The organism is Collinsella sp. AK_207A, assembly GCF_902501965.1.
In the GTDB taxonomy this organism is placed as follows: Bacteria; Actinomycetota; Coriobacteriia; order Coriobacteriales; family Coriobacteriaceae; genus Collinsella.
The window spans coordinates 171,216-228,886 of record NZ_CABWID010000010.1; the positions used below are offsets into that span (position 1 = coordinate 171,216).

The following is a 57,671-nucleotide window of genomic DNA, read 5'->3' on the forward strand; positions in this document are numbered from 1 at the left end:
GATCGGCCGCGCCGCCGCCAACCTCGTCCACGAAGGCGATACGATCATCGTGGATATTGGCACCACGACGCTCGAGTTCACCAAGGCGCTCGCCGGCAAGCGCGGGGTGAGCATCATCACCGCCGACGTGGCCATTGCGAGCTATGCCAGCTTCAACCTGCCCAACCTAGGCGTCATCCTGCCGGGCGGCACGCTTCGCCCGGGCCACCTGTACCTGGCCGGCCCGCTCACCCTGGACGGCATGACGGACCTCCACGCCGACGCGGCGTTCGTGAGCGCGGATGCCTATGCACCCGGCCACGGCTTCACCGTGCAGCATGACTTCAGCGCGAGCATCAAGCGCATCTACCTGCGCAACGCGCATCGCCGCATCATGTTGCTCGACTCGAGCAAGGTGGGCAAGACGAGCTTTTTCCGCTACTCGGACCTCGAGGATTTCGACGCCATCGTCACCGACGCGGATCCCGGCAACCAGCTCGCGCGCGCCGTGCGGCAGGCCAGCCGGCAACCCCGCCTGATCGTGGCCGGAGACCGCTTGGGCGGGAATGTCGAGACGGACGGCACCTCATGGGCGTAAGGGGGCTGGGGGCCGAGGCTCGGCGGGCCCGCATCGCCGAGCGCGTACAGCATGCCGGATCCGTGTTCGTGGACGATATCTGCCGCGAGTTCGGGGTGTCCGAGGTTACGGCGCGCACCGACCTTTCCGCACTCGAGCAGGAAGGGCGGCTCACGCGCATCCGCGGCGGCGCCGTGGCCCCACCGAGTGCTGCGGCCATCTCGTACCCGGCCGAGCGCGTGGCGGCGCACCTCGACGCCAAGCGCGCCATCGGACGTGCCGCGGCAAACCTCGTTCACGATGGCGACGTGGTGTTTCTGGATACGGGCACGACCACACTCTGCGTTGCCGAGGAGCTCGATGATCGCTCGGGCATCGTGCTCGTGACCGCCGACCTGGCGATCGCCAGCTACGCGAGCCTGAACCTGCCGCACGCGCGCACCATCCTGCTGCCCGGGCGGCTCTGGCCCAACCGGCTCTACCTCACCGGCCCCGAGATTCGCGAACGGCTGGCGAACATCTACGGAGACATCGCCTTCCTCAACGCGAACCTGGTCGACGCGGAGGGCTCCTGCTGGACCGAGTTTGAACCGGATGCGCGGACCAAGCGGCTGTTCATGGACCACGCTACCAAGGCGATCCTTCTTGCCGACGCCTCCAAGGTCGTCATGCGACCGAACGAGCAGGTCAGCCGGATGGAGCGATATCCCGCCCTCTTTGCCCGCCTGGATGAGTTCGATGCGCATATCTGCGAACGGGAGCCCTGGCAGGAGGCGCGACCGGCAGCCGGTTCGCGGCGCACGGTGACCATGGTGGCGCCCTCGTAGGCCAAGGAGCCGGGAAGCGGGTGCGCACCTGTCCCCGCGGGTGCCAGTGCCCCCGCCTAGATTAGGCCGAAGTGCGCGAGGCCCGTTGCCACGCCGTCTTGCTCAACACGGTCGGTTACATACGCAGCCATGGCCTTCACCCGCGGCAGCGCGTTGCCCATGGCCACGGGCACGTCCACCGCGCGCAGCATGGGGAGGTCGTTCTCGGAATCGCCGAACGCGTAGGTGCGCCAAGATCCGCCGTCGGGCGCCTGCCCCAGCACCTCGAGCGCGCGCTGGACGCCGCTGCCCTTGTTGACACCGGCAAGGCTCATCTCGCCCAGCCCGATGCCCAGGTCGCACAGGTCGTAGCGCGTCAAGAAGAAATCGGCATCGCGCTTCAGCACGGGGATCGCGTCCGCGAAGAAGGCGAACTTCTCGAAGTCCATGGCGGGGGCAACGCGCCGCAACCCCTCTAGATCGTGCACCGTCGGAACGCCGGGAATGGCGCGGTAGACAGCACCCGGACGCATGAGGGCGACGCTCTCGCGCGCGCCCTCGAACACCACTTCCACGCGCAACGCGACCAGATGGCGCACGGTTTCTTCCAACAACTCAACGGGAATGCTCTGCTCGGCCAGAATCTCGCCGTCGATCGACACGCAGGCACCGGCCCCGCTGATGATGCCCGCCGACTTCAGGCTGAGAAGCGGCTTGCCGATGGAATCGAGCGTGCGCCCCGTGCAGATGAACGCCTTATGGCCCCGGTCACGCAGGCGCTCGAACGCATCGTAGACCGCGGGCGTGGGCACGAGGTCCACGATGGAGTTCTCCGGGTCGTCGACGGAGCGGTCCCAGACGAGCGTGCCGTCCACGTCGAAGAACACGACGGCGGCATTTGCGGCGTCGGATGCGGAGGCGTTTGCGGCGGGCGTAGCTGGCATGAGCGTTTCCTTTCTTTCCAAGACGCTATGGTACCCGTCTCTCCCCCTGCGCCTCGCCTGCTGGCACGGCGCGCACGAAACCTACCCGTGCGCCCGAGGCGGCGCAACCCGGTACAATGGGGTCATTCATGCACCAACACGGAGAGAAGACTTCATGACGCAACCTTCGCAGCAACGCCCGTCCCACACCGCGCTCGCCCGAGAAACCGGCCGGCGCGGATCTGGCGCCGCCTCCCTGCCGAATCAGGCAACCACGATCGACGTGGGCCAGGGCGCCCCGGTACCCGTGCTGCTCGCCGCGTCCGAGCAGTTCGCCAATCGCCTCAAGAAGAACGCGCGGATGCGCCGCAAGTGGGCCCGGCGCGAAGGCGTGAGCTGCTATCGCGTCTACGATGCGGACCTACCCGACTACGCTGCGGCTATAGACCTGTACGAGGGCGAGGACCGTTCCGGCATGCCGGGACGCTGGCTGGTGGTGGCCGAGTACGCGGCGCCCAGCACCGTCGACGCCGAGATCGCCCGCGCCCGCATGGAGGACATGCTCGCCCTGGCACCGCGCATCTTGGACGTAGATCCGGAGCACGTGTTCGCGCGCACCCGCCTACAGGCCCGCGGCGGCTCGCAGTACGGACGGCAGGATTCGCGGCGCGAGGCGCGCGGCATTGCCATCAGGGAAGGCGGCCTCACCTTTGAGGTGGACTTTACCAGCTACCTGGATACCGGCATCTTCCTCGACCACCGCGCGACGCGCGGTCTCGTGCGCCAGCGGGTGCGCGAGCTCTCCCCCTGCCGCTTCCTCAACCTCTTTGCCTATACGGGCACGGCCACCTGCTATGCGGCGGACGGAGGCGCCACCGAGACCGTCACCGTGGACCTCTCCAACACCTATCTGGACTGGGCCGAGCGCAACATGGAGGCCAACGGATTCACCGGTCCGGAGCACCATTACGTGCGCCACGACGTGCTGGACTGGATCGAATGGCAGGTGGGGACGCGCAACCGGTGGGACTTGATCTTCTGCGACCCGCCCACGTTCTCCAACTCCTCCAAGATGGGCCGCCGCACCTGGGACGTCCAGCGCGACCACGTCTACCTGCTGGAAGGCCTGACCCGCCTGCTCACGCGCGGCGGTGAGGCCATCTTCAGCTGCAACCTGCGCAACTTCCGCCCCGACCTGCGCGCCCTCGACCGCGCCGGCGTGGCCCTGGAAGACATCACCGCGAGCACCATTCCCGAAGATTTTGCCCGCAACCACAAGATTCACCACTGCTACGTGGTCCGTCGCGCCTAGCAGGCCGGTTCCCTCCCCGCCCCATCTAAAAAGAAGGGCGCCCCTCGCCAAGGAGGAGCGCCCGATCAGCTTCGGCACAACCCAGGGGTGCCGCCTATGCACCCGGATTAGCGGTCGTACCCGGCGCTAGGTTGGGATTCGTCTCGTTCGCCGCGCTCTGGAGCGCCTTGGTGAAGACGTCCTTGCCGTTGCCGAAGAGCTTGTAGTACTGCATGACCTGCAGGTCCTGACGCGCCTGGCGCACGCGCTCACCCGTCATCTCGTCGGCCGCGGCGGAAGAGAGGAACCAGCGGCCCGAGGCGTCCTCAAAGCCCGTCGCGTTGATGGCCGGCATGGCCTCGCGCAGGGTCTCGTGCGCCTTCTGGTACTTGGTGAGCGGCGCGCCGATGAGGTTCATGAGCGAGGCGCTCAGGTAGTTGGTGGAGAGGTCCACCTGGGTGCTCGACTGGTCGCGACCGGCCACGTCGTAGTTCGCCCAGATGATGTAGTCCGTCTGCCACAGGCGCTCGGCGTGCGTGGCCTCGTCCTCACCCGTGAACCAACGGTCGTTGAAGCGGTCGGGGAACCACGGCTGGTGATCGCCAAAGAACACCACGATCACCTTGCGGTTCAGATGGCGCAGCTGGTTGATGAAGTACTGAAGCGCGGAATCGGACTCCTGGATGAGCGAGAGGTACTCGTTCACCTCGGGATCCGAGACGCCGTCGATGGTGTACTCCACGCGCTTGTCCGCCGGCAGGGCATTCGTGTCGTAGCCGGAATGGTTCTGCATCGTCACGTCGAAGATGAACTGCGGATTGCTGTTGGTGTTCAGCAGCTCCAAGATCTTCTCGTAGGTGGCGCGGTCCGTCACCATGCCGCGCAGCTTATCGGCGCCCTGGAAGTCGTTGATGGTGAGGAACTGGTCGAAGCCGAACTGGCCGTAGATGTTCTCGCGGTTCCAGTTGGTGGCGTGGTTGGGGTGCATGGCGGTGGTGTCGTAGCCCAGCTTCTTGAACTGCGACGCCAGGTTCTCGGTCTTAGAGAGGTCGTAGATGGTGTAGGGGTAGATACCGCTGCCCAGGTAGGCCATGGAGTTGCCGGTAAGGTACTCGAACTCCGTGTTGGCCGTGCCGCCACCGTACGCGCTTACGTACAGTACGCCGCGCTGGAGGCAGTCGGAGAGGCTCTTGAAGTAGACCGGTCCCTGGTAGTTGGCGTGCAGGTTCTCGTAGATGGAGAGGTCGGAGAACGTCTCGTTCATGATGGTGATGACGGTGGGCTTCTCCTCGTCGAACTGCTGCTTGGCGGCAGCGCGCTCCTCCGTGGCACCCTCGCCCGTATCGTACTGGGACGCGTACTCGTCGATCAGCTTCTTGGCATCGTCCATATCGTAGTCAGCGGGCTTCTTGGGGATGATGGCCTGCGTCGCCGAGACGAAGCACGGCAGGAAGCCCTCGCGGTAGTAGCTCTTGAGCGGGCGCCAGCTGTACACCTGGACCCAGAGCGTGTTGTAGTAGTCGATGAGCGTCACATGGGCGGTCAGGCCGGCGAGCAGCGCCACGCCCACGAGGATGTTGGCGATCAGGCGGCCGCGCGCCGTGCGGGAGCGGTGGGAGCGCTTGGCGGTGGCGGGCTCGGCGGCATCGACGACTGGGGCCTCGGCGGCGTCGCCGGCAGATACGGCCTGCGCCTTGCCGTTCACCGAGGCCATCTCGGCGGCCAGGGCGGCATCCGTGCGGAACTGACGCAGCGTGCCCACAAGCTCGCACAGCCAGGCGGAGATGACGGCGAACATGGTGCCGTAGAGGCAGAACGCGTTCAACTCGTACACATAGCCCGAGCTCACGGCCATAGCGGTGCCGAGCGCCGTGAGGTCGCCGGGCTGGATGGGCATGGACTTGAAGGTGATGACGAAGTGCTCGGCGAGACCCAGGATGTGAAGGGCCACGGCGATGACCGCCGGAGCGGCACCGCGACGCTGTGAGAGGAAGAACAGGGCCATCATGGGCATGGTGACCAGGAACCACTCGAGCACCAGGCACAGGGGGTACATCCAGCCAAGATCGTGGTTGGAGGGGATCTCCAGGCCCAGCGTGGCGAACGCTCCCGCCAGCATGATGCCCAGAATGCTCACGATGAGCGGGTGCTGGAAGCGACCGCCCGGACGGGCGAACGCGAGCAGGCGACCGACCACCTGCAGGCGACCCACGCTCGTCGCGGCGGCGAGCGTGAGCACCAGGTTGAGCACGATGGCCGACACGGCGTCATCGGCGACCAACCCCTTGGCGGCATAGGCGCCCATAAGGAGCTGGACCAAGGCGAAGAACACGCCCCAGGCGATACCGGAGCGCGAGAGCTCCCAACCCTGTTTGCGCACGAAGGTAATGTGACGGGCACTCAGAAAGACCGTCAGGGCCAGAAAAACAAAGCAGATAACAGCAACAGTCATGAGCGGACTCCTACAGGCAAGTCAGATGCGGGAATGTACCCGAACACGGCAACAGCTCATACTATCGTTCGCTTGTTGAGAGCCTGTGGAGTGCACAGGTAACGGGCTGTTTTACACATCCCTTACAAACCAGACGTGCAGGAACGAAGTATAAAGGCACCCTTACACCTCGTCAGAAGACCTCGCCTTCCACGCCCTTGTCCTCGCCCAGGGACTTCCAGAGCAGGCCGGCATGGGCCTTGAAGTTGGGCACGTCGGAGCAGAGCAGCAGGAAGATGACCTCGACGATGTAGTTGATCGAGTTGTGCGAGAACGGCAGGTCGCTGTTGAGCATCTTGTCGCGCGTGGCGGCGTGCAGCACGCAGGTGGCCCGGCGCGCCAGCGGCGAGTCGGGCGTGTTGGTGATCACGATCGTCGGGGTGTCGGAATCTATCGCGTTGTCCATCATCTTGTTCAGCCGCTTGGAGTGGCCGGACTTGGAGAGGAAGATCAGCGCGTCGTTGGGCGTGAGCGAGAGCGTCGAGAGCATCATGGCCTCGGTGGTGGGCGCACAGTTGCAGCGCAGGCCCAGCTGGGCTATCAGGAATGACGCCGAGAGCGCCGTCGGGATCGTGTTGCCCACGGCCGCGACCTGCACGGACACGGAGCGCTCGATCAGCCGCACCGCATCCACCAGCTGCCGCTCGTCCAGCAGGCTGAGCGTGTCCATCAGCTCGCCGTTCTTGGCCATGAGCACCGTCTCCATCGCGGCACGCGGCGCGTCAAGTGAGATGACCGTCGGGGACACATGCGGGGCGTCCCCGTTCTCGCTCTGCATGGCCGCGCGTAGCACGGAGAAGCTCTCGTAGCCCAGGTGCCGCGCGAACCGCGAGACCGTCGCGGCCGAGGTCTCGCTCGCTGCCGCGATCTCGCGCGTGGTCATGGAAGGAACCTCGACTTGGTTGGCCATCACGAAGTCGGCGATCTGCTGCTCGCTCTCGCTCAGGCGGTCGTAGAACGAGCAGATCTCGTTGATGACGCTTCCCTTCGGCTGCATGGCCGTTCCTCTCCGTTGGTCCCTTAGCCCCATCCTATCGCCCCGTTGGGCGAAATAGGTACATTTTCGGTCAATCGATCCAGTAAAACGGGGAGGTGCCCGCGCAGGAACCCCTCCCCATCTCAAAAGCCCTCAGACGGTCGCCGGCCTCGAGCCGCGCTTAAGGCGCGCCCGGGCTAGTTGAGCTCCTGGCGCCACTGGGGCTCATTGGCATCGCGATAGTACTTGGCAGCACCGACGCAGCCGAAGAGCTCCATCTTCTGCTTGATGACGGCCTTGCCGGCGTCGATGCACGCCGGGAAGATGTTGTTCGGATCCCAGCCGGAGCCCTCCTGCGAGAGGATCTCGCGGGCCTTGAGGAAGAACGCGCTCTTGTAGTCGGAGGAGATGTTCACCTTCTGGATGCCGATCTTCACGGCCTCGGCGATCTCGGAGTCCGGGTTGCCGGAGCCGCCGTGCAGCACCAGCGGGATGTCCACCACGGCCTTGATGGCCTCGAGCACGTCCATGCGGAGCTTCGGCGTCACGCCCTTGGGGTACAGGCCGTGGCAGGTGCCGATGGCCACGGCCAGCGTGTCCACGCCGGTCTCGGCCACGAACTTCTTGGCGTCCTCGGGGTCGGTGTAGAGGACCTCGGTCATACCGCCCTCGATGGAGGTGCCGGTGTCGCCGATGGTGCCCAGCTCGCCCTCGACGGACACACCGACCATGTGGCAGTACTTCACGACCTCAGCCGTCTTCTCGATGTTCTCGTGCAGCGGCAGGTGCGAGGCGTCGATCATCACCGAGGTAAAGCCGCAGTGCACGGCGCGCATGATGCTGTCGATGCTGTCGCCGTGGTCCATGTGGATCACGAACGGCACCGGGCTGTTGCCGGCGCGGGCCACGACGTACTTCATGAAGTCGTCCTTGCAGTAGGCCAGCTCGGTGGGGTGCACGGCGATGATCGCGGGGGCGTCGTTCTCCTCGGCGGCCTCGATGACGGTGCGGACGAGGTTGGACTCGGAGATGTTGAACGCGCCGACGGCGAAGTGCTTCTCCTTGGCCATGGCGAGCATCTGGTTCATGTTGACGAGCATGGATGGGTTCCTTTCGTTTCTTGCTTGCTAGGGACTATGTTCAGTTCGCGCGCGAGCGAGCTAGAACGCTTTGTTGGCCGAGCCGGACAGCTCGATGTAGCGCTTGACGACCTCCATGCCGGCGGCCCAGCTATCCTGGAGCAGCTGCGGCCAGTTGTAGCCGGGGTCCTCCGCCAGCGTCTTGGCCACGAACTCGCGCTGGGCGATCATGTAGTCCGTGCCGACATTGATCTTGTTGATGCCGACTTCCACGGACCGCCGCATGTTCTCGTCACCGGTGCCGGAGCCGCCGTGTAGCACGAGCGGGGCGCCCGTCGAAGCCTTGATCTTCTCCACGATGTCAAAGTGGAAGGTGGGCACGTAGCCCTCCGGGTAGTCGCCGTGGGTGGAGCCGTAGCTCACGGCCAGGCAGTCCACGCCGGTGTCCTGGATGAACTTGATGGCCACGTCCGGGTCGGTGTACATCTGGTCGTCGGTGAAGTGCGCGTCCGCGCCCACGGAGCAGCCCATGTTGCCGACCTCGGCCTCCACGGACGCGCCGTAGGTCTGTGCGAGCTCCACGATGCCGCGGGTGACTTTCGCGTTCTCCTCGGGCGACAGGGCGGAGGCGTCGCACATGACGCTCGAGAAGCCCTCGTGCAGGCAGCGCTTGAGGTGGGCGATGTCGTGGCCGTGGTCTAGGTTGATGGCGACGGGCACGTGGGCGGCCTGGGCCATCTTGATGATGGGCTGGGTCAGGATGTCGCAATCGAAGTACCGCTTGATCTGATCCTGCAGCAGGTCGATGATGATGGGAGCGTTCATCTGCTCCGCCGCGGTGATGATGCCGCGCGCCATCTCGAGGTCCACCGCATTGATGGCCATGACCGCGTATCCCTCGGCGTTCGCCTTCGCCAGCATGCCCTTCATCGATTCGTACATCTTGTGCGCATCCTTTCCTCTGGAAAACTCGAGTCGTCGTGGGTCGTCGTGCCGGAGAGGCGGGGCGCGGGGGGCCGCCCCGCCTCGTAAGTGACTAGCTCAGGGAGAAGCCGGAGAGGTCGACCTCTTCCTCGGTGTCGTCCTCGATGGCGCCAAGGTCGTCGATCTCCTCAGGCGACAGGCGCTTCTTGATGAGCACCAGCAGGACGGCGGTCACGCAGGAACCAACCAGCAGGCCAATCACCGCCCACAGCGGGTTGGTCATGGCGGGGATCACGAACACGCCACCGGAGGGGACCATGCTCTCAACGCCCATGGAGAACACGATGGCGCCGCAGACGCCGCAGCCGATGGAGGTGGAGATCACGGTACGGACCAGGTCGTTCATCGCGATGGGGATGACACCCTCGGAAATCATGCAGACGCCCATGGGGAAGGCAATCTTGATGTTCTCCTCCTCGGACTTCTTGAAGATGGGCTTGTGGATAAGCTTGGAGAGCAGCAGGCCGAAGGTGACGCCGAAGGGCGGGACCATGGCGGCCAAGACCTTGATGCCCTCGGGACCGTAGATGCCGTCGGCCATGAGGCCGTCGCAGATGAGATTCGGGACCTTGGAGATGGCTCCGCCGTAGTCGATGCAGCCGATCCAGCCGATGATGAAGCCGTAGGCAACCTTCTGGGACTGATCGAGGTTGGTGATGAAGTTGTTGAGCGCCGTGGTGAAGGCGACGAGCGGGCCGCCGAGCACGAAGAACATAATCAGGCCGGCGATGATGGTGGAGACGGTGGGCACGATCATCATCGGCATGAGCGCCTGGGCCCACTTCGGAACCTTCAGGTACTTCTCAATGGCCAGGGCGATGTAGCCCACGATCAGGCCGCCGATCAGGCCGCCGAGGAAGCCCGCATTCAGGAAGCTCGCGAGCTGGCCCATCAGGAAGCCGGGGGCGATGCCCGGGCGGTCGGCGATGGAGTAGGCGATGTAGCCGCCGATGAACGACGGGATCAGGCCCATGCCCCACACGCCGATGGTGGTGAGCGCCGAGGGCACCGTGAGGTCGTCGAGCGACTCCATCACGGAGCCACCGCACAGGTTGCCGATGGCGATCAGCAAACCGGCCGCGACGACGAGCGGAAGCAGGTAGCTGATCGAGGTCAGCACGTGCTTCTTGATGTCGTTGAGCACTTTCTTCATTCCATTCCCCTTTCTCATGGTGGAATCTGTGCGCCCGTGCGGGGCGTGCGCTTTACGCCTTCAGACTCTCTTCAACCTTCTGGATAATCTGCTTGGACGCCTTGAGCACGAGGCTCGTGGGCACCTCCATGACGCGCTTGCCCTTGAAGCGGCCCTTCTCCACGTGGATGTCCACGGCCAGGATGACGGCGTCCGCCTCAGCGATCTGCACGGGCGTGAGCTCATCCTCCACGCCGATCGTGCCCTGAGTCTCGATGTGGATCTCGTGCCCGAGCGACTCGGCCGCCTTGCGCAGCTTCTCCTTGGCCATGTAGGTGTGCGCGATGCCGGACGTGCAGGCGCAGACTGCTACGAGTTTCATGGCCCCTCCTCTTCTCCCCGCTAGGGTCTTGAGCCGTGGGACCGGGCAGCGGGTGGCCCGGTGCGGCGTTCTCACCGTGGGTGCGCACGTCCGCGATGTGGGCGATGCGCGGTGCCTATCGATTGCTGTTGGATCGCTTTTGGATCGCTTTTGGATCGCTTTCCGTTTGCTCGTCGTTCGCGCTTCGCGCGCTAGTCATCGAAGTCCTCGGGGTCGGACTCCAGCAGGGTCAGCATCTCGTGGGGCGTCTTGACGGCGTGGAGCTGGTCGATGAAGCTCTCGTGCGCCAGCAGCATGGCCACGCGCTGCATGAGCTTGAGGTGGATGATGTCGGAGTCGCCCTCGGTCACGGCGAAGAGGATGACCACGTTGACGGGCTCGTCGTCCAGAGACTCCCACGCCAGCATGTTCTTGGAGGTGCCGATGGCGAGCGACGTCTTGTTGACGCCGGCGGACTTGCCGTGCGGGATCGCCACGCCCATGCCGATGCCGGTCTGGCCTTCGCCCTCGCGCCACATGACGTCCTTGAAGAAGGCATCGCGGTCGTTGAGCTTGCCCTGCTCGTCGAACAGGTCGGTCAGGCGGTTCAGCATCTCCTCCTTGGTGCGGACGTCCAGGTCGAGCGCGATGAGCTTCTCGTCGATAACGTTTGAGATGTTGAAGGTCTGCATGGTGTTGTCTGGCATAGCCGCCCCTCCCAGATTCGGTGTGCTGCCTCTGTGTTTCATGACTATAGTCAATCATGAAACATACGCAATTCCTGCAGGGTGGATTAGGCGGTAAGCGGTTAAGAATTCGAGATGAACGGTAGGTTGGTTTCAGCACGGCAGATTGGGTGAAATAGAACGCTACTGTTTTGAAACCATTTGTTTTAACTGGTATATCTGTGGGTGGAGTCCATTGAGCCTGCGCGCCCGACAACCTGGTCGAGCCACGGGGCCGGTGCGGGAGCGACACGGGAGAGACCACGCGACATCTCCCAACTGTTTCATTCTGTTCTATACTATGAAACGATGTGTAAGGCTACCGGGTTCGATGGCACGTCACCCGCGCGCCCGACGATTTCCACCAGGTACTGGAAAGAGCAGACGGGTGCCCGGCGGCGCAACCGTATTACAGTGTGGCCATCAAGCATACGCGCAGCGTATCAGTCGAAGGGAGCAACGATGGATCGTCAACTGCTGGGGGCACTCGAGGCCGGCGGCACCAAGATGGTGTGCGCCACGGGCTACGCGGACGGCACCGTCCTCGAGAGCGAGGAGATCCCCACCACCGCGCCCGAGGAGACCATGCGGGCCGTGGTCGCCTGGTACCGGGGCAAGGGCATCGCCGCGCTGGGCGTCGGCGCCTTCGGCCCCACCGCCGTGGACCCCGCCTCCCCGCGCTACGGACATATCCTCGAGACCCCCAAGACCGCGTGGCGCCACTTCGATCTGCTCGGCAGCCTGGCCGGCCCGCTCGGCGTCCCCTGCGGCTACGACACCGACGTCAACGCCGCCTGCCTGGGCGAGGCCACCTTCGGCTGCGCCAGGGGCCTGTCCGACGTGGTCTACCTCACGATCGGCACCGGCGTGGGAGCGGGCGTGATCGTCGGCGGCAAGCTGCTGCACGGCATGCTGCACCCCGAGGCGGGCCACATCCTGGTCACGCGCGACCCGCGCGACACCATCGGCGAGCACAGCGGCTGCCCCTACCACGACAACTGCCTGGAGGGCCTCATCGCCGGCCCGGGCGTCAAGAAGCGCTGGGGCGGCAGGCGCGCGAGCGAGCTGGCCGGGGACCCGGAGGCCATGGACCTGCTCGCCGGCTACCTGGCCCAGGCCCTCGTGACCTACACGCTCTGCTACTCGCCCGAGAAGATCATCCTGGGCGGCGGCGTGTCCGACCACACGCCCATCGTGCCGCTGGCGCGCGAGAAGTGCGCCGAGCTGCTGAACGGCTACATCGCCACGCCCGAGGTCGAGGACATCGACACCTACATCGTCAACAACAGCCTAGACGGCAAGCAGGGCGTCATGGGCTGCCTGGAGCTCGCCCGCCGCGCGCTGGAGGCGTAGCCAGCAAGGTCACCAGAGGTGACCAGGTGCCGGGTTCAATCACACGTCCGTCGCAAGCGTGACGAGCCTGACGTTCGCCCGGCAGTGGAAAAACGAGTACCCGGGCCCGTCGAGCGCCTCCATGACGCGGCGGACGCCGTACGTGCAGAGCGCCCGCATGCCATCGCGCGGGCGGCTAGTTGGCGACGATCTGGCCGTGAAGCATGCCCATCCAGCAGCTGAAATTGTAGGTTCCCGCCTTCTGCGGCGTGAACTGGATGACGTTGTCGCCCTCCACGAGCTTGACCTGCTGGTCGAAGCCCGGCAGCACGACCTCCCCGTTGCAGCCGTTGAGCGTTCCCGCGGCCGCGTGGATGGTCCAGCGCACGGGCACGCCGGCGCGCACCTGGATGCTGTCGTAGCCGTCCGCGCGCAGCTCGGTGGTAACGGTCTGCACGTCGCCGTCCTGTTGGGCCCGCACGAACCCGCCCGCCGCGCGGCTCGCGGAGGCACCGGGCAGCTGCACGCCCACGAGCGCCAACCCGCTCTGCAGCATGAACAGGCCGAAGATGAGCATCATCACCGAGGCCACGCGCAGCATGGCGCGGCGCCAGGTGCGGTGCATGGTGCCCGCGAACACGCCGAAGGCCAGCACGAGCGGGATGGTACCGGCGCAGAAGCTCGCCATGGAGAGCGCACCGGCCGCGAAGCTGCCGCTCGCGATGGCATAGGCCTGCATGGCCTGGAGCGGTCCACAGGGCATGAAGCCGTTGACCAGGCCAAGCGCGAAGGGTCCGCGGCGGGCGATGGACGCGGCGGCGCACGCGACCGGGCGCGGGAGGTGCGGGGTGAGGCGTGCGAGCGGCGCGAGGATACCCGTCATGCCCAGCCCGGCGAGGACCATGACCGACCCGGCCAGGAGCCCGATGATCGAGCGCACGCCGAGCGAGATGGACACCACCTGGCCCGCGGCGCCTAGCACGCCGCCGATGCACGTGTAGCTGACCAGGCGACCGGCGTTGTAGCGCAGGCTCGGGCCCAGGGCGAGCGAGGCGCGGCCGCGGCCCGCCCGGGGGTGCTCGCCGGATGCGGCGGCGGTGTCAGCGGCAACGCCGGCGTTGGCGGACGCCGGCGCGATCGCGACGCTCTGCGCCAGGTTGATGCCGCCGCACATGGCGATGCAGTGCACCGAGGTCAACAGGCCGATGCCGAAGAGCGCCGCCGAGCCCAGGCCCGCGCCGTTGATGGTCGGGATGCTCTGGAAGAAGCGGTTGATGCCCAGGTTCTGTGCGATGAGGAAGATGCCCGCCGCGATGATGACCAGGTAGACGGCATCCATGGTGCCCGGGCGCCGGATGGGGACGGCAGGAGTGCTCACGGCGGCCGCGCCGTGGAAATCCTGGCCCGCGGCCGCACATGCACACGTGCCTTTGCCCGCAGCCGCGGCTTCCGCGCCCCGAACCGCACCTGCCGGGCGCGCGTCCGAACCCGTCAGCTCGACCCCGCGTGCGATGTACCCGCTCGCGTCCACCGCTGCGGACAGCTGCTCCGCCGTGCACGGGGCCTCGAACTCCACCCGTGCCATGCCGTCGGGCGCGCTTGCCGAAACCGAGCGCACACCGGGCACTGCCGTGAGCGCGCGCTCCGCCGCTTGCTCGCAACCCGAGCAGCTCATGCCCTCTACGTAGACCGTCGCCCGCTGCATCCGGCCCGCTCCCCTACCGGATTCCGCCATGGGGCGCTACGCCTTCTTCCAGTTGGTGAAGGAGCTCGCGTACTGGTCCAGGAAGGAAGCCGGCACCACGATGGTGTTGTCCTTGATGGTGTAGTCCGCGTTGGTGACGGGGATGGGGTCGCAGCCCTGTGCGGCGTCGCCCACCTGCGTGGAAGCGAAGCTGTTGCCGCAGTTCTGACACACGAAGTTGTCGCCGTTCTGCACGAAGTACGCCTTGGGCGAGCCCTGGCACACCTGGCAGGTGTTGAGCGCCACACGCGCCGTGCCGTCGGACGCCTTAACGGCGAAGAGCTGGACCTTGGTGCCGTTGGCGTCGTAGTCGTAGTAGCTCGCATCGCTGGAGATGTCGGAGGCCTTGATGACGACGTCCTGGCCCTGGGCGAACTGCTCGGCCTTAGGATCGGCGGCGCCCGCCACGCCGTTACCCTCCAGGATCTTGGGCAGCGCGAAGGTCAGCACGGCGACCACCAGCACCGTCGCGGTCACGATCGGCAAGACGATGTTCCTCTTCATAAGAAATGGTCCTCCCCACATCTCATTTCTTGGACGCGGACGATACTACACCCCGGGGAGGTCTCTGTCAGGTTCCGAAGCCGTCACTTGCCCATCTTCAGACAAACTTAATAGGTTATTAGTAGGAACAAATCGGCAGCGCCGTGATCGAACGAACCGGACACGTTCTTTCGATCATGCTGGTTGAATTACCGCCCCAGCGCTTGCTTCGCTGCGGCTACCACGTGTGCCACGTCGGCCTCCGTTGGATGACCGGCCGCGGCGTCGTACGTCGCCAGCATCATCTTGGCGCGTTTGTCCTCCGGGTCCTTGGCGAGCGCCGCCTCCCAACGCCCACGGGAGGCCGGGGCAATCTGGCCCTGGCACATGGCCGTACCCAGCAGCTCAGCGTCATCGGGTAGGTGCTTCTCCACGGCGCCGAGCACGCGGTCGAAGTACTCCGCCGAGCCACCGAAGCCCGCCGTCCCGAACAGGAACACCTGCTTGCCGGAAAGCCCCGCCAGCACCCTCGCCGCGGCCGGCGAGCAGTCGCCCTTGTCGCACCAAAAGCCCGCCAGCACGGTGCCGGCAGCGTCGATGGCGGCGTCCACCTGCGAATCGTCCGCAGTCACGACCTCGCTACCCAGCTCCCGCGCCAGCGCATCGGCCAGCTTCCGCGTGTTGCCCGTCTTGCTCTCGACCACGATTGCGTACGTCATGATGATCCCTTCCTACACAAACGAACCAGGTTCGTTCTTTCACGTATAGTACCCCGCCCGTCACGGTGAACGATGGAAGGGGACATTCCTTCCATCGTTCAACACGCGGCGGGGCTAGCGAATTGGCTGTTGTAGAGCTCCGCGTAGAAGCCGCCCGCTGCGAGCAACTGCTCGTGCGTGCCGCGCTCGACAATGCGCCCGTCGCGCATGACCAGGATGCAGTCGGCGTGCACAATGGTGCTCAGCCGATGCGCAACCACAAAGCTCGTGCGCCCGCGCATCAGCTCGTCAAAGGCCGCCTGCACCTGCAGCTCCGTGCGGGTATCGATGCTCGAGGTCGCTTCGTCCAGCAGCAGGATGGCCGGATCGGTAAGCATGACGCGCGCGATGCAGAGCAACTGGCGCTGGCCCTGGCTGAACGAGCCTCCATCCTCCGCGATCACCGTGTCGTACCCCTGTGGCAGCGTGTCGATGAACCCGTCGGCATGCGCCCGTCGCGCAGCATCGACGATCTGCTCGCGCGTGGCATCGGAGCGACCGTAGGCGATGTTCTCGGCAATCGTGCCCTCGAAGAGCCAGCTATCCTGCAGCACCATGCCAAAGCTGTGGCGCAGGCTGGCACGCGTGAGCTCGCGGATATCGGTCCCGTCCAGCTCCACCGCGCCGGCGTCCACATCGTAGAAGCGCAGCAACAGATTGATGAGCGTGGTCTTGCCGCAGCCGGTTGGGCCCACCAGGGCGAACCGCCGGCCCGGCGCCGCATCCACGCAGATGTCCTGCAGGAGTTTCCGATCCGGCACGTAGGAGAAGTCCACGTGCTCCAGCGCCACGGCACCCTGCGGAGCCGCCAGCACCAGGGCGTCCGGCGCATCCGGCTCCTCTTCCTCCGCATCCAGCAGCGCGAAGACGCGCCGCGCGCTCGCATATGCGGTCTGAATCTGCGTGATCACACTCGTGACCTCGTTGAACGGCTTGGTGTACTGGTTCGCGTACGAGAGAAACACCTGCACGCCGCCCACGGTGAGCGGTGCCGGCCAGCCCGTGATCACGCACGCACAGCCGATTACGCCGACGACCGCGTAGATGACGTTGTTGATGAAGCGCGTACCCGGATTGGAGAGCGAACTCAGGAACTGCGCGCGCTCACCGGCCGTGTAGAGCTCGCCGTTGATGGCATCGAAGCCCTCCTGCGCGCGCGGGCCAAAGGCAAAGGCCGAGACCAGCCGCTGGTTGCCCACGTACTCCTCGATATGCCCCGTCAGCTGCCCCAGAATACGCTGCTGCGCGGAGAAACTCTTGTTGGACACCTTGGCGATGACACCGGCGCCAAAAATGGAGAGCGGGGTCACGAGCACCACCACGATGGCCATGGGCACCGAGATGGTCAGCATGAAGACAAGTGTCCCCACAATGGTGAAGACGCCGGTGAAGAGCTGAGTGAATCCCTGAAGCAGGCCGTCCCCCACCAGGTCCACGTCGTTCACCACGCGCGAGATGAGATCGCCGTGCGGGTGCGCGTCGATGAACGAGATGGGCATGCGGCTGATCTTATCGCTCGCCTGAACGCGCAGGTCGCGCACCGTCTCGTACGACAGGCGATTGATGCAGTATCCCTGCAGCCACTGGGTGACCGATGCCCCGATCACCACCAAGCCGAGGCGCAGGACCAAGGGAGTCAGCGCGGCAAAGTCCACCCGCCCGGCGCCGACGATGAGGTCGATGCCCTGGCCAATGAGGATGGGCACGTACAACTGCAGCGTCACGGAGACCGCGGCGGCCACGAACGAGAGCGCGAACGAACCGGCATGCGGGCGCACGTAGGAAAGCAGGCGCCGCGTGACCTCGCCCGCGGACATGGCCGGGACGCTGCGATCGCCGTCGTTCAACTCGGAGCCGCCGCCCGTCACGCTGGCGGTGACCGTCGAAATCGACCCGACTGCGGAATACGAATTCGGCATCAGTTCTCGCCCCCTTCATCCGCATCCGGACGCGCGCGCCGGGCATCTTCCTCCAAAGCGGGGTGACCGGCACGATCATCAACCCCCTGAGAGGCGCAGATCTCCTGGTACACGGTGCAAGCGCGCAACAACTCGTCGTGCGTGCCCAGGCCCACGGCCTTGCCGCGGCGCATGACGAGGATCTGGTCCGCGCTGCGCACGGAGCTCACGCGCTGCGACACGACGATGCGCGTCACGCTCATGCCGGCAAGTGCGCGCCGCAGCGCGGCGTCCGTCTTGAGGTCGAGCGCGGAGGCGGAGTCGTCAAGGATCACAATGCGCGGCGAGCCCACGAGCGCGCGGGCGATGGTCAGGCGCTGGCGCTGGCCGCCGGAGAAGTTCTTGCCGCCCGCCTCGACCGGGGCGTCCAGGCCCTGCGGCAGACGCCGCACGAACTCGCTGGCCTGCGCGGTGTCGAGCGCAGCCCAAAGCTCCTGGTCGTCCGCGTCGGCATTGCGCCAGCGCAGGTTCTCGCGGATGCTGCCGGAGACGAGCGAGGCCTGCTGGGGCACGAGCCCCACCGCATGGCGCAGGTCATCGAGCGCCCACGCACGCACGTTCCGGCCGAGCACCTCAACGGAGCCCGATGTGGTGTCGTACAGGCGCGGCACCAAACTCACCAGCGTGGACTTACCAGAACCGGTACCGCCGATGACGCCGAGCGTACCGCCGACCGGTAGCTCGAGCGAGATGTCGTCCACCGCGTTTGCCGCGCATGGACCAAACGAGAAGCAGGCATGGTCAAAGCGCAGGGCGGACGTCTCGCGGTTCGCAGCCTGCGGAGACGGAGCCGCCGCGTCATCCTCGATGCTAGGCTCCGCATGCAGCACCTCGTTGATGCGCGCCGCGCTCGCGCTCGCCTTGGTGAACACCACCACCAGGTTGGCCACGTAGACAATGGAGAGCAGCGTCTGGGTCATGTAGTTGACGAACGCCATGACCTCGCCCTGGGTCAGCTCGCCAACGTTCACCTCAACGCCGCCTTGCCACAGAATGGCGCAGATGGCGAGGTTCATCACCAGGAACGTCACCGGGTTCAGCGTAGAGGAGAGCCGGCCCACGGCGATGGCGATATCCGCCTGCTCCGCCGCCGCCCGGTGGAACCGCTCGCGCTCATGGTCCTCGCGCACGAAGGCGCGAATCACGCGAACGCCGGAGAGCCCCTCACGCTGGATAAGGCCGATGGTATCCAACTTGGCCTGCAGGTTCTTGAAGTACGGGATGCAGCGCGCCATGACCAGCCAGAACACGATGCCGATGAGCGGCGTGGACACTAAGACGGCCATGCCAAGGCGCACGTCGATGAGCAGGGCGGCGACCACGGACCCCACCGCCAGGAACGGCCAGCGGATCAGCTGGCGCACGCCGAGCGCCACGGCGAGCTGCACCTGATTGACGTCGTTGGTGATGCGCGTGATCAACGAGGGCGTACCAAAGCGGTCCAGCTCGGCATAGGCGAACTGGTTGACCCGCGCGTACAGATCGTGACGGATATCCGTGCCCATGCCCTGCGAGGCAAGCGCGGCCATCTTCTGGCATACCAGCGTGAAGCAGAGTCCCACAACCGCCATGACCAGCAAGAGCACGCCGTACTTGAGCACGATTCCCAGGTTGTGCGAGCCGACGCCTTCGTCGATCATGCGCGCGATGACCATGGGCGTCAGCAAATCGAAGAACACCTCGAGCAGTTTGCACGCCGGTCCGATTACGAAATACCAGCGGTACCTTCCCGCAAATCGTCTCAACAGCTCGATCATGCGACCCAATCTTTCGCGCACACCCGGCGGCAAAGGGCCTCGCCCATGAAGCCGCCCGCAATTCCATGCATCATGATAGGTCCGCCATGGTGCAGAAATGTCAATAAACGGTAAATGTCCCGATAGGCAAAAACGGAGAACGAGAACCGTCTCGCTTATGAAAAAACGCCGTGCGCTCGATGGGAACGGATGCCCGACAGAGGCTCCTTATGGCTGCTTCCTTCCGGACCTGACCAGATTCGGAACATGTCGTCATCCGAACCCATCGAACGCACGTGGCGCTTCCATCGATGATACCTGCTTGTGCGCGCGCTGTCGAGGGGCAGCGACCTGGCGCGCGGCAGGCGAATCGAGCAAGACGCCGGTGCCGCGGCGACTACCGTCCCCGCAGGCGATACGCCCGCACCGCAGCCTCCCCGGCGCAAGCCAAGTTGACGCGCGCCTCCGCCGCCTCAAGCGCTTGCGCGCGGTCCATGGGCTCGCGTGTAACGGGAAGCACCAGGTCAATCCCCTGCTTGTACACAACGCTCAGGTCCTCGGCACGTCCGCCCACCAGGGCGATGACGGGCTTCTGCGACCGCTTGGCTCGAGCCGCCACGACAACGGGCGCCTTGCCCTCGGCAGTCTGAGCATCGATGTGCCCCTCGCCGGTGATGACCAGGTCTGCCTGTACCACCGCGTCGTCGAAGCCCACCAGGTCGAGCACCGTATCCGCTCCCGAGACCAGCGTGCCGCCGAGGGCGAGCAGCGCGGCACCCAGGCCACCAGCCGCTCCCGCTCCGGGCACGCCGGCAAGCGAGCGAAAGCGGCGCGACGCGTCCCCGGCGCGACGCGAGCGCTCGAATGCCCGGGAGAGCAGCTGCGCGTACGCAACCATCGTGCCGTGGTGCGCGGCGGGGTCCGCAAGACCCTTCTGCGGACCGAACACGGCTAGCGCCCCACGCGCGCCCAGCAGCGGCGCGCGAACATCGGTCAAGCCGATGAGCTCAACGCCGTCGAGCAGGTGCGCGGCGGGACCCAGGTCGATGGAATCAAGCTGCGCCAAGCCATCCAACCCAGGAGGAATCGGTACCCCCGCCGCATCGAGCAAGCGCGCGCCCAGGGCCTGTAGGAACCCGGCGCCGCCGTCGTTCGCGCACACCCCGCCCAGTCCAAGGTAGATGCGCTCGGCGCCGCCTGCGATCGCAGCCCGCACCACGTCTCCCACCCCGGCCGTGGAGGCACGACACGCTGCCTCATCCGTGCAGGGACTGAGTGAAATACCCGCCGCGCTCGCCGATTCGATGAGCGCCTCCGTGCCGAAGCGCGCATATGCCGCCGAGCGCTCCCCGCCCAGGGGGCCGCGGGCCGTGACGTGACGCAGCTCGCCCGGTCGCGCCGCCAAGACGGCCTCGACGGTGCCCTCGCCCCCGTCCGCCACGGGCAGGCAGACGACCCGCGCTTCCGGCTCGGCGCGGCGCACGCCTTCCGTAACCCAAGCTTCTACCTGGGACGACGAGGCGCAGCATTTGAAGGAATCCATGGCGATCGCCACGCGGAGCGGTGGAGCGGCCGCAGTGGGCAGCGACTCCGCGACAACCGGATCAGGCGCCTCGTCCCGCGCCAGCTCGTGCGCATGGTCGCCGGCAAGCAATGCCGCCACGCCCCCTCGCCGCTCGGCAAAGAACGCGCGCAGCACCGCGGAGCACTCGTCTGCCAGCACGCCCGCCGTAACCGGAAAGGCGTGGTTCAGCCGTGAGTCGTCCTGCAGGCGCAGCACCGAGCCCAGTGCTCCCGCCTTGGCATCCGCCGCGCCGAAGACGCACCGACCCACCCGTGCGTTCACCATAAGACCCGCGCACATGGGGCACGGTTCGAGCGTCACGTACACCGTGCAGTCGGAGAGGCGCCACCGGCCCAGTTCATGCGCTGCGGCCACCAGGGCAGAGAATTCGGCGTGCGCCGACGGGTCACCGTCCAGCTCGCGCCGATTGCACGCGCGAGCGATCACCCGACCTGCGCGCACCACGACGGCGCCGACGGGCACCTCGCCCAGCGATGCCGCCCGCCTCGCCTCGGACAGTGCCTCGCGCATGAACCGCGCGTCGGCTTCGCGAATATCCTGCTGTTTATCCTGCTGCACCGGGCCCCTTTCTCGCATGCTTGCATGGGACCACGAGCAAACGCCAACGCGAGGCGCACGCCCCGCCCTCGGCAAGAACATGGCGGAGAGACGGGGATTCGAACCCCGGAGACGCTCGCGCGCCTAACGGTTTTCAAGACCGCCGCATTCAACCGCTCTGCCATCTCTCCGTATCCAGCAATGATAGCATCTCAGCGCCCGGACGCAGGGTGCGGGCGAGCGTCGGCAAACGGCGCATCCCCAAGCAGCAGGCGGCCACCCACTCAGCTCGCCCTACTTTGCCGCTGCCGTGTTGACACCCTTCGCGAGCCGGTCCGCCACGCCCTGTGGCATCTTATGGGCAAAATCCTGCATGAGGCCCGGCACCGGGTCGTTGCCGCCATCGCCGATATGCACCGGCAGCACATCCGAGATCGCCTGGTGAACGAGGTCGATGTACTGCTTCGCGCCGGCTTCGGTCACATGGGTGCCATCCCCGTCGAAGACGTCGGGATGCTCGCCGCTGTAGCCGTACCAATCGGCCACGCGCACGTTCTTGTACCGCTGGGCGGCAGACTGCAAGACCTCGTTGGTGGAGGAAACCCAGTCGCGCGGGCTCCGCGTGGTCACAAAGACCAGCCGACGGCCCTCGCCCACCATCCGCACAACCTGGTCTATCTGATCGTTCGAGACGGGACCGTTCGTACCCAGGGCGAACACGACGATACCGCCCACATTGCCCTGGTCGAGGTACTGCTGGAGCAGGGAGATACCGTCCGAGAACTGACGGTTGACCGCCGCGTCGATATGCCCGTGCGGGAAGCTCTGCTGAAAGCTGGAGATGGTGCGCACGGACACCGAGTCGCCGATCATGAGCACGTCGTAGGCGCCCTCCGCATAGCCCGCAGTGGTTGCAGACGAGCCCTCGCCATTTGGCTGCTCGCCTTCCAGCAGCCGAGCTCCGGCTTCGCTGAGCGCCGAGGCGGGCGGAACCGCCACTACGCAGATGACCGCAGCCAACACGACCGCCGCGTAGGCGGCCACCGGCGCAAGCGTCCGCACGCGGTGCACCGGGGCAGGCTTCGAGGCCACCTCATCCCCATCGGATGCCTCGTCCTCAGACGCACCTCCGCGCACCAATGCCACGAGCTGCCGGGCCAGACGCCCCAGCGCGCCATGGCGGCATGGCTCCTCCAGATAGCGATACGATGCCTCGGCAACCAGCAGCACGAGCGCCAGCTGCAACACCGTCAGCCACCAAGGCCTCGGTCCGATCACGCTCATGGGATTCATAAGCAGCAGCAACGGATAGTGCCAGAGGTACACGCCGTAGGAACGCTTTCCCAACCACACGAACGGCGGCAGCGCGAGCACCCGAGCGACAGCACCGCCCCTATGCGCGCTCGCGGCCACGAGCATCATCGTGAACACCGTGCAGAGCACCATGCCGCCACGGTACTGGAAGGCGGTGTACCCGTTGGACAGGGCGAACATCAGGAGCAGCCCCACCAAGCCAACGACTCCCAGCGCCTCGACCACCATGCCGTCCCGGCCGCGCGCGAGCTCGAAGCGCCGCATCGGAAGCAGCGCCAGCCACACGCCCGCCAGCAGCGAGAACGCACGGGTATCCGTGCCGTAGTAGATGCGACTCGGATCGCCGCCGGGGTTGTAGAGCACCGTCATGGCGAGCGCCGACACCACGGCCAGCGCCGCTACGATGCGGCGCACCATCGTGCGCTTCACGCCCGCGCGATACATCAGGAACAGCGCAAACGGCCAGATCAGATAGAACTGCTCCTCGATTGCCAGGGACCAGAAATGCGTGAGGGGCGATGGGTCGCCCAGGGCGTTGAAGTACGAAACCTGGTTGAAGATCTGCCACCAGTTATTGACGAACAGCAGCGACGGCAGGATATCCGGACGCATCTTGGTGAGCATCACGCGGTTGAGAAGCGCGCAGAGCACCACCGTCACCGGGATCAACAGGCAGATAGCCGGCAAGAGACGGCGGACGCGCCGCAGGTAGAAGCCCTTGAAGTCGATGGTCTTGGTGGTGCCAACCTCATGGATGAGCGAGCGCGTGATGATATAGCCCGAGATGACGAAGAACATCGTCACGCCGAGCAGGCCTCCCTGCATGAACGGCACATGGATATGGTACAGCACCACCGCAGCGACCGCGATGGCGCGCACGCCATCAAGACCGGGTATATAGCGCATCTTTCGCGCGGTATTCGTCATGCTCTCTTCCCAAGACAAAGCCAAACCAAGCGGATTGTAGCCCATCGCACGGACAAAAGCGCCCCTGTCTTCATATCGAAGGCAGGGGCACGGACAGGCGCAGCTATAAGGACGGCGGATTAGAACTTGACCTGGGGAGCCTGGCGCGACGCCTCGGCAGCCTCAAAGCCCTGACGCTCCCGGAACTGGAAGATGCCGGCGAAGATGTTGCCCGGGAAGGTCTGGATGGCGTTGTTGTAGTTCAGCACGCAGTCGTTGTAACTCTGGCGCGCGTAGCTCACCTTGTTCTCGGTGTCCTCAAGCGTGTCCTGGAGCTGCGTGAAGTTGGCGTTCGCCTTGAGGTCGGGATAGGCCTCGGCCACGGCGAAGAGCTGGCGAAGCGCACCGGTCAGCACGTTGTCCGCAGCCATCTTCGCGTCGGGCGTCTGGGCGGAGAGGGCAGCGTTGCGCGCGTTCACGACGGCCTCGAGCGTGCCCTTCTCGTGCGTGGCGTAGCCCTTGACGGTCTCAACCAGGTTGGGAATGAGGTCGTTTCGGCGCTGGAGCTGCGTGTCGATGTTCTGCCACGCGTTGTCGATGCGGTTGCGAAGCGTGACCATGTTGTTGTAAATACCCGCGACGATGCAGGCAAGCACCACGACCACCACGATGATGATAACGATGACGACCATCTGGAAGTCCAATCTCTTGAAGGTACCCCCAGTATACCTCCGGAACGAAAGCGGGCGACCAGAGGCCGCCCGCCGAATGCGAATTTGAGGTTGACCGGCCAGATTCACAACCGGCCTCACCAGAAAGCGTTAGTCCTCGATCGCCCCGTCATATAGACGAACTGCACGCGGTCGATGCCATTGGTCGTGCTCTCCGTCACAAAGTCCGTGGGCGTGAACGCGGGATTCAGGTACCCCTCGAGCTTGTCCTTGATGGTGTCGATCACCTTGGTATCCAGGCCGGAGGTGGCGTCGGCCAGCTCCGCCGCGCCGTCCGCCAGCTGATGGCTACCGGAAACCAGCTCGTCAAAGCGGCTGTTCAGCGTGTTGACGCCGCCCGTATAGGTCTTGATACCGCTCTGCAGGCTGGCGGTACCGGCCTGCTGGGCCTCGACTGCCGCCCCCTTTCGCGTCGATTATATTCCCCATTTGTAGTTAATAACACAGTTGAGTTTTTTTCGTCATATATAGATTTACGTGGCTGCCATAAAAAAGCGCGCCACCGGAATCCCGATGGCACACAAGCAGACGATGTCATTGATGCGGCCGAAGGAGCCGGCTCGTCCTCGCGTTTAATACCCCATGGCCTGCAGCGCGAACATCACCACGGTCAGCACCGTGATGAGCACGATCGTCGCCCAGGTGAGCACGGTCCAGATCCGGCCGTTGCGATACTCGCCCATGATGTGCTTGTCCGCGGCGATGAACACCTGGAACACGAGCACCACGGGCAGCAGCACGCCGTTGATGACCTGCGAGGTCATCATGATCTGGAACAGGTCAACGCCCGGCATGAGCACCATGAGGGCGGACGCGCCGATGATGGCCGTGATGATGCCGCGGTAGAGCGGAGCCTCGTCCCAGCTGCGGTCGGCACCGCGCTCCCAGCCAAAGGCCTCGCAGATCGCACTCGACGTCACACCCGGCAGCACGCAAGCGGCCAGAAAGCTCGCCGCCACCAAGCCCGCGGCAAAGAGCACCGTGGAGAACTCGCCCGCGATGGGCTCAAGCGCCTTGGCAGCGTCGGCGGCGTCGGCGATTTGCACACCCGCGGGAAAGAGCACCGTGCCGGTCGTGATGATGATGAACCAGGCAATCAGATCCGCCGCGATCGAGCCGCTCACCGTGTCGATTCGGGCAAGCACGATGTCGTCTTCATCCGAGTTCTTGTCGACCACGTTGTTCTGCGCCAGGAAGACCATCCACGGCGCGATGGTGGTACCGATGGTCGCCACCACGAGCGACACGTAGCCGGGATCGGCCTCGAACTCCGGGATGACGGTCACGCGCGCCACCTCGCCCCAGTCGGGGCCGGCCATGAAGGCTGCGACCACATACGTCACGAAGACGCAGCTCACGGCAAGCAGCACCTTCTCGATACGCTGGAAGCTCCCGCCCATGGTGAGCATCCAGATGAGCAGGGCCACGAGCGGCACCGAGACGCTCGCGGGGATGCCGAAGAGCGCCAGCCCGCTCGCGATACCGGCGAACTCGGAGATGGTCACCGCGGTGTTGGCCACCAGCAACGCCGCCATGGCGAGCACGCTGCGACGCACGCCGAATTTCTCGCGAATGAGCGAGGCCAGGCCCTTACCGGTGACGCAGCCGCAGCGCGCCGCCGTCTCCTGCACCACGATGAGCAGCAGCGTCATAACCGGTAGCATCCAGAGCATGCCGTAACCGTAGCTCGCGCCCGCGCTGGAATACGTGGCGATGCCGCCGGCGTCGTTGCCTGAAAGCGCGGCGAGGAGTCCCGGGCCCATGGCCCCGAGCACCGCACCGACGGTAAGCTTTCGCTTGGTGTTCTTCGTCATGATGCCACCGCCCTACAGCAGCGGAAGGGTTCCGAGCACCGAGAACGCCACGGCCGAGAGCACCACGGCGACGAACGTCAGAGCCGTGCCCGACGTGGGTAGATCGTGCTCGTCGCGCCAATTCAAAACCCGCAGGTACACCGCGGAAGTTGCGTAGGTCGCCACGATGACCCCGCTCGCCGCGAGGAAGCAGTTGTGGAAGGCCTTGGCCGCCCACGGCTCGGCCTCGGCAAAGAGGTTGCCGCCCACGAGCTCGCCGCAGAGCATCACCACGCCGCCCAGCACCACGCCGATGAGCGTGGTCTTGGCAAAGAAGGCCAGGTAGGGATGCTGCTCATCCTCGTGGTCGTCCTGCTCCAAGAAGCTGCGCTTCACGAACGACGTCATGCGCATGGCCGCGAGCAGCACGATCGGCATGATCGCGACGGGCATGAGCGAGCGAAGCGCCCATGAGGTGATATAGTCGGCCACTCCTATTGCAGCGTTCACACTGTCGGCCTTGGGGACCACGAGCGCCGCGATCGCGCAGGCCGCGATCGCCCACACCAGGATCCAATACTGGCGCTGCGCGAACCACATGAGCGCATGCGTGCTCTCGCCCGTGGTGTTCTCGCCTGCGGAGACGCCGGCGATCTGCAGGTCCTCGGCGTGCTCCTCGGTCATGACGTCCATGGCGTCATCTACGGTGACGATGCCCAGGATATGCTTGGTCTCGTCGCACACGGGGATAGCGGCCAGGTTGTACTTGGCCATCTCCTCGGCCACTTCCTCCTGGTCCAGATCGGGGGCGACCCACACCACGTCCTTGTAGGCCAGATCGCGCAGGCGATCGGTCTTCTCGGCCACGATGATGGAGCGCAGCGACAGCACGCCCGTGAGGGCACCGGCCGGATCGAGCGTGTAGACGTAGTAGACGCTCTCGAAGTCCTCGTCCAGCTTGCGGATGGCTTCCACCGCATCGGCCACGGTATCGGTTGCCGGCAGGGCAACGAACTCCGAGGTCATGATACGACCGGCGGTGTCTTCCTCGTAGCCCAGCAGGTTTCGAATCGCACGCTCGTCCGCCACGCCCATCAGGCGCAGGAGCTTCTCGGCCTTCTCGCTGCCGAGCTCGTCGATGATCTCAGCGGCGTCGTCCGGGTCCATGAGGGCAAGCATCGAGGATGCGTCGCGATCGGACATGCCCTCGAGCATCTCGGAACGCAGGTCCTCGTCATCGAACTCCGAGATGGCCTCGGCGGCCTGCGCGGTATCGAGCTGCGCGAACACCTGACTGCGGAGGCGTGGGTCCAGTTTCTCGATGATGTCGGCGATGTCCGCCGGGTGCAGTTCGTCGAGCGTCTTGTGCGAGACGGAGAGCTTGATCTGCTTGGTGCTGCGCTCCAGCAGGTCCATGTAGCTCCACGCGATGATATCCTCGGGGAGCGGTTTGCCGATTGCCTTCGCCATGCGGGCCACCGCGTGCTCCAGCGAGGGATGAATGGCCCGCAGCAGGCCGCGTGCACCCACCTCGGCGCCCAGCATGCGTAGCTGGTTCTCCACGCTGCTCGAGAACTTGATGTCGTTAACGCGCACGACCTTCAGGCCCTGCGTGTCGACGATCTGCTTGTTCATGATGTCGCGCGAAAGCAGCACCTCGTCGGGCTGCAGATAGGAGAAGCGAATGTCCGTTGCGGGACACTTGAGGTAGACACCGTCGTCGTCAAAGCGCTCCACATACTTGCGCCAGCTGATCATGAAAGGCGTCTTGCCCGGCCCCTGGAAGGCCAGCGACGTGACGTGCGGGAAAATCTCACCCGTCGCAATGCCGAGGTCGTTGACCACGCCGATTTTTTCACCCGTCGAGTCGACAACGGGTAGTCGAAGCATTTCGGAAAAGTAGTTCATGGTGCTCCTTCGCGGTTCTTACAGTTCGAAGGCGTGCGCGCAACCCCGGCGCGCGCCGCGAAGGCACCCGCTCGGGCTAGCGACTATGAGGTCGAGGTTTTGACTTCACCTGAAACCCTTCTCTTTGCCCTGCGTCTCTCCCTAACATGGCAGGCCAGATGACCTGAAAACCGGAGACACTATACCATCAGCCCTTCAGCGGGGCGCCAGCTTTTAAAAACTTGAAGCGCAGCTTACATGGCAACCCATTCCACCTGCTGCGGCAAACGATTTCGCACGAATCAGATACGTTCATGCCGCGGGCGAGCCCTTTACGCCAAACCGGCGGGATACTTTATCGGTTATTGGACAAAGAAATGAAAGCGACCCGATACTTTATCGGTTTCCGCGCGACCATCCGGTAGCCATCCTGCCAGTTCAAATAAAACCCCTGTTCACCGCAATGTCTCATTTTTCTCTATTCGAGACGACCCCTGAAAACCGATAAAGTATCGGCCTGCTTTTTGCCACAGCATCCAAAAGCGATAAACTATCGCCTCTTTTTTCGGCCGCGTTCAAACAACTGCTCATGAAAGCACTCGCGACGCTCTAGAAATGCCGAAGTTCGAGCCCGTATCCCCATCCCGAGCACCCGCGACAGTGCTTGCACGCGCGCATCCCATTGTTCCAGATCGGCCATTTGGCTGTAAGTGATATCAAAGACGGTAAGCCCCATGTTCTCGAGTGCCGCCGTTCTACCTGATTTGACGAGGAAGCCCTGACGATCGGCATGGTATCCAAAACCGTTGATCTCGACATCAATGCCTGACTCAAGCCACAGCTGATCGCATATCGCATAACTCGTGTTAGTCAGCCGCTTTGCCGCCGGCGTATAGTCCACGCGTCGATTAACCCAGGGTACCTTCCAGCCCTCACCTCCCTTCCAGCAATCAGCGCACATCAGCAACAACGCCCGCGATTCCAAAGGAGAGCCTGATCCATTGATAGCCAGATCAACGGCCTCCAATAGCTTTCGGCTACCCCGGGCGCCACTTTTGCTCAACGCGTAGGCGCGCACCTCATCGACCTCCGTCAGCGGCGCCCTCTTCCAAAGGTCCGTGGGGAGCCCATTTCTGTCAAACGACAGCTCCCAAGGAATTCCTCCGCCGCCTCGCCCCAGCGGAGCCACACGGGTGCCCCTCGCATCGTAGTACTCGCGAAGATGATTCCGTCGCGCCCGCTGAACAGCCTCATCGACAACCCCCTGTGCCAACAGCGCGTTCAAAACAAACGATGCAGCAGGCGTTTCATTCCAAATTGCAAACAACCCCGCCGCTTCCATAATGAACAACGCCAGGGAGACGACATTCATTCCACGTGCAAGTGAAAGCAGGGTGGCGTGGGGAGACAAGACCTTGAGTCCCCCGCCAAGCGGAACAAGATCGGAACTCTCGAGCCAATCAACCTGTTTGTGCGGCCAAGACAGCGCCGTCGGAGTACGACTCAGAGCCGCGTCGGCCATAACATGAACCGGAGTATCGACCGCCTTGAGATCGATAAGTAGCCGCCCTGCAACAAGCGCATCGAGCTCGCGCGCATTGCCACGGTCACAGCGAAGCTCAGGTCTAAGCCCAGCACCGTTGGGGTGCGGTGCAAATGCAATCCCCTCTGGCAAATCAACCTCTCCAATAACGGGCGGAGTCGTCCAGTACTGCCAGGCTGAGATTCCGGTTATGACGGGGTCCATGCTGCCTCCTTTGGAGAGTCCTTGGGAGATAGCATCTCATGGCGTCCCGGCGCGCTTCTGGGCTGGATGTCCTCGCAATCTCAAGCACGGCTAACAGAAATGCACGGGCTATCTAAACGAAGCAGGCAAAACCGCATGCCGTTTCCGCCGGCACCGCAAACACCGAGAATAACTACACGGCGAATCCACCAGCATATATGACGGGTTTTTGAAGCCGCAACACGCCTATCCGTTGGCCGACGTGCCAGCGCTCGCCGCCGAATCGCCGGCGGCCGAGGCAAGCGTCGGCAGCGCGGCGTCCTTGGGCATGCTCACCTTCAATGGCGAGGCAAGCTCCTTCGCCAGGTCCTTGTCCGTGGCGATGAGCTCGGAGAGCGTCACGAGCGTGTACCCCTCGCCCTGCAGGCCGTCGATGACGCCGGAGAGCGCCTCGGCCGTTTGCGCAGAAGTGCTCTCGTTGTCCGTGAGCAGCACGATGTCACCGTTCGCCACTCCGCTGACCACGTTGTTCACCACCGCCTGAGCGCCCGGCAGCAGCCAATCACCCGAGTCGAGGTTCCAACCCACCACCGCGCTCACCAGATCCATGGCGTCGCACCAGTTCTGCTCCGAGAAGCTCGCAAAGGGCGCGCGAAGCAGGGCAGTGGTGCCCCCGCCCGCCGCGGCGATGGCAGAAAAACCTTGGTTGAGCTGGTTGCGCAGGGTATCGCCGGAAAGGGTGCTGAGATCCTTGTTGGAATAGGAGTTCGAACCCACCTCATGACCGGCAGCCGCAATCTGAGCCACAACGGATTTGTTCGTCTCCACGGCATCCCCCTGCAGGAAGAACGTCGCCTTCACGCCCTTATCCTCGAGCACCTTGAGGATCGCAGCCGTGCCCGAACTCGGTCCCTCGTCAAAGGTCAGCGCCACGTACTTGGCCTTCTTGCTGTCCGGACTCACGCTCCGTGCCTTCACAACTGCGTTCTGCGCCTCTTTCACCACGCCGCGATCCTGGGTCTTGCCCGAGGTCGCGCCCGTCCACACCTCGGACCGGCCCGGAACACCCCACGTCTGCACGTATTGGATGGCACCCGAGCCCTCGACGGTAATCGTCGGCTTGATCTCGGTTGCCTGCACGCGATGCTCCTCGTAAACGTCCTCGCCGTCGCCGATCTTGACCGTCTCGCCGCCCTGCAGCTTGGTGTCGGCGAGCGCGGAAACGTCCACCTTCTTCTTGTTCACATGCACGGTGCAGGTGGTACCTGCGCTTTTCTTGAGCACCGTATCATCAACCGCGAGCAGGTTGCCGGGCTTGAGGTCGAGGCCCTGGTCATCGATGAGCTGCTGCACACTGGAATTGATGCGCACAGAGGTCTCGGAGCCGTTGAGCGTGATGGTCACGCTGCGGTTGGCGTACCACAGCACGCTTGCAGCAAAGACCAGAAAGGCGCAACCCACCGCGATGAGCGCGTACGTGCGCCGCGCCGTTTCGCGGCGATTGCGGTACCGCCGGCGGTTGCCACCGCTGAAACCTTGCGAATGGCGCAGGTACATGGCACCCCGCTTGCGCTGCGCGCGGCTGCGAGCACCCGGCAGCTGCTGACCCGTATTCCTGCGGAAAGAGGGCTTTTTGTTCGAGGGATAGGAGGTGGTGTATTTTGGCACTGATGCTCCCGGGTCTCGAGTCCGCGGGCCGCGAACCCGGATGCATCCAACCCCGCGGCCCGCGTGAGCCTACTTTTTCTTCTTTGCGGACGTGCCCGCGGCCTTCTTGTACTCGTCCATAAAGCCGCCGAACATGCCCTTGGCACGCCCCAGCTGCTTGCCGAGGGCGCGGCTGCCCTTGTCAACGGCCTTGGAGCCATGCTCGTCAAGCACGGCAGCACCCTTCTTGGCCTGGGCCTTGACCTTAACGGTGGCCTCAGCCGCAGCCGCGGCAGCGCCGCCCGAGCATTCGAGCTCGGCGGCAGCGTCGTCGACGATCATCTGCCCGTTGTGGTAGCCGCGCATCATGGCAACGGGCATCTCGACGTTGCCCAGCAGGGCCGAGGCGGCCCCGCTCTGCGTGAGCGAGAAGGTCGAGACCTTGCCCGTGCGCGGATGGCACTGGGCGTCGGCGCAATAACCCAGCCGCTTGCCGGAACGCGTCACCACATCCATGCCCGTCCAGATCAGACACCGGTCAAGATCGACCCCCAATCGCTTGGCGGCAGCGGTGCCCATGGCGTCCTTGGCGTCGGACACGACCAAGGCCTCCCCCACCACATCAAGGGAGTCAAGCGCCACGAAGCGGTCATCCTGCTTCACCATGCCCACGATATCGGGCAGCTTCACCATGAAACCCACGACCCGACGCCCGTCGGGGGCGAACACCGGGTTATGGATACGGCCGAGCTTCTTGGGATCGCGCTCCGTGCCGTCCTTGCGAACGCGCTTGTCTTCGGGCGGCAGGCGATAGACCTTGACGCCCTGAAAGTCGGCGACGCGCATCTACGCCTCGGACGAGGCGTCGGCCTGCTCGGCCTGGCGCTGCGCAGCCTGCTGGTCCACCGCAGACTCGACCACCACGTCGGCGGCCGGCGTGACATTGCCGCTCGCCACGGCCTCGTTCAGCTGCTCGCGAAGCTGGTCCATGCGCTCGCGGGCCAGGTCGACCTTGGCGCGCAGCTCATCCGCCTTGGCGTCCACCATGGGGCCGAAGTCCGTCGCAGCGGCGCGCGCCTGGTCAACGCCCTGCTCGTACAGGTCGCGTGCGGAATCCCACGCGTCGTTGGCCATGTCGGCCGCCATGGCGCGCGTCTCGGCACCGGAACGCGGAGCCAGCATGATGCCGATGACGGCACCGGCCGCAGCACCCAGAACGGTACCAGCAACAAATCCAAGACCCTTGCCCATCGTGATTACCTCCAGAGGTTAAAAGGAAAGCTTCCTCACATAGTCGTTCATTATACCCACGGCTCGAGGGTGCGATCGGCACGGGTGGAGCGGCTCCGCCAATGCGAAATGCAGTCGGCGACTGCAACGCCGTGCGCAGACTCGCAGTTCCTACTCCGCCGCGGCGCCACCGAACTGCGCGTTCGCGGGCACGTCATGCGCCACGGCGCTTGCGCCCTCCGTGTCGATGGGACCGCACGGCACGTCCTCGACGCCATCGTCACCGTTGCCGACAACGTCCGCTTCGCCCGCGTCCTCGCCGCGCAGCCCCAGCACGAGCCGACGCAGCGCCTCCACCGTGGCGGGGAAGTCGGGAGCCGGCTGATCGGGATGCAGGAACGCCCACTGCATCATGAAGGCAGCGGAAGAAAGCGCGCCCACGGTGAGCGCGTCATCCGGGCAGGAAAGCTCAACGTCGAACAGCCGCTCGTCCTCCGGCACCGAACGCGTGCGACCCGAGACCACGTCGCCCGCCAGGCCGGTCTGCTTCATGATCTCAACCGTCAGATGCTCGAGCAGATGTGCGAGCTCGGTATCGGCCATGCAATCCTGGAAGTGCTCGCCGGCGTCCCCCAGGCAGGCATGGGTGGCGATGCCCGGTGCCAGGTAGTACACGCGCGCCGTACCCTCGATATCCTCCGAGGTGCGCACGGGGGCACCGGGGTTCACAAGCACGCGCGCGGTGAGCTTGTCCGGCCCCACCGTGATCTTCAGCATATTGAACAGGTCCGCCATCTGGCCTCCTCGGTCGTTCGCGTAACGGGGAATCGGATCCCGTCACATCATTCTACTCGTCCGCTTTCGCATCCTTGGGCGCGGGGTCGGTGGATGCGGCCTCCGCCTTGTTCTCGGCGGAAACCTCACCGGGAGCGGGAGCGGTCACGCGCACGAGCGAGATGCGCTGGCCGCGCATGCTCTGCACCTTGAACTTATAGCCCTCGACCTCAAAAACCTCACCGATATCCGGCACGGAGTCCGAAAGCTCCAGAATCCAGCCGGCAATCGTCTCGTAGTCATCGCTCTCGCGGATGGGCCAGCCGAGTTCCTCGGCATCATCGCAGCTAAAGCGGCCGTCAACCAGCCACTCGCGGCGAGAGAGGCGCGTCAGGTACTTGTTATCAGGGTCGAACTCGTCCTCGATCTCGCCCACGATCTCCTCGACGATGTCCTCGATAGTGATGATGCCGGCCGTTCCGCCGTACTCGTCAACCACGATGACGATCTGCTCGTGCGCAGTCTGCATCTCGGAGAGCAGCGGCAGGATGTCCTTGGTATCGGGGATGAAGGTGGCGTCGCGCACGAGCCCGCCCACCGGCTCGCTGCCACGGCCCTCGATCGCCGGCGCGATCAGGTCCTTGATGTGCGCCACGCCCACCACGCTGTCGGGGTCGTCGTGGTACACCGGCACGCGGCTGAAACCCGTCTTGCGCATGACCTCCATGACCTCGTCCACGGTGTCGGTGTCCTCCACCATGGTGACGTCCACGCGCGGGATCATGACCTCGCGCGCCACGGCGTCGCCCAGGTCGAACACCTCGTGGATGATGCGCTTCTCCTCGTCGAGCAACGTGTCCTGCTCAGAGATCATGTACTTGATCTCCTCCTCGGACACGTTCTGACGGTCGTCGGCGCTCTTGATGCCGAGCAGCTTGGAGAGGCCGTTCGCGCTGGCCTGCGTGAGCCACACGAGCGGCTTGGCTGCCTTGCGGAAGCCCTCGAGCGGGCCGGCGACGGACTTCGCCATGCCCTCGGCGTCGGCCAGGCCGATGCGCTTGGGCACCAGCTCGCCCACCACGATGGACAGGTAGGACACCACGAGCGTGATGATGATGGGCGACGCCACGGGGGCGATCGTGGAAAGCCAGGAAACCCCGAAGCCCTTGAACCAGCTGGTCAGTGGGTCGGACAGCGTGTTCGAGGAAACCGTGGCCGAGAAGAAGCCCACGAGCGTGATGGCCACCTGAATGGTCGCCAGAAAGTCCGTGGAATCCGTGGAGAGCTCCAGCGCCTTGGCCGCGCGCTTGTCGCCCTCGTCGGCATCGTGCTCGAGGCTCGCGCGCTTGGCGGTGGTCAGCGCCATCTCGCTCATAGAGAAATAGCCGTTCAGCAGCGTGAGGAGCAGGGTTGCGATGATCGAGATTGCTATGCCCATAAGGGTATGCTCAAACCTCCCAATACCGAGAAACAGGACCGAGGCGCAACGAGGGATTGCCGTCGTCGCGGTGCGGCGAAGGTCGCCGGGATGCTAGATGACGAAGAAGATCACCGCCATGAACTGGAAGATGCTCCCCGCCAGCACCCACAGGTGAAACACGCTGTGCATGTAGCGAATGCGCTTGGCGAGGTAGAACGGCGTGCCGATGGTGTAGCACACGCCGCCGACGGCGAGCAGCGCGAGCGCCACCGGGTCGAGCAGCACCACGAGCTGCGGCAGGCGGAACACGATGAGCCAACCCATCAGGAGGTAGATGGCGATGGTCAGCCAGCGCGGTTGACGCTGGCGCAGCGCCACCTCAAAGGCCACTCCCAGCAGCGCAAGCACCCAGATGACGACGAACATGACGATGCCGCCCGCATCGCGCAGGGTAATGAGCAGAAACGGCGTGTAGCTACCCGCGATGAGCAGGTAGATGCAGCTGTGGTCGATGATGCGAAACACGCGCTTGGCGCGGTGCGGGGCGATGGCATGGTAGAGCGTGGAGGCGAGGTACTCGAGGATGAGCGTGACGCCGAACACCAGAGCGCTCGCGATATGCGCCGGTTCGGCACCGCCGAGTGCCGCCTTCACCAGCAACAGCACCAGACCGGCGATGGCAAGCAGGCAGCCCACGCCGTGGGTGACGCTGTTCATGATCTCTTCGCCGAGGGTGTAGCGGGGCAGGCCGTCATCTTCTGGCTCGGAATTTGGGTGCGCCGCCGACCACGCCGTTGCAGCGGCTTCGTACACGTTGCCCGGCTCGCGGTCGGTGCCCGCCGCGGCTTGACCGGCACCGGATGCATTCTCGCCCGCGGCAGCGAGCGAGGACTTTACCACAAAGGGTGCCGCGGTCTCGGACCGCGGCGAAGGACTGTCACTGGAATCGGGCATGTGTGCCTAACTGCCTCCAAAGTCAACGATTCTGGTAATAATAGCAGAATCCGCAGGTTGCAATGAAAAGGCACCGTAAGACGAGTCCAACGGCAACACCATGCGCAGCGGGCGCGCCGGATCGTGCTCGCCACGTTGACCCGCAACTCGCCGCGCCCGCGAGCGAGAACCTATTTAACCTCGATGAGCTCGTACTTGTTCGTACCAAGGCCGATCTTCTCGCCGTGCTCGATCATGGACTTCCAATCCGTGTCGGGGTGCGTCACGTAAAAGTGATCGTGCGCGTGCTCCTCATCCAGGTGCACGCCCGCGGCCTCCAGCTTGGCGCGGCTCTCTGTAAGCTCGGTGTCGGGCATCGCGGGCTGCGCTAGGACGGCGTCGATGCACGCCTGGTCGATGGCCACCGGGTCAAAGCTCGCGAACATACCCACGTCCGGCACGATGGGCGTGTCGTTCTCAGCGTGGCAGTCACAGTTGGGGCTCACGTCGATCGCGAGCGAGATGTGGAAGCACGGGCGATCCTGCACGATGGCCTGCGTGTACTCGGCGATTTTGTAGTTGAGCACCTCGACGGCCGCATCGTAGCCGGGCTCGATGGCATCCTGGTTGCACACGCCGATGCAGCGGCCGCAGCCCACGCAGCGATCGTGGTCGATGGTGGCCACGTGGATCTCGCGCGTCTTGCCCGAGGGCAGCTCGCGTTCACGCGTGGCCTCGAAGCCAATAGCGTCGTGCGCGCAGATGCGCTCACAGGCCCGACAACCGATGCACTTCTCATGCGCCACGCTCGGCTTACCGGCTGCATGCTGCTCCATCTTGCCGGCGCGGGAACCTCCGCCCATGCCGAGGTTCTTCATACAGCCGCCGAAACCCGCCTGCTCATGACCCTTGAAGTGCGTGAGGCTGATGACGATGTCGGCGTCCATGAGAGCCTGGCCGATCTTGGCCTCCTTCACGTACTCGCCGTTTTTCACCGGCACGAGGGCCTCGTCCGTACCCTTGAGACCGTCGGCGATAATCACGTGGCAACCGGTCGCGTACGGGGTAAAGCCATTCTGGTAGGCGCAGTCGATGTGCTCGAGCGCGTTCTTGCGGCTGCCCACGTAGAGCGTGTTGCAGTCCGTGAGAAAGGGCTTGCCGCCCAGCTCCTTCACCACGTCGGCGACGGCGCGCGCGTAGTTGGGCCGCAGGAAGGAGAGGTTGCCGAGCTCACCGAAGTGAATCTTGATGGCAACGAACTTATTAGTAAAGTCGATCTGCCCGATGCCTGCACGCTTGATGAGGCGCTTGAGCTTGTCGAGCTGGCTTTCGCGGCCGTGCGTCCGCAGGTTGGTGAAGTACACCTTGGCGGGCGTCGATGCGCTCTTTTCCATAGCGTCCATGATGGCTCCCCTCAGAGCGATGTATATGACAGGCGATGTCATTATGGTAGCGCGTAGGGAGGTATTCCGAAACGAAACCGGTGCAGAAGCCCGATCATCCTGGCCGCTAACATCCATACGCCTCACCCCACGGACAGGCGCCTGAAAACCGGCCGATACTTTATCGGTTTGAGGGCTTCGCAAACAAACCGGGACGATACTTTATCGCTTTTCGGGTACCCGCTCGGTAAGGCGCAGAAAGGGCGACTCGTTTTCGCAGGTAACGCGATTACGAGTCACCTTTTTCTTGCAGGCTACATCATTGATGCGAAAAAACCGATAAAGTATCGCCGTGTTTTATGCTCCGTGCGCCAGAACCGATAAAGTATCCCGTAGTTTTTAGCCTTCCTGGCCCGCTTCGGCCTCGGCTGCCTTCTTGGCGGCCTCCTTCTTGGCGCGGGCAGCGGCCACGCGGGCCTCCTGCTCGGGCGTCAACTTGGGCTTGGGCTTTGCGGCAGCTCCGGCACCGACGGCCGCGGCCTTCGCCTCCGCCGCCTTGGCGGCGGGACGAGCCGGCTTTGCGGGCATGTCCTTGTGCATGGTCACCGTGCCCAGCTTGGCGGTAACGGGCGTGGGGTCAGCCCCCATGCTCAGGCATTTCTTCGGGCACTCGTGCACGCACCGGGCGCACTGCACGCACTCGTACGGATTGATGATCCAGTCGCCGGCCTTGCGATCAACCACGATGGCACCCACCGGGCAGGCACGCTGGCACATGCCGCAGAGGATACAGACATCCAAGTCGTTGATCACGTGCCCGCGCATCGCCTCGTAGGAGCGCGCCGGCACCTGTTCGGCAGGATATTGGACCGTCGCCGGCTTGCTGAAGAGCGAGCGCAGCGTCATCTTTCCCAGCTTGAATCCACCCATGTCTTCCTACCTCTCAGTGCAGCTGATGCACGGGTCGATGGTCAGAATGATCATGGGCACGTCGGCCACGTCCACGCCCTGTAGCGCGCGCACCAAGCCGCCAAGGTTCTGCGAGGTCGGGGTACGCATACGGAAGCGCTCGAGGTTCTTGGTGCCGTTGCCGCGCACATAGTAGAACGCCTCGCCGCGCGGCTGCTCGATGAGCACGTGGCTGCGGCCCTCGGGGACGACCACCTTGGGACCGGGCTTGTTGCCGATGCCGTCGTGCGGGATCTTAGCCACCAGCTCCTTGATGATATCGATGGACTGGTAAACCTCCTCGCAGCGCACCTTGCAGCGGGCGTAGCAGTCGCACTCGTTCGAGATGATCGGCTCGAAGTGCTCCAGGTCGCCGTACGCGCCAAAGCCCGTGGAGCGCATATCGTGCTCAACACCGGAGCCCTTGGCGAACGGACCGACCATCGAGAGATCAACGGCTTCCTCGAAGCTGATGGAGCCCACGCCGCGCAAACGGCTCGCCACGGAGTCGTCATGCAGCATGGTGTTCACGATCTCGGCGTACTCGCGCTTGATGCCGTCGAGCTTCTCGCAGGCGCGCTTGAGCATCTCATCCGGAATATCGTGGGCCATGCCGCCCACGATGGTGATGGAGAGGATAATGCGGCCGCCGCAAGTCTCCTGGAAGATATCCAGAACCGTCTCGCGCAGGCGCCAGCAGTGGTTGAAGAGCGCCTCGAAGCCAAAGGCATCCGCGAGCAGACCAAGCCACAGCAGGTGGCTGTGCACGCGGGAGAGCTCCTCCAAGATGGTGCGCAGGTACTGCGCACGACGCGGGATCTCCAGGCCGATCAGGTTCTCGGTGGCCATGGCGTAACCCCAGCCATGGCCGAAGCTGCAGATGCCGCACACGCGCTCGGCAACGTACACGAACTGGTTGAAATCGCGCTTCTCAACGAGCTTCTCCAGGCCGCGATGCACGTAGCCGATCTGCGGGATGGCCTCGATGACGTGCTCGTCCTCGACCACCAGATCAAGGTGCACCGGCTCCGGCAGCACCGGGTGCTGCGGGCCAAAGGGAATGACGGAACGGGTTGCCATCGGTTACTCGCCATCCTTAGAGGTCGCAGGTGCGGAAACGTCGATGCCGCGAGCGGCCAGGTTCTCGCGCAGCTTGGCAGCCTTCTCGGGATCCTTAGCCTCGAGCGCGGCGAGCTTGGCGAGCATCTTAGCGGTGCGGTCGTCCACGCCGGCAGGGGCCGGTGCCGCCTCAGCAGCGGGCTCGGCGGGCTTCGCAGGATCGACGGGCTTCGCGACCTTGGGCGCGAGCTCGTTCACCTTCGCCACGGCCTCGGCGTCGGCCTGGGCGGGCGTCTGCTCCTCGGCCTTCTTGGCGGCAGCGGACTCCGCGGCCTCGCGGGCGGCCTTGGCCTCCTTGGCAGCCTTGGCAGCGGCAAGCTTGGCCGCCTTCTCGCGAGCAGCCTTCTGCTCGGGCGAGATGATCGTCATCGGGGCATCCTGCGCCACGTTGAAGAAGTGCCCGCCAAAGTCGAGCTTCATGTTGGCGAACCGCACGCCAAAGAGATCGTGAGCCTCGTTCTCATACGAGAAGGAAGCAAAGTACAGGCCCTGGATGGACGGCACGCGCGCGTCCTCGGGCAGCTGCACCACCAGGTTCAGCGCGTGGTCCTCCACCTCGTTGTAGAAGGTGTAGACCACATCCAGCGAATCATCCGCGTTCTTCTCGGCAAAGAGCTGCACGAAACGAACGCCCTCGTGCTTGATGGTCTGAACGCGCTCGAGCAGGTTCTCGAGCGGAACGTTTACGAAAGACGTGGTGTACATCTATTCACTCCCCTTCTGGGCAGACGCAGCTGCGGCGGTGCCGGCACCAGCTCCAACAGCACCCTGCTCCGCCAGCTTTCCATGGGGATCACTGGGCGAGAAGGCGTCGAAGCCCGGCTCGACCGCATGCTCCTCGGGTTCGCCGAAGCGCTTGCCCTCGGCGGCGCGCCGCTCGGCGTACTCGGCGGAGCTCAGCGTCTTGAGCTCGCCCTTCTTCATGAGCTCGGCTTTTTTGTCCAAGATCTTCACGCCCTCGAGCACGGCGTCGATGATGGTCTCGGGCCGCACGGCGCAACCCGGTGCGTACACGTCAACCGGGATGACCTTGTCAACGCCGCCCAGGATGTTGTAGCACTCGCGGAACACGCCGCCCGTGCAGGCGCACACGCCGCAGGCCACCACGACCTTGGGCTCCAGCATCTGATCGTAGATGTGGCGCACCACGTTCTGGTTCTGATGGTTGACGGAACCCGTCACCAGGAAGATGTCGGCATGCTTGGGATTGCCGGTGTTGATGATGCCAAAGCGCTCCACGTCGTAGAGCGGCGTCATGGAATCAAGCACCTCGATGTCGCAGCCGTTACAGCTCGAACCATCGTAGTGGATGACCCACGGCGATTTGGAAGAATAGCCCATATCCGCTCCCCTCTAGATAAACGGCGTGATGAGCACGTAGAACAGGTTGACGATGCCCACCACGAGCGCCACAAGCCAGGCGTACTTGAGGCACGCCTGCCACTTCATGCGAGCAAAGTCGTTGTCGATCCACACCTCGAAGAACCAGGCAGCGGCGATGGCCACCACGGCGAGCACCACGGAGAGCGGGTTGCTCCAGATGAAGAACATGCCCACCCACATGAGGAAGAGCACGCTCTCGGCCCAGTGCAGAATCTCGACCTTGGCGAGCGTGCGACCGCTCATCTCGGTGGTCACACCCTTCACGAGCTCCTGGTGGGCATGGTGGCTGTAGGAAAGGTCGAACGGCGACTTCCGCAGCTTGATGGTGAGCACGAAGATGAGTCCCAGGAAGATGGGTCCGAGCAACGTGATGATCGGCGCCTCGAGCGCGCCGAGCGCCGCCACGTCAAAGCTCTGCGTGACAACGAAGTAGCCGGCAGCCATGATGAGCAACATGGGCTCGTAGCTCATGACCTGCAGAATCTCGCGGTCGGCGCCCATGTCGGCATACGGAGAGCGCGCCGAGTAGGCGGCCATGACCACGAAGAGCGTGGCGAGCGTCACCAGGAAGATGCACATCAGCAGGTTGGAACCCGAGACGAACATACCGCCCGCCACCGCGCAGAACACGAGCGCGCAGGTAACGTAGGCCTCGTCCACGGAGTTGACCGTGGCCTTCTCCTTCATGAAGAGCTTGCGCACGTCCCAATAGGGTTGCAGAATGCGCGGGCCCACACGGCCCTGCATGCCGGCGGAGACCTTGCGGTCAAGACCGTCGAGCAAACAGCCGATCACGGGAGCGAGCACGGCGAACACCACGGTGCCGAGCAGGAGGCCCAGCATGTCCGGACCCATGAGGTCGACCCGACGCTCGTGGAACCACGCGCCGCCGGAGAGGAAGGCATCGCTGAAGAGCCACGTCGAGGCAAACGACATGAGCACCACGGCCGTGGCCACGATGACGCCGATGCGCGTGAGCAGCGGCTCACCGAAGAACTTCTCCAGGTACCAGTTGCGCTTGGTGGACGTCATGGTGCGGCCCATGGAACCATGGTAGCGACGACCGTCCGGGTCGGCGCACTGGCCGCCCAGGTACACGGCCTGACGACGCTTCTTGCTGTCGCGACCCCAGGGCGTCAGCAGCACCACGGCCACGAAGATGACACTCGCCACCATGATGATCAGGTTGTTGGTGTCGATGAGGTAGGGGGCCTCGCTGTACACCGTCTCGAGGTACGGCCCGATCACCCAGGCCGAGATGGCCGGAAGCGCCAGGCAGGAGATGATCATGAGGCACGCGATGGAGCGGATGGCCGCCCACTCGGAAGCATGCACGCCGCCCTCCACGTTCTCGGCTTTCTGCGGCACGCCAACCAGCTTGCCGAGCCACTTGGTCCAGAAGAAGAACGTCGCGGCGGAACCAAAGGCCAGCATAATCAGGAAGATGATGTTGCCCGTCTCGGCAAAGGACACGAGCGTGGCCCACTTGGAGATCAGCATGCCGAAGGGTGCCACGAACATGCCCATGATGCCGAGCATCATGAAGCGCGTGAGGCGCGGCAGGCGCGCGAAGAGGCCGTCCATGTCCTCGATGTTGCGGCTCCCGATGCGGTGCTCCACGGTGCCCACGCACAGGAAGAGCAGCGACTTGGACACGGTGTGGAAGATGATCAGGAAGATACCCGCCCACACGGCCTCGGCAGTACCCACGCCCGCGCACGCGGCGATGAGGCCTAGGTTGGCGATGGTGGAGTAGGCGAGCACGCGCTTGGCGTTACTCTGGCTGATGGCCATGAAGCTGCAGAGCAGGAAGGTCACGCCGCCGATGGAGACCACCATGAACGACGCCACGGGGTACACCAGATAGAGCGGTGCGAGCTTGACCAGCAGGAACACGCCCGCCTTCACCATGGTGGAGGAGTGCAGCAGCGCGCTCGTGGGCGTGGGCGCCACCATGGCGCCGAGCAGCCAGCGATGGAACGGCATCTGCGCGGCCTTCACCAGGCCGGCAACGGAGAGCAGCATGAGCGGCAGGATGAGCACGGGCGCCGCGGGCGTGGCGGCGATGGCCACGAGGCCCGAGAGCGAGAGCGGCACCTCCATCACGTGCAGGAAGATCACAGCGATATGGAATCCCAGGCCGCCCACCATGTTGAGGTTGATCTGCAGGATGGCGCTCTTGCGCGCCTCGGGCGTGTGCGTGTAGCCGATCATGAGGAACGAGCAGACGGTGGTGATCTCCCAGCCGGCGAGCATCCAGTCCATGTTGTCCGAGGTCACGATGACGAACATCGCGGAAAGGAACAGGAACATGAGAGCCGTGAACTGGTGACGGCGGTCGTCGACCTCGCGGCCGGCGGCGCGGGCCGCCTCGTTCTCGTGGTGCTGGAAGTCCTTCATGTAGCCCAGGGCGTACACGCAGATCGCGCTGCCCACCAGGCCCACGATGAGCACCATGACCACGGAGAGGTTATCCACGTAGAGAGGCTTCTCGAAGACGTCCTCGGGCGCCGTGGCCAAAGATCCGCACCAGATGGAGAAGAAGAACTGCACCACGGAGAGCGCGAGCATGGTGGGGTCGCGGAACGAGATGGCATAGCGGAGCACCACGCCGCAAAGCAGCAGGTCAACGCCCACGGCCACAAAATTACCAGCCAGGGACAGGTCGCGCGGGACGGCCAGGTGCGCTGGCGCGTTGAGAAACGTGGCCGCGAACGCGATCGACGCGACGGCGGTTGCCACAGCCGACGCGATGACGATGCGATCGCGCGCCGCGTCCTCCCGAACAAACAGCAAGACGAGCGCCACTAACAACGGAAACGCAAACAGGAAGCACAGCAGGCCCATAGACGCCCCTCCATGATCGAATGGTCCGAGGCACGGCGAGAGGCCTCGAAGCATTCTGCTCATGTTACGGACATTCGAACAATTTCCAACAACGATTCCGCCTATGGGCCGATCCGCGCCGCAAATGGCACTCCGCAGTGACCGGGGCGGGGTCTGGGCTGGCCCTCACGCGCTCCAAGACGGCCCCGGGAAGCTATTTCTCCTCGAACTCGATCAGCGTCTTCACCTTGGCCTGCAGCGCGGTGAGGTCGGCCTCCTTGGGAATCCACTGCTGCGTGATGACGGGCTCGGGCAGCTGGAACTTCGCGTTCTCGAGCTCGGCATATACCTGCTTGGGGCCGAGCGGCGCCCAGCCGTAGGAGCCGAAGGCTAGGCCGATGCGATGCTGGTTGCGAGGCGAGAGGCCGCGCATGTAGGTGAGGAACGCGGCCACGTTCGGTAGCATCTGCGAGTTCAGCGTCGGCGAACCCACCGCCACGTACTTGGCGTCCATCATGTAGAGGATGATGTCGGAGATGTGGGTTGCCTTGAGGTCGATGAGCTGGGCGGAGATGCCCTCGGCAATGAACGCGTCGGTGATCTCGCGCGCCATCTTCTCGGTGGAGTGCCACATGGAATCGAACACCACCACGGCCTTGTCCACCACCTGGTTGGTGGTCCAAGACTCATAGGCGTCGAGGATATCGGAGATGTGGCTGCGCCAGATCACGCCGTGGCTGGGCGCGATCAGCTTGAGGTCCAGTCCCTTCACGACCTCCAGGGCCTTGCAGGCCTGCGGGCCGTAGGGCTGCACGATGTTCGCATAGTACTTCTTGGCCTGCTTCATGGTCTCGCACAGGTCGTTCTCGTCGTCGAAGCGCTTGGTGGTGGCGTAGTGCTGGCCAAAGGCATCGTTGGAGAAGAGGATCTGGTCGGTATCGGAGTAGGTAACCATGTTGTCGGGCCAGTGAACCATGGGCGTCTGCACAAAGGTGAGGGTGCGCTCGCCGATGTTCAGCGTGTCGCCGGTCTTCACGCCCTTGACCTCAAAGCCGTAATGGGCCTTGATCTCGGCCACGCCGGCCGGCGCGCTCGCATAGAACTCGGCATGCGGAGCGATCTCGTGAATCTTGGGAAGGCTACCGGAGTGGTCCATCTCCACGTGGTTGGTGATCACCACATCGATCTTGGAGGGATCGATTACCTGACCGATGCGCTGTAGGAACTCATCGCAGAAGGTTGCCTTGGCGCAGTCGATGAGCGTGACCTTCTCGTCCATGATGAGATAGGCGTTGTAGGTAATGCCGCGCTCGGTGGTGTAGCCGTGGAACAGGCGCTCGTTCCAGTCGATGCCACCGACCCACCAGACCTTCGGACTGATCTCGATCGCGTTCAGCATGGGTATTCCTTTCGATCGGGAGAACGTTTTCCGCACGAATCATAGCACCCTCGCCAGGCACGGGAAGACTCTCCCGACCCGACGAGGGTGCTCTTGGAACTATTTCAAGCCGCGGATCGGCCCGAGGCCGAGAGGGATCATTAGTCGTTCTTGGGATGCTTTGGCTTGCGGCCGCGCGGCTTATCGATGAGCGCGGTCTCGCCCCGCTCACGGTAATGGCGGCACCACGTCTTGACGGAGGATTCGCTCGGCACGCCATACTTGATCATGGCCTCGCGCACCGTGAGCCCGTTCTCCAAACGGTCCTTCACCACCGCGAGCTTGAGCTCAAACGGATAAATGCGATGCTGAGAGCCTGCGTTCATGACAGAGGCAGCGCCGCCCACGGCGTAGGCACGCGCCCACTGGCGAGCGGTGGCCTCGGGTATACCGAGAACCGTGGCAAGCGCGCGATGACCGGCCCCTGTTGCCAAGACCTTCACCGCCTGGCGTCGCACCTCGGCGTCGTATACAGCCCTTTTGTTTGCCATATCTACCACTTCTATCAAGCACGGGTGTGTCTGAATTTCAACAGAATGCAGTGTACCATGGATATTGCGCTGCGCACATCGCATATTGCGCGTTAGCTCTCCTCTTACTCGCGCGCAACAGTTCACTCACATCATATACCCACAAAAGAAGAGGGTAGGCTCGTCCGTATTGCCTATACCTTCTGCACGCTTCCTCCCTCCCATATGCTCAAGAGCTCACAAGCACCCGCTCGCACGAAAGGGGGCCGAAGGCCATCTTCCGGCCTTCGGCCCCGGCACCGCCTCTCAACAGCCGCGTTACTTGGTGCGCTTCTCCTCGTAGAGCTCGATCAGATGCTTCTGAACGTCGTAGGGCACCTGCTCGTAGCCGGCGGACTCCATCTGGAAGTCACCTGTACCGCGCGAGAGCGAGCGTAGGCGCGTGGCGTAGTCGGTGAGCTCGGCGTAGGGCACGGTCGCCTGCACCACGGTGTCGCCGCGCTCGTTGGTGTCCATGCCCGTCACGCGACCGCGACTCGCGGAGACGTCGCCCATCACCGCGCCGGCGTAGCTCTCGGGAATGGTGACGGTGATGTTCTTCATGGGCTCCAGGATCACCGGATCGGCATCGGCACAGGCCTTGCGCAGGCCGATGCGCGCCGCCTGGCGGAACGCCATCTCGTTGGAGTCGACGGGATGGTAGCTGCCGTCGTAGACCGCTACGCGGATGCCCGTGAGCGGGTAGCCAGCGATAATGCCCTCCTTCATGGTCTCGCGCACGCCACGGTCCACAGCCGGGATGAGCGCGCGCGGGATGCGCCCGCCCACGACCTCGTCCACGAACTCGTAGTCCGTGTCATCCATGAGCGGCTCCACGCGCAGGTAGCAGTCGCCGAACTGGCCGGCGCCGCCCGTCTGCTTCTTATGGCGCCCCTGGGCGGATGCCACACGGCGGATGGTCTCGCGGTAGGGAATGCGCAGCGGCACGATGTGCGCCACCACCTTGGTGCGGTCTTCCAGGCGGTTGAGCAGCACGGACACCTGGGCCTCGCCCACCGCGGAGATGATGGTCTGGCCGGTCTCCTCGTCGCGCTCGATCTTCATGGTGGGATCGGCCTGGCACGCCTTGTCGATGAAGCTGAAGAGCTTCTCCTCGTCCCCGCGGTTCTCGGCCTCGATGGCAATGCGGTACTGCGAGTTGGGGAACTTGAAGGCCGCGGCCTCCACCTTGCCCGAGACGGAGAGCGTGTCGCCCGTCTCGGCGGAGAGCTTGGGCACCACCACGATGTCGCCCGCGTACGCGTGGCCGACCTCCGTCATGTCGCGACCGCACATGACGTTCAGGTGCGCCAGCCGCTCACCCTTGCGCGTGCGCGCGTTCACGAGCTCCTGGCCGGGCTCGATCGTGCCCGTCAGCACCTTGATGAAGGAGAGGCGACCCTGCTGGGCATCGTTCAGCGTCTTGAACACAAAGACCACGGGACGGTCGTCCTCAGAAGAGATCTGCAGCGTGTCGCCGTCGATGAGCGGCATCTCGCCAAAGCCCGTGGGCGCGGGGAAGTAGACGGCGATATCGTCCATGAGCGAGTTCACGCCCTGCTCCTTGATGCAGCTTCCCACGAACACGGGCACGAAGAGACGGCTTGCGATGGCCTTGGCCATGAGGCCCTCGACCTCTTCGTTGGTGAGCGGCTCGCCCTCGAGGTACTTCTCCATCAGGTCGTCGTCGGCCTCGGCCACGAGCTCGGTGAGCGTCTCGCGCGCCGCCTGGGCCTGAGCGAGGTACGCCTCGGGAATCTCGGACTCCGTCTGCTTGGTGCCCTCGCAATGGCGTGCCTTCATGCGCACGATGTCGATGATGCCGTTGAAGTCGTCCCCCTGGCCGAGCGGCAGGGTCACCGCGCCCAGGCGCATGCCAAAGCGCTCGCGGAGCAGCTCCATGCAGGTCTCGTAGTCCGCGTCGGGCTTGTCGATGCGGTTGATGAAGACGGCGCGGGCCTGGCGCAGGTCCTCGGCCGCATACCACAGGTTGACGGTGGTGGGCTGAGGACCGGCTGCCGCGTCCACCACGAAGAGCGACGCCTCCGCCACGGCCATGGCCGCGTAGGCGTCGCCGATGAAGTCGGGATAGCAGGGGGCGTCCAGCACGTTGATGCGAACGTCCTTCCAGTCGATGGGCGCGATGGAGGTCGAGATGGAGAACTCGCGCTTGACCTCCTCGGGGTCGGTATCGAGGGTGGGCTTGGTGCCGTCGTGGCCGCCCAGACGGGCGGTCTTACCGGAGAGGTGGAGCATGGCCTCCGCGAGCGAGGTCTTGCCCACCCCGCCTTGGCCTACGAGAACCACGTTCCTTACGTTGCCGGTCTTGGGTGCGCCCATGGTGACCCCTTTCTTGCCGCGCAGGACAAAAGCGAACCTGGTTCCTCGTGCCATGCGGGCGGTCGCTGTACCTATGGGGCCACCCTACCCCCGCCCGCCGCGGCGCAATCCGTCCATTCGGCATGCGCGGGCGGGCAGGCGGTAGATGGTGCGGCGCGGTTGGGAGGATAAAACGCTAAAAATGAGAGTTTTGGGGGCCGGTGACGAGTAGCGGCCCTGCTGGCCGTGGCGCGACCTGGGGTTTCGTACGTGGCGGCGCGGGGGCTACTCGGCCGGGGGCCGCATAACTCTACGTTTCAGCGTTTCGTTGCGCCCGCGCCCGCCGGCGGGCCGGCGCTGCGGGTTCATTCAGCGCACAACGCGGGCGCGGAGTTGGGGGCACCGGTGAAAAAAAGAACCAGGTTCGTTCCCCCACAACCCCGGGCCCAGCCTCCGGCTACTCCGTCCGCAGCGCGGTCACCGGGTCCTTCTTGGCGGCCATCCGGCTGGGCGCCAGCCCCGCCGCGAGCGCCAGCGCCACGCTGATGAGCACGAGCACCGCCCCGGCGCCGGCGGGCACCGCCGCCAGGTTGCGCACCCCGGCCACCGCCTCGATGATCCAGTTCACCGGGAAGTCGAGCAGCACCGTGATGCCCACGCCGAGCAGGCCGGACACCAGGCCGGTAATGAACGTCTCGGCCGTGAAGATCCGACTCACGTCGCGCTTGCTCGCGCCGATCGCGCGTAGGATGCCGATCTCCTTGGTGCGCTCGAGCACGCTGATGTAGGTGATGATGCCGATCATGATGGAGCTCACCACCAAGCTGATGGCCACGAACGCGATCAGGATGTAGGTGAGCGAGTTCACGATGGAGGTCACGCTGCTCATGAGCGTGCCCACGATATCCGTGTACTGGATCTCGCTTCCCTCGCCCGCCGCCTTGATGTCCTTGTTGTAGTCGTCGATCAGGGTGTCGATCTGCTCCTTTGCCTTGAAATCCACGGGGTAGATCTGGATGACCGACGGATCGTCCAGGCTCGCCGCGCCCAGCTTCTCCAGGTTGCCGTCGTAGGTGGCGTCATCGGTCTGCGAGCTCATGAGCTTGGAGAACGCCGCCGCGATCTCCTCATCCGAGCTTCCCTGGGCGCGCATCTGGTCGATGTAGGCCTGCGCCTGCGTAGCCTGCTCGCCACCCATCATGCCGATCATCGATTCGATCTCGTCCAGGCTCATGGTGGCAGACGCCGTATCCGAGAAGGGGTAGCCTGTGAAGATGTCCGTGCCCGGATCGGCTTTCTGGGCGGCAACGACGTCGCTCGCCGCCACCGTCTCCACCATGTGCTTCATGAGGCTCGCGGGGTAGAGCACGCCGCCGTAGCGGGCCACCGTGGCGCCGGCGTCGCCCGTGGCGCGCACCACGCCCACCACGTGCACCTGCTCGCCGGCGGCCACCGCGCTCTTCATGAACGCCGCGTCCTCCGACATGTCCTTCCACGTGCCGTCCGCCTGCTTCTGGTACTTGGAACTCTCGGGCACCAGGCGAAACACCAGCTTCATGAGCTCGTCGTAGGAGTACGAGGTCTCCTTGGCCCCCTCGACCTTCTTGCCGGCCAGCACGTTGCGCATCATGCCCTTCAGGTCCGATTGGTCGAGCATCCCCAGCGCATAGAGCGTGTAGTCCGAGATACGACCATGCTCGTCGAGCGCTATCACGACCTCGTTCCACGCCTGGGGCATGCGACCGTCCACGAGCTTCCAGTCGCGGTCCACGGCCTTCTTGCTCGAGAGCAGCTCGCTCCACACGTCGTAGCCCTGTCCCGTGGAGGCCATGGAGCTCATGAGCTGCGTCTGCGTGGAGCCCGAGGTGGAGATGCCGAGCGCGTTCATCACCGTGGCGGGGTTCACCTGCACCGCTCCGGCCGAGGTATCGTCCTTGAACACGTTCAACGGTGTGCTGTAGTTATATTGGATGTCCGTCACCAGGTCGCTGATGTCGCCGGGATTGGTCTCGAGCCATTGCTTGATGGCCTTCATATCGTTTTCCGTGGCCCCGCCGCCGATGCTCTCCACCATGTCGGTGACGATGTTCTTGCTCTCGGCGGTCCCCTTGGGCGCCTCGCCCTTGGTGTCTCCCGTGCCCATCATGGCGGACATCATACTTGCCATGTCCACGGCGGTCTTCTGGATGGTGAGGGGATAGCTCCCCATGGTGGTCTCCTCGGTCTCGGCGATGTAGTTCTGCGCGCCGTCTGAGAGCGAGAGGATGAGCGCGATGCCGATGATGCCGATGGACCCGGCAAAGGCCGTGAGGAACGTGCGGCCCTTCTTGGTCATGAGGTTGTTAAATGAGAGCTGGATGGCCGAGAGGTAGCTCATGCCGCGCTTGCCCTTGCGGGCGTCGGCCACGGCGTGCTCCTGGATCTGCTCGGGCGTGAGCGACTCCGCCTCGGCGTCCACGGGACGCGAATCGCTCGTCACCTCGCCGTCGCGGATGCGCACGATGCGGTCGGAATACTCCTCGGCGAGCTGTGGGTTGTGCGTGACCATGATGACCAAGCGGTCCCGGCTCAGGCGCTTCAGGATCTCCATGACCTCCACCGAGGTCTCGGTATCGAGCGCGCCGGTCGGCTCGTCCGCCAAGATGATCTCGGGGTCGTTGACGATGGCGCGCGCGATGGCCACGCGCTGCATCTGCCCGCCCGAGAGCTGGTTGGGCCGCTTGTGCATCTGCTCGGCCAGGCCGACCTGCGCGAGCGCCGCCGCGGCGCGGGCGCGACGGTCCGCCCTGGGCGCTCCCGAGAGCAGGAGCGCCATCTCCACGTTGGCGATGACGCTCTGGTGCGGGATGAGGTTGTAGCTCTGGAACACGAAGCCCACCGAGTGGTTGCGATACGTATCCCAGTCGCGATCTTGGTAGCTCTTGGTGGAGCGGCCGTTGATGATGAGGTCGCCGCGCGTGTAGTGGTCGAGCCCGCCGATGATATTCAAGAGCGTGGTCTTACCGCAGCCGGACTGGCCGAGGATGCTCACGAACTCCTGGTCGCGAAAGGCAACGGAGATGCCCTTCAGCGCATGGACCACGGTGTCCCCCGAAGGGTAGTCTTTGGTGATTCCTTTGAGCTCGAGCATAGGGGGCTCCATCCTATCGCGCGGGCGGGCATTGGCCGCGCGTCAACCGGTTCGAATTCGACGCGGCTATCCTACCCGGCAAAGCGGGAGATAATCGCCCGCGTGGGCGTATTCCTCTATACAATGGTACGGTACAGAAGCCGGGGTGTGGTGCGCGAACGCGCGGCTACAGGAGAATCGGGTGGGAATCCCGAACAAGGCAGTTACTGTGAGTCGGTGCCAGGCACGCCGGCAAGTCAGATCGCCTGTCCACGCCCCCTCGTGAGGAACGAGAACGCTGCGGGTGCCGCTGAACTCCGGCAACCACGGCGCGCGCAGCATCGTTTTGGGGCGCACACGCCCGCGATGCGCTCTGGTCTCCCCACGCGACAGGCAGGAAAGGTAACCGCCGACGCCTCGGCGGGACGTGAAGGGGAAAGGGCGTATGAAGCACAACGTTCACACCTGGTTGAGAAAAGCCCTGGTCTGGGCCATGGCGATCGTGTTCGCCTGGTCCGGCTCGGGCACCATGGCGCTTGCCGAGGAGATCGGGCAGGCAACCGCCGCGGCACAGGAGGCTGCGGGCGAAAAGACGGCGGAGACGACCACTGACGCCGCCACGAGCGCGAAGGGCGACGCCACCGAGGCTGAATCCGGCAGCGCGGCCGAGCAGAAGGGCGCCGGCGCAGCCGCGGATGAGACGTCCGACGCTGGCACCGCAAACGGCACGGCGTCCACCCCGCAGGAGGACGCGACGCAGCGTGACGCGGCAGCGTCCGATACGACGGCAGCCGACGCGCCGGCAGCCGGCACCACCGCCCAGGCACAGCCGGCAACCCGCACCGCGCGCGCAGGCGAGCATCTCACCGTCACGAGCGCCGATGAGCTGCCCCAGACCATCGAGGCCGGGGCCACCGTCACGCTCGGCGCCGACATCACCCTGGCGACGGACCAGCAGATCGAGTCCGTGGCCGGTACGCTCGACGGCGCGGGCCACACCATCACCCTCGCCAACAAGCCGCTCGCGAACCAGGTCTCCGGCACCATCCAGAACCTCGGCGTCACGAGCGCCGGCACCATCGCGAGCGAGGACTACCTTGGCTCCCTCGCCGTCTCGCTCTCGGGCACCATCCAGATGTGCTGGTCGAGCGCGAGCCTCAATCTAAGTGGTTGGTCAGGCGAGGTCGGCGGCCTGGTGGGCAAGCTCGAGGGCGGCACCGTGCGCAACTCGTACTTTGCCGGCGCGATCACCGCCATGATGAGCGGCGGCATCGTGGGCGAGGGCTCTACCGGAACCGTGGAGAACAACGTCTTCACCGTGGGCGACAGCGAGGTCTCCGTGGGATACGGCTCGCTTGTGAAGCAGAACAACAAGCGGCTCTCCGCCGGCGAGCTCAAGACCTCCGCAGCCACGGACATCCTGAACGCCAACGCTCCCAAGACCGGCTTCTCCTGGACGCTCACGGGCGGCTATCCGCAGCTCACGAGCGACTCCGCGCCCGTCGTCGTCAACAAGGACGCCCTCAAGGCGGCCGTTGCCGCGGCGACCGCGCTGAACGAGACCGATTACGAGACCGCCGGTTGGAGCGCCTTCGCCAACGCGCTCGCGAACGCCCAGACGGTGCTGAAGGATACCGGCGCCACGCAGGACGACGTGAACGCAGCGGCCCAGGCGCTCACCGCCGCGCAGGCGGCGCTCGTCAAAAAGAAGCCCACGGCCCCGGTGCAGCAGCCCGAGAGCGTCATCCACCTCTCCACCCAGGGCGACCTGGAGGACAAGCTCACCGCGAGCGCCGATGCCTACTACGTGCTCGATAACGACATCGTCGTCGACGGTGGCGACTTCGGCTTCTTCATGGGCGGCCTCGTCACCCTGAACGGCACGTTCGACGGTCAGGGCCACACCATCACCTTCAAGAACGCGGGCGCGGGCGCCAAGCTCTTTGCCGGCATCGGCGCCACCGGCGTGGTGCAGAACCTGAACGTCACCGGCGAGATGGTCTACGAGAGCGGCAACAAGCTGGCCCAGGGCCCCTTTGGCATCACGGTTTCCGGTGCCATCATCAATTGCAGCACGAGCGTCACGGGCGACAACATCGCCGGCTTTGCACGCACGCTCGCCGGCGGCGTGGTCTCCAACTGCTGGAGCGCCGCCCGCGGCACCAAGGTGGGCGCCCCGCTCTTCGCCACGTACGCCTCCGGGCGCCTGGTCAACACCTACTGGCAAGATGACCTGCCCAATCAGACGAGCTTCCCGGCGAGCGCGCTCGTCAACTCCTTCGCCGTCTCGGCCGAGGACGCCAAGACGGCGGGCTTCGTCGAGCTGCTGAACGCCAACCGCGGCGCCTTCGGCACGAGCTGGGGCCGCGACACCGCTGGCAGCCTCATCTTCGGCGCCGACCAGGGCTACGAGGCTCCCGGGGACACCCTCGCCGACAACCTCTACGCCGTGACCTTCACCGCCAACAACGGCACCAAGACCACGCTCGCCGACCACACCCTCGAGCTCTCCCCGGACGACGTGGCCGCCGACCGGTCCATCGGCACGCTGTCGCTCTCCGGCGTGGCCAAGGGCAGCTCCATCACCTGGAGCACCGGGGACGCCAACAAGGGCAACATCGGCGTCAACGAGACGACCGGCCAGCTCTACCTCTACGACAACGCAACCGGCACCGTCACGGCCACCGAGCACCTGGCCGATGGTTCCGAGCGTACCGCGGCGACCGTCGTGATCCGTGCCAAGTCGCAGCCTATCGATGATTTCCAGATCTGGTACAACGGCGAGAACGTGACCGATGGCCAGATCAGCGTCGCCGGTTCCGAGGTGCGCAACCTCGAGGTCCGCGTCCACTACACGGGCAGCGCCGCCGGCGAGTACGTGCCGGCGAGCTTCACGCGCTTCGTGTTCCAGGGCAGCGACCCGAGCATCCTCTACAGCAATACCTACTCGGCGTGCTTCTCGTTCAAGCGCACCGGCACCGCCAAGATCTCCGTGAGCTCCCGTTCGTGGGCTAATGCCGGCACCAAGAGCGTGACCGTCACCTCCACGCCCGTCGCCGCCACGAGCATCCAGATGGGATACGCCGCGGACGGCAAGACCATCCTGCTGCACGGGCGCAACCCGCTCTCCACCAAGGGACTCGCGTTCCTCACGGATAAGGCGAGCCCCGTCGTGACGCCGGACAACGCGAGCAACCGCGGCAACTTCACCGTCACCTCGAGCAATCCCGCCGTAGCCGCGTACACGACGAGCGGGGATATCGGCTTCACGCCCTATAAGGCCGGCACCACCACCTTCACCGCCACGCTGCCCGATACGGATGCGAACGGCACGCAGCTGAGCGCCTCGGTGAATGTGACCTACGCCTACCAGAACCCGCTCAAGAGCGTGAAGGCCAAGACCAGCAAGCTCTCCCTCAAGGCGGGCAAGAGCGCCGCGCTCGACCTCGCATACACCGGTAAGCGCGATAGCGAGGGCTACAGCGTTTCCGAGCCGGGCCTCACCTGGACCTACAGCACCGATGGCGTGGTGAGCATCGACCCCACAGACGGCGGAGCCTGGAAGCACCAGACCGGCGCCCCCGACGACGGCCTCTTCCTGGCAACCGGCAACTACACGGTGACGGCGCTCAAGGCCGGCACCGTGGTGGCCACCGGCACGCCCATCGATCAGACCGGCGGCGCCCAGCCCGTCACCGTGACGATCACCGTCACCGGCGTGGCGCCCGCCCCCAAGACCGAGCAGGTCGCTCAGACCGGCCTGGAAAGCGCCGCGCGCTACCTGGATGCCACGCGCTATGAGGATTCCTATCAGTACCTGCAGGAGTGGGAGCTCTACTCCTTCCTGAAGGCCGGCCGCACCATTCCTCAGGCCATGCTCGACCGCTACGTCGCCTCGGCCAAGAGCACCCGCGCCACGTGGCTGGGCACCCCCACCGAGACCGAGCGCGTGGGCCTGGCGCTCGCCGCCCTGGGTAAGGACATCACCAGCTTCGACGGTACCGACCTGGTGGCCACCGTGTGCAACAACCCGAACCTAGGCCGTACCTACAACGAGCTCGTCTACGCACTCCTGATGATCGACGAGGCCGGGGCGACGCCCGCCGCTGGGAGCGCATGGACGCGCGGGAAGCTCGTGGACGCGGTGACCGCCGGCCTGACGGATGCGCGCGCGGAGAGCAACGGCAGCGTCGACATGACCGCCATGGCCATCCAGGCGCTCGCCCCCTACTACGCGAGCGATAGCGCCGTGCAGAGCGCCGTGGACGCCGCACTCGCGTGGCTGCGCACCCAGATGAGCGCGGGCACCTGCGACTTCGGTTCCGCCGAGTCCAACGCCCAGGTACTGCTCGCCCTGCTGGCACTCGACCTCGACCCCGCAAGCGAGGCTGTCGGCTTTGCCAACGCCTCCCACAGCGTGGTGACGGCCCTCGCTTCCTATCAGGTGAGCGGCAACGGCTTCTCGCACCTGAAGGGTGGAAAGGCCGAGCCGATGCCCACGGTCCAGGCCCTGCAGGCGCTCACCCTGTACCAGGTGTCCGCCAACGACTCCGTGAACTGGTCCTTCCTGGGTGCCGTGACGCAGGGCGGGGTTAAGCGCGAGAACGGCGGCAAGGACCCAATCACGCCCGCACCGGTTCCCGAGGAAGACAAGAACGAGGAGTCCAAGGGAGAGGAGCAGCCGAAGGCGCAGGACGACCCGAAGAAGCGGCCCGCCGCGCATGAGACGCCCAAACCGCAGGCCGCGACGGGCAAGAAGGCCGATGAGAACGCTGAGGCCGACACCACGGCTTCCGCCGGCCCGGCCGCAACCTCCAACACGGATGCCGATGGAAGCGAGGTTTCGGATGCCGCCGTCGGCACCATCGCCAAGACCTCGCTGAACGCCGATGAGGCGGTCTCCAGCCTGCCCACTTTCGCCCTTGCCATGGGCGGTGTGGGCCTGCTCGGCCTCGTGTTCGCCGCCATCCTGTACCGCCGCTCCAAGAGCGCGTAAGCGGTTCACCGACTCCCGATGGCGCAAGGGCCGCGACGGATCGTTCCGTCGCGGCCCTTTTTCTTATGCACACGCCTGGGAACGGGGCAGGGATCCTCCCAATCGCCCGTTAGCGTTCCCGCGCGAGCGCCGCCACGGTCTCCACGTGGGTGGTGTGCGGGAACATGTCCACCGGCGTCAGGCGCTCAAGCCGGTAACCGTCGCGCGCAAGCTGCTCCAGATCGCGCGCCTGCGTTTCGGGGTTACAGCTGATGTAGACGATGCGCCGGGGCGCCAGCGCCACCGCCGCGGCAAGGAACTCGGGCGTGGAGCCCGCGCGCGGCGGGTCCATGGACAGCACGTCCACGCGCTCGCCGCGCTCCGCCGCTCGACGCATATAGGCGGTGGCGTCCTGCGCAACAAAGCGCGCGTCGTCCTCCAGGCCGTTCAGCGCCGCATTGCGCTCGGCGTCCTGGATGCCGGCGGGGTTCCGCTCAACGCCCAGCAGCCGCACACGCCTTCCCGCCGCAGCCGCCTCATGCGCCGCGCAGAGCCCAATGGTCCCGCTCCCGCAGTACGCATCCAGCAGCACGTCGCCGTCGCCCAGCTCCATGCCGTCGATGGCGAGCTGGTAGAGCGCCTCGGTCTGCTGAGGATTAGTCTGGTAGAACGCCGTGGGCGAGATCTCGAACGTGCAGCCCAGCAACTCATCGCGCATGCGGGGCGCACCCCAGAGCACATGGGTCTCGGTTCCGAGGATGGCGTTGGTCACGCGCCCGTTCATGTTCTGCGCGATGGTGGTGATGCGCGGGTCGATCTGCCGTAGCCGCTCGACGAACTCCCGGTAGCGGGGAATCTCCCGACGCGCGGTCACGAGCGTAAGCAGCCCCTCGTTCGTCTTCCACCCCAGGCGCAGCACCGCGTAGCGCAAAAGCCCGCGCCGAGCGTCCTCGTCGTACGCGGGAACCCGACACGCCTCGGCGGCACGCGCCACCTCGTTGAGCAGGCGACGCGCACCGGGAGCCTCAACGCAGCAATCCCCCACCGGGACGATGCGGTGCGTGCCGCGCGCGAAGAACCCGCACTGCACCGTCCCGCGCGGACCGGGAGCGAAGGGCGTGACCGCTTTATAACGGAACGCCCGCGGACTCGGCAGCTTCTCCCCCGCCTCGCCCGTACCGCCCATGCCGACGATCGGGTCGATGGAAGCGCCATCGCCCATCCGCCGCAAAAGCGGGGCGAACAGCTCCTCCATGGCAGCCTGCTTGCGCGCAAGCTGCTTCTTATAGGGCAGGCCCAACCACGCGCAGCCGCCGCAAGCGCGCATGACGGGGCAGGGCCCGTCCGTCTTTGCCGGCCTCGGCGCGACTCCGCGCCCCCGGTTCTTGAAATCTCTCATGCCGGCAATTTTACCGGAAGGATGCCGCCCCACCCGGCCCTAGCTCTCTTGGTCGAGCGAGTCGCGACCAAGGTCAGTCGTCTCGCTGCCGGCGCCCAGCATCTCGTCGCGCAGGTCGGCCACGCCGCTCGCGGCAAGCTCACCCACGAACGCCTCCAGGCTGCGGTTGACGATGAGCTCCTGGGGAAAGTGAATCTCCTCCAGAAAGCTCGTGAGCACGGGGAAGCGCCCGACGTCGGTGCAGATATGCGCGTCCGTGGAGAGCGTCACGCCCACGCCCAGCTCCGCGCAGCGCTCAGCGACCTTGCGGCATGCCTTTTGGTGCGCGCCGTGCGGGTCGCTGTTCAGGCTGTGCTCGTTCAGCTCGATGAGCTTGTGCAGCTCCTTGGCGTGCTTGAGCACCTCGTCGATATCGAAGGTCACGCCCGAGCGCCCCGGATGACCGA

General features: G+C 64.9%; 43 protein-coding genes, 1 tRNA gene, 1 other RNA gene and 1 pseudogene (2 of these 46 cut by a window edge). 5 read left to right on the forward strand and 41 right to left on the reverse strand.

Features of this window, described 5'->3' with window-relative positions; genetic code table 11:
- Both GDJ97_RS02380 and GDJ97_RS02385 read left to right on the forward strand, forming a co-directional pair.
- Nucleotides 1-577, forward strand: the 3' portion of a protein-coding gene (locus tag GDJ97_RS02380) for a DeoR/GlpR family DNA-binding transcription regulator (protein WP_193221274.1). It extends 254 nt beyond the left edge of the window; only the last 577 of its 831 coding nucleotides appear in the window; its start codon lies off the left edge, out of view; the stop codon is at nt 575-577.
- The gene (locus tag GDJ97_RS02385; protein ID WP_152069621.1) at nt 568-1,383 is read left to right on the forward strand and encodes a DeoR/GlpR family DNA-binding transcription regulator; all 816 of its coding nucleotides are present in this window, start codon (nt 568-570) and stop codon (nt 1,381-1,383) included. The genes GDJ97_RS02380 and GDJ97_RS02385 overlap by 10 nt, the downstream gene beginning before the upstream one ends.
- Before the next feature lie 56 nt (nt 1,384-1,439).
- Here GDJ97_RS02385 and GDJ97_RS02390 read toward each other — a convergent pair whose 3' ends face one another.
- The gene (locus GDJ97_RS02390) at nt 1,440-2,306 is read right to left on the reverse strand and encodes an HAD hydrolase family protein (protein ID WP_152069622.1); all 867 of its coding nucleotides are present in this window, start codon (nt 2,304-2,306) and stop codon (nt 1,440-1,442) included.
- A gap of 154 nt (nt 2,307-2,460) precedes the next feature.
- Between GDJ97_RS02390 and GDJ97_RS02395 the strand changes: the two genes are divergently transcribed.
- Nucleotides 2,461-3,597: a class I SAM-dependent methyltransferase gene (locus GDJ97_RS02395; protein WP_226808745.1), complete on the forward strand. Its 1,137-nt coding sequence runs from the start codon at nt 2,461-2,463 to the stop codon at nt 3,595-3,597.
- A 94-nt stretch (nt 3,598-3,691) separates the two neighbouring features.
- Here GDJ97_RS02395 and GDJ97_RS02400 read toward each other — a convergent pair whose 3' ends face one another.
- The 7 genes from GDJ97_RS02400 to GDJ97_RS02430 all read right to left on the reverse strand — a co-directional run bounded on the left by GDJ97_RS02400 (nt 3,692) and on the right by GDJ97_RS02430 (nt 11,306).
- Nucleotides 3,692-6,028, reverse strand: a complete 2,337-nt coding sequence (locus GDJ97_RS02400) for an LTA synthase family protein (RefSeq protein WP_226808747.1) — start codon at nt 6,026-6,028, stop codon at nt 3,692-3,694.
- 172 nt (nt 6,029-6,200) lie between these two features.
- Nucleotides 6,201-7,064 carry a MurR/RpiR family transcriptional regulator gene (locus GDJ97_RS02405; protein ID WP_152069624.1) on the reverse strand — a complete coding sequence of 288 codons (864 nt, stop codon included), beginning with the start codon at nt 7,062-7,064 and terminating at the stop codon, nt 6,201-6,203.
- A gap of 176 nt (nt 7,065-7,240) precedes the next feature.
- Entirely contained in the window at nt 7,241-8,143 is a 903-nt protein-coding gene (locus GDJ97_RS02410) for a ketose-bisphosphate aldolase (RefSeq protein WP_152069625.1), read from the reverse strand.
- 60 nt (nt 8,144-8,203) lie between these two features.
- On the reverse strand, nt 8,204-9,064 hold the full coding sequence (locus GDJ97_RS02415; RefSeq protein WP_152069626.1) for a class II fructose-bisphosphate aldolase: 861 nt from the start codon (nt 9,062-9,064) through the stop codon (nt 8,204-8,206).
- Nucleotides 9,065-9,158: 94 nt separating this feature from the next.
- Nucleotides 9,159-10,259: a PTS fructose transporter subunit IIC gene (locus GDJ97_RS02420; RefSeq protein ID WP_152069627.1), complete on the reverse strand. Its 1,101-nt coding sequence runs from the start codon at nt 10,257-10,259 to the stop codon at nt 9,159-9,161.
- Nucleotides 10,260-10,311: 52 nt separating this feature from the next.
- On the reverse strand, nt 10,312-10,620 hold the full coding sequence (locus GDJ97_RS02425) for a PTS fructose transporter subunit IIB (RefSeq protein WP_152069628.1): 309 nt from the start codon (nt 10,618-10,620) through the stop codon (nt 10,312-10,314).
- Between the two features lie 191 nt (nt 10,621-10,811).
- The gene (locus tag GDJ97_RS02430; protein ID WP_226808749.1) at nt 10,812-11,306 is read right to left on the reverse strand and encodes a PTS sugar transporter subunit IIA; all 495 of its coding nucleotides are present in this window, start codon (nt 11,304-11,306) and stop codon (nt 10,812-10,814) included.
- A gap of 480 nt (nt 11,307-11,786) precedes the next feature.
- Between GDJ97_RS02430 and GDJ97_RS02435 the strand changes: the two genes are divergently transcribed.
- Nucleotides 11,787-12,677 carry an ROK family protein gene (locus tag GDJ97_RS02435; protein ID WP_152069629.1) on the forward strand — a complete coding sequence of 297 codons (891 nt, stop codon included), beginning with the start codon at nt 11,787-11,789 and terminating at the stop codon, nt 12,675-12,677.
- Between the two features lie 175 nt (nt 12,678-12,852).
- Here GDJ97_RS02435 and GDJ97_RS02440 read toward each other — a convergent pair whose 3' ends face one another.
- From GDJ97_RS02440 to GDJ97_RS02585, 31 genes and pseudogenes are all read right to left on the reverse strand, one after another.
- The gene (locus GDJ97_RS02440) at nt 12,853-14,391 is read right to left on the reverse strand and encodes a sulfite exporter TauE/SafE family protein (RefSeq protein WP_152069630.1); all 1,539 of its coding nucleotides are present in this window, start codon (nt 14,389-14,391) and stop codon (nt 12,853-12,855) included.
- 6 nt (nt 14,392-14,397) lie between these two features.
- Entirely contained in the window at nt 14,398-14,904 is a 507-nt protein-coding gene (locus GDJ97_RS02445; protein ID WP_193221276.1) for a DUF2318 domain-containing protein, read from the reverse strand.
- A 188-nt stretch (nt 14,905-15,092) separates the two neighbouring features.
- Nucleotides 15,093-15,602 carry a flavodoxin family protein BilS gene (bilS, locus tag GDJ97_RS02450; protein WP_152069632.1) on the reverse strand — a complete coding sequence of 170 codons (510 nt, stop codon included), beginning with the start codon at nt 15,600-15,602 and terminating at the stop codon, nt 15,093-15,095.
- A gap of 98 nt (nt 15,603-15,700) precedes the next feature.
- Nucleotides 15,701-17,560 (reverse strand): ABC transporter ATP-binding protein, encoded by a 1,860-nt coding sequence (locus GDJ97_RS02455; RefSeq protein ID WP_152069633.1) that lies wholly within the window; start codon nt 17,558-17,560, stop codon nt 15,701-15,703.
- The gene (locus GDJ97_RS02460; RefSeq protein ID WP_152069634.1) at nt 17,560-19,356 is read right to left on the reverse strand and encodes an ABC transporter ATP-binding protein; all 1,797 of its coding nucleotides are present in this window, start codon (nt 19,354-19,356) and stop codon (nt 17,560-17,562) included. Before GDJ97_RS02460 ends, GDJ97_RS02455 begins: the two co-directional genes overlap by 1 nt.
- A gap of 174 nt (nt 19,357-19,530) precedes the next feature.
- Nucleotides 19,531-19,624, reverse strand: an RNA gene (ffs, locus tag GDJ97_RS02465) — signal recognition particle sRNA small type.
- 108 nt (nt 19,625-19,732) lie between these two features.
- Nucleotides 19,733-21,478: a tRNA adenosine(34) deaminase TadA gene (gene tadA, locus GDJ97_RS02470; protein ID WP_226808751.1), complete on the reverse strand. Its 1,746-nt coding sequence runs from the start codon at nt 21,476-21,478 to the stop codon at nt 19,733-19,735.
- 80 nt (nt 21,479-21,558) lie between these two features.
- Nucleotides 21,559-21,648 (reverse strand) — tRNA-Ser (locus GDJ97_RS02475).
- Nucleotides 21,649-21,751: 103 nt separating this feature from the next.
- Entirely contained in the window at nt 21,752-23,698 is a 1,947-nt protein-coding gene (locus GDJ97_RS02480; RefSeq protein ID WP_193221277.1) for an acyltransferase family protein, read from the reverse strand.
- 119 nt (nt 23,699-23,817) lie between these two features.
- Nucleotides 23,818-24,369: a LemA family protein gene (locus GDJ97_RS02485; protein WP_152069637.1), complete on the reverse strand. Its 552-nt coding sequence runs from the start codon at nt 24,367-24,369 to the stop codon at nt 23,818-23,820.
- A 116-nt stretch (nt 24,370-24,485) separates the two neighbouring features.
- A complete protein-coding gene (locus GDJ97_RS09505) occupies nt 24,486-24,635 on the reverse strand; it encodes a hypothetical protein (protein ID WP_226808753.1) in 150 nt (49 codons plus the stop codon).
- 21 nt (nt 24,636-24,656) lie between these two features.
- Nucleotides 24,657-24,773, reverse strand: a pseudogene (locus GDJ97_RS09810) (hypothetical protein); the annotation flags it as partial.
- Between the two features lie 207 nt (nt 24,774-24,980).
- Nucleotides 24,981-26,222, reverse strand: coding sequence for an Nramp family divalent metal transporter (locus GDJ97_RS02495; RefSeq protein WP_152069638.1), 1,242 nt, complete (start codon nt 26,220-26,222; stop codon nt 24,981-24,983).
- A 12-nt stretch (nt 26,223-26,234) separates the two neighbouring features.
- A complete protein-coding gene (locus tag GDJ97_RS02500) occupies nt 26,235-28,109 on the reverse strand; it encodes a magnesium transporter (protein ID WP_152069639.1) in 1,875 nt (624 codons plus the stop codon).
- A gap of 529 nt (nt 28,110-28,638) precedes the next feature.
- Nucleotides 28,639-29,835 carry a hypothetical protein gene (locus GDJ97_RS02505; protein ID WP_152069640.1) on the reverse strand — a complete coding sequence of 399 codons (1,197 nt, stop codon included), beginning with the start codon at nt 29,833-29,835 and terminating at the stop codon, nt 28,639-28,641.
- Nucleotides 29,836-30,060: 225 nt separating this feature from the next.
- The gene (locus GDJ97_RS02510) at nt 30,061-31,371 is read right to left on the reverse strand and encodes a polysaccharide deacetylase family protein (protein ID WP_226808755.1); all 1,311 of its coding nucleotides are present in this window, start codon (nt 31,369-31,371) and stop codon (nt 30,061-30,063) included.
- A gap of 180 nt (nt 31,372-31,551) precedes the next feature.
- On the reverse strand, nt 31,552-32,307 hold the full coding sequence (locus GDJ97_RS02515; protein ID WP_152069642.1) for a PRC-barrel domain containing protein: 756 nt from the start codon (nt 32,305-32,307) through the stop codon (nt 31,552-31,554).
- On the reverse strand, nt 32,308-32,712 hold the full coding sequence (locus tag GDJ97_RS02520) for a YtxH domain-containing protein (protein ID WP_152069643.1): 405 nt from the start codon (nt 32,710-32,712) through the stop codon (nt 32,308-32,310).
- 150 nt (nt 32,713-32,862) lie between these two features.
- Entirely contained in the window at nt 32,863-33,486 is a 624-nt protein-coding gene (locus GDJ97_RS02525; protein WP_152069644.1) for a hypothetical protein, read from the reverse strand.
- A 52-nt stretch (nt 33,487-33,538) separates the two neighbouring features.
- On the reverse strand, nt 33,539-34,903 hold the full coding sequence (locus GDJ97_RS02530) for a hemolysin family protein (RefSeq protein ID WP_152069645.1): 1,365 nt from the start codon (nt 34,901-34,903) through the stop codon (nt 33,539-33,541).
- A 93-nt stretch (nt 34,904-34,996) separates the two neighbouring features.
- Complete coding sequence (locus tag GDJ97_RS02535) at nt 34,997-35,839, reverse strand: hemolysin III family protein (RefSeq protein ID WP_152069646.1); 843 nt, start codon at nt 35,837-35,839, stop codon at nt 34,997-34,999.
- 170 nt (nt 35,840-36,009) lie between these two features.
- Nucleotides 36,010-37,212, reverse strand: a complete 1,203-nt coding sequence (locus GDJ97_RS02540; RefSeq protein WP_152069823.1) for a DUF362 domain-containing protein — start codon at nt 37,210-37,212, stop codon at nt 36,010-36,012.
- Nucleotides 37,213-37,599: 387 nt separating this feature from the next.
- A complete protein-coding gene (locus tag GDJ97_RS02545) occupies nt 37,600-38,130 on the reverse strand; it encodes a 4Fe-4S dicluster domain-containing protein (protein ID WP_152069647.1) in 531 nt (176 codons plus the stop codon).
- A gap of 6 nt (nt 38,131-38,136) precedes the next feature.
- Nucleotides 38,137-39,228, reverse strand: coding sequence for a nickel-dependent hydrogenase large subunit (locus GDJ97_RS02550; RefSeq protein WP_152069648.1), 1,092 nt, complete (start codon nt 39,226-39,228; stop codon nt 38,137-38,139).
- 3 nt (nt 39,229-39,231) lie between these two features.
- Complete coding sequence (locus GDJ97_RS02555; protein ID WP_152069649.1) at nt 39,232-39,972, reverse strand: NADH-quinone oxidoreductase subunit C; 741 nt, start codon at nt 39,970-39,972, stop codon at nt 39,232-39,234.
- A complete protein-coding gene (locus GDJ97_RS02560) occupies nt 39,973-40,608 on the reverse strand; it encodes an NADH-quinone oxidoreductase subunit B family protein (RefSeq protein ID WP_226808757.1) in 636 nt (211 codons plus the stop codon).
- A gap of 12 nt (nt 40,609-40,620) precedes the next feature.
- Nucleotides 40,621-43,497 carry a proton-conducting transporter membrane subunit gene (locus tag GDJ97_RS02565; RefSeq protein WP_193221278.1) on the reverse strand — a complete coding sequence of 959 codons (2,877 nt, stop codon included), beginning with the start codon at nt 43,495-43,497 and terminating at the stop codon, nt 40,621-40,623.
- A gap of 193 nt (nt 43,498-43,690) precedes the next feature.
- The gene (locus GDJ97_RS02570; RefSeq protein ID WP_152069650.1) at nt 43,691-44,875 is read right to left on the reverse strand and encodes an FprA family A-type flavoprotein; all 1,185 of its coding nucleotides are present in this window, start codon (nt 44,873-44,875) and stop codon (nt 43,691-43,693) included.
- A 140-nt stretch (nt 44,876-45,015) separates the two neighbouring features.
- Nucleotides 45,016-45,405, reverse strand: a complete 390-nt coding sequence (locus GDJ97_RS02575) for a helix-turn-helix domain-containing protein (RefSeq protein ID WP_193221279.1) — start codon at nt 45,403-45,405, stop codon at nt 45,016-45,018.
- A gap of 297 nt (nt 45,406-45,702) precedes the next feature.
- Entirely contained in the window at nt 45,703-47,763 is a 2,061-nt protein-coding gene (locus tag GDJ97_RS02580) for a translation factor GTPase family protein (protein WP_152069652.1), read from the reverse strand.
- 436 nt (nt 47,764-48,199) lie between these two features.
- The gene (locus GDJ97_RS02585; protein ID WP_152069653.1) at nt 48,200-50,872 is read right to left on the reverse strand and encodes an ABC transporter ATP-binding protein/permease; all 2,673 of its coding nucleotides are present in this window, start codon (nt 50,870-50,872) and stop codon (nt 48,200-48,202) included.
- 424 nt (nt 50,873-51,296) lie between these two features.
- Between GDJ97_RS02585 and GDJ97_RS02590 the strand changes: the two genes are divergently transcribed.
- Nucleotides 51,297-55,847 carry a hypothetical protein gene (locus GDJ97_RS02590; protein WP_152069654.1) on the forward strand — a complete coding sequence of 1,517 codons (4,551 nt, stop codon included), beginning with the start codon at nt 51,297-51,299 and terminating at the stop codon, nt 55,845-55,847.
- A gap of 109 nt (nt 55,848-55,956) precedes the next feature.
- Here GDJ97_RS02590 and rlmD read toward each other — a convergent pair whose 3' ends face one another.
- Together rlmD and GDJ97_RS02600 are read right to left on the reverse strand one after the other, a co-directional pair.
- Entirely contained in the window at nt 55,957-57,225 is a 1,269-nt protein-coding gene (rlmD, locus tag GDJ97_RS02595) for a 23S rRNA (uracil(1939)-C(5))-methyltransferase RlmD (RefSeq protein ID WP_152069655.1), read from the reverse strand.
- A gap of 39 nt (nt 57,226-57,264) precedes the next feature.
- On the reverse strand, nt 57,265-57,671 hold the end of the coding sequence (locus GDJ97_RS02600) for a phosphatase (protein ID WP_152069656.1). The gene runs 466 nt beyond the window's last position; 407 of the gene's 873 nt are visible here — the last part of the coding sequence; the start codon falls outside the window, past its right edge — the gene reads right to left on this strand; it ends in the stop codon at nt 57,265-57,267.

Coding starts and splice junctions, on each gene's coding strand:
- GDJ97_RS02425 (WP_152069628.1), bottom strand. CDS start 10,620: ATGAAACTCGTAGCAGTCTGCGCCTGCACGTCCGGCATCGCGCACACC.
- GDJ97_RS02430 (WP_226808749.1), bottom strand. CDS start 11,306: ATGCCAGACAACACCATGCAGACCTTCAACATCTCAAACGTTATCGAC.
- GDJ97_RS02400 (WP_226808747.1), bottom strand. CDS start 6,028: ATGACTGTTGCTGTTATCTGCTTTGTTTTTCTGGCCCTGACGGTCTTT.
- GDJ97_RS02420 (WP_152069627.1), bottom strand. CDS start 10,259: ATGAAGAAAGTGCTCAACGACATCAAGAAGCACGTGCTGACCTCGATC.
- GDJ97_RS02530 (WP_152069645.1), bottom strand. CDS start 34,903: ATGGGCATAGCAATCTCGATCATCGCAACCCTGCTCCTCACGCTGCTG.
- GDJ97_RS02535 (WP_152069646.1), bottom strand. CDS start 35,839: ATGCCCGATTCCAGTGACAGTCCTTCGCCGCGGTCCGAGACCGCGGCA.
- GDJ97_RS02555 (WP_152069649.1), bottom strand. CDS start 39,972: ATGTACACCACGTCTTTCGTAAACGTTCCGCTCGAGAACCTGCTCGAG.
- GDJ97_RS02405 (WP_152069624.1), bottom strand. CDS start 7,064: ATGCAGCCGAAGGGAAGCGTCATCAACGAGATCTGCTCGTTCTACGAC.
- GDJ97_RS02565 (WP_193221278.1), bottom strand. CDS start 43,497: ATGGGCCTGCTGTGCTTCCTGTTTGCGTTTCCGTTGTTAGTGGCGCTC.
- rlmD (WP_152069655.1), bottom strand. CDS start 57,225: ATGAGAGATTTCAAGAACCGGGGGCGCGGAGTCGCGCCGAGGCCGGCA.
- GDJ97_RS02560 (WP_226808757.1), bottom strand. CDS start 40,608: ATGGGCTATTCTTCCAAATCGCCGTGGGTCATCCACTACGATGGTTCG.
- GDJ97_RS02540 (WP_152069823.1), bottom strand. CDS start 37,212: ATGGAAAAGAGCGCATCGACGCCCGCCAAGGTGTACTTCACCAACCTG.
- GDJ97_RS02590 (WP_152069654.1), top strand. CDS start 51,297: ATGAAGCACAACGTTCACACCTGGTTGAGAAAAGCCCTGGTCTGGGCC.
- GDJ97_RS02515 (WP_152069642.1), bottom strand. CDS start 32,307: ATGCGCGTCGCCGACTTTCAGGGCGTCAAGGTCTATCGCCTGCCGCCC.
- GDJ97_RS02550 (WP_152069648.1), bottom strand. CDS start 39,228: ATGGCAACCCGTTCCGTCATTCCCTTTGGCCCGCAGCACCCGGTGCTG.
- GDJ97_RS02455 (WP_152069633.1), bottom strand. CDS start 17,560: ATGCCGAATTCGTATTCCGCAGTCGGGTCGATTTCGACGGTCACCGCC.
- GDJ97_RS02415 (WP_152069626.1), bottom strand. CDS start 9,064: ATGTACGAATCGATGAAGGGCATGCTGGCGAAGGCGAACGCCGAGGGA.
- GDJ97_RS02390 (WP_152069622.1), bottom strand. CDS start 2,306: ATGCCAGCTACGCCCGCCGCAAACGCCTCCGCATCCGACGCCGCAAAT.
- GDJ97_RS02440 (WP_152069630.1), bottom strand. CDS start 14,391: ATGGCGGAATCCGGTAGGGGAGCGGGCCGGATGCAGCGGGCGACGGTC.
- GDJ97_RS02495 (WP_152069638.1), bottom strand. CDS start 26,222: ATGACGAAGAACACCAAGCGAAAGCTTACCGTCGGTGCGGTGCTCGGG.
- GDJ97_RS02505 (WP_152069640.1), bottom strand. CDS start 29,835: ATGGACCCCGTCATAACCGGAATCTCAGCCTGGCAGTACTGGACGACT.
- GDJ97_RS02385 (WP_152069621.1), top strand. CDS start 568: ATGGGCGTAAGGGGGCTGGGGGCCGAGGCTCGGCGGGCCCGCATCGCC.
- GDJ97_RS02460 (WP_152069634.1), bottom strand. CDS start 19,356: ATGATCGAGCTGTTGAGACGATTTGCGGGAAGGTACCGCTGGTATTTC.
- GDJ97_RS02525 (WP_152069644.1), bottom strand. CDS start 33,486: ATGGCGGACCTGTTCAATATGCTGAAGATCACGGTGGGGCCGGACAAG.
- GDJ97_RS02480 (WP_193221277.1), bottom strand. CDS start 23,698: ATGACGAATACCGCGCGAAAGATGCGCTATATACCCGGTCTTGATGGC.
- GDJ97_RS02510 (WP_226808755.1), bottom strand. CDS start 31,371: ATGTACCTGCGCCATTCGCAAGGTTTCAGCGGTGGCAACCGCCGGCGG.
- GDJ97_RS02445 (WP_193221276.1), bottom strand. CDS start 14,904: ATGAAGAGGAACATCGTCTTGCCGATCGTGACCGCGACGGTGCTGGTG.
- GDJ97_RS02520 (WP_152069643.1), bottom strand. CDS start 32,712: ATGGGCAAGGGTCTTGGATTTGTTGCTGGTACCGTTCTGGGTGCTGCG.
- GDJ97_RS02545 (WP_152069647.1), bottom strand. CDS start 38,130: ATGGGTGGATTCAAGCTGGGAAAGATGACGCTGCGCTCGCTCTTCAGC.
- GDJ97_RS02575 (WP_193221279.1), bottom strand. CDS start 45,405: ATGGCAAACAAAAGGGCTGTATACGACGCCGAGGTGCGACGCCAGGCG.
- GDJ97_RS02500 (WP_152069639.1), bottom strand. CDS start 28,109: ATGAACTACTTTTCCGAAATGCTTCGACTACCCGTTGTCGACTCGACG.
- bilS (WP_152069632.1), bottom strand. CDS start 15,602: ATGACGTACGCAATCGTGGTCGAGAGCAAGACGGGCAACACGCGGAAG.
- GDJ97_RS02570 (WP_152069650.1), bottom strand. CDS start 44,875: ATGCTGAACGCGATCGAGATCAGTCCGAAGGTCTGGTGGGTCGGTGGC.
- GDJ97_RS02585 (WP_152069653.1), bottom strand. CDS start 50,872: ATGCTCGAGCTCAAAGGAATCACCAAAGACTACCCTTCGGGGGACACC.
- GDJ97_RS02410 (WP_152069625.1), bottom strand. CDS start 8,143: ATGCTCGTCAACATGAACCAGATGCTCGCCATGGCCAAGGAGAAGCAC.
- GDJ97_RS02580 (WP_152069652.1), bottom strand. CDS start 47,763: ATGGGCGCACCCAAGACCGGCAACGTAAGGAACGTGGTTCTCGTAGGC.
- GDJ97_RS02395 (WP_226808745.1), top strand. CDS start 2,461: ATGACGCAACCTTCGCAGCAACGCCCGTCCCACACCGCGCTCGCCCGA.
- GDJ97_RS02485 (WP_152069637.1), bottom strand. CDS start 24,369: ATGGTCGTCATCGTTATCATCATCGTGGTGGTCGTGGTGCTTGCCTGC.
- GDJ97_RS02435 (WP_152069629.1), top strand. CDS start 11,787: ATGGATCGTCAACTGCTGGGGGCACTCGAGGCCGGCGGCACCAAGATG.